The organism is Hahella sp. HN01 (genome assembly GCF_018986435.1).
Taxonomy (GTDB): Bacteria; Pseudomonadota; Gammaproteobacteria; order Pseudomonadales; family Oleiphilaceae; genus Hahella.
Window position 1 is genome coordinate 115,344 of sequence record NZ_JAHMIN010000007.1, and the last position, 57,671, is coordinate 173,014.

Annotated in this window: 43 protein-coding genes and 1 riboswitch (2 of these 44 cut by a window edge); of the genes, 24 read left to right on the forward strand and 19 right to left on the reverse strand. The window is 54.4% G+C overall.

Features of this window, described 5'->3' with window-relative positions:
• From KP814_RS09055 to KP814_RS09070, 4 genes are all read right to left on the reverse strand, one after another.
• Positions 1-115 carry the 5' portion of a homogentisate 1,2-dioxygenase gene (locus tag KP814_RS09055; RefSeq protein WP_216736475.1) on the reverse strand. The gene continues 1,013 nt to the left of window position 1, outside the view, so the window shows 115 of its 1,128 coding nt (coding positions 1-115); the start codon lies at positions 113-115; the stop codon falls past the left edge of the window.
• Positions 108-1,205 carry a 4-hydroxyphenylpyruvate dioxygenase gene (hppD, locus tag KP814_RS09060; protein WP_216736476.1) on the reverse strand — a complete coding sequence of 366 codons (1,098 nt, stop codon included), beginning with the start codon at positions 1,203-1,205 and terminating at the stop codon, positions 108-110. Before hppD ends, KP814_RS09055 begins: the two co-directional genes overlap by 8 nt.
• 192 nt (positions 1,206-1,397) lie before the next feature.
• Positions 1,398-2,216, reverse strand: a complete 819-nt coding sequence (gene phhA, locus KP814_RS09065) for a phenylalanine 4-monooxygenase (protein ID WP_216736477.1) — start codon at positions 2,214-2,216, stop codon at positions 1,398-1,400.
• Positions 2,217-2,453: 237 nt separating this feature from the next.
• The gene (locus KP814_RS09070) at positions 2,454-3,137 is read right to left on the reverse strand and encodes a phospholipase D-like domain-containing protein (RefSeq protein ID WP_216736478.1); all 684 of its coding nucleotides are present in this window, start codon (positions 3,135-3,137) and stop codon (positions 2,454-2,456) included.
• Between the two features lie 275 nt (positions 3,138-3,412).
• Here KP814_RS09070 and KP814_RS09075 point away from each other — a divergent pair, with 275 nt between their 5' ends.
• The 8 genes from KP814_RS09075 (at position 3,413) to cobC (ending at position 11,846) form a co-directional block, all read left to right on the forward strand.
• Positions 3,413-3,601, forward strand: a complete 189-nt coding sequence (locus KP814_RS09075; protein WP_011394921.1) for a DUF3012 domain-containing protein — start codon at positions 3,413-3,415, stop codon at positions 3,599-3,601.
• Between the two features lie 144 nt (positions 3,602-3,745).
• Positions 3,746-3,943: riboswitch (cobalamin riboswitch) on the forward strand.
• 110 nt (positions 3,944-4,053) lie between these two features.
• Positions 4,054-6,000 (forward strand): TonB-dependent siderophore receptor, encoded by a 1,947-nt coding sequence (locus KP814_RS09080; protein WP_216736479.1) that lies wholly within the window; start codon positions 4,054-4,056, stop codon positions 5,998-6,000.
• A 31-nt stretch (positions 6,001-6,031) separates the two neighbouring features.
• Positions 6,032-7,213, forward strand: coding sequence for a hypothetical protein (locus KP814_RS09085; protein ID WP_216736480.1), 1,182 nt, complete (start codon positions 6,032-6,034; stop codon positions 7,211-7,213).
• A gap of 38 nt (positions 7,214-7,251) precedes the next feature.
• Complete coding sequence (locus KP814_RS09090) at positions 7,252-8,742, forward strand: cobyric acid synthase (RefSeq protein ID WP_371824044.1); 1,491 nt, start codon at positions 7,252-7,254, stop codon at positions 8,740-8,742.
• On the forward strand, positions 8,739-9,266 hold the full coding sequence (gene cobU, locus KP814_RS09095; protein ID WP_216736481.1) for a bifunctional adenosylcobinamide kinase/adenosylcobinamide-phosphate guanylyltransferase: 528 nt from the start codon (positions 8,739-8,741) through the stop codon (positions 9,264-9,266). Before KP814_RS09090 ends, cobU begins: the two co-directional genes overlap by 4 nt.
• 115 nt (positions 9,267-9,381) lie before the next feature.
• Entirely contained in the window at positions 9,382-10,428 is a 1,047-nt protein-coding gene (gene cobT / locus KP814_RS09100) for a nicotinate-nucleotide--dimethylbenzimidazole phosphoribosyltransferase (RefSeq protein WP_216736482.1), read from the forward strand.
• 12 nt (positions 10,429-10,440) lie between these two features.
• Complete coding sequence (locus KP814_RS09105) at positions 10,441-11,307, forward strand: adenosylcobinamide-GDP ribazoletransferase (RefSeq protein WP_216736483.1); 867 nt, start codon at positions 10,441-10,443, stop codon at positions 11,305-11,307.
• A complete protein-coding gene (cobC, locus tag KP814_RS09110) occupies positions 11,292-11,846 on the forward strand; it encodes an alpha-ribazole phosphatase (protein WP_216736484.1) in 555 nt (184 codons plus the stop codon). Before KP814_RS09105 ends, cobC begins: the two co-directional genes overlap by 16 nt.
• Before the next feature lies 1 nt (position 11,847).
• Here cobC and KP814_RS09115 read toward each other — a convergent pair whose 3' ends face one another.
• The 3 genes from KP814_RS09115 to KP814_RS09125 all read right to left on the reverse strand — a co-directional run bounded on the left by KP814_RS09115 (position 11,848) and on the right by KP814_RS09125 (position 16,868).
• The gene (locus KP814_RS09115) at positions 11,848-13,056 is read right to left on the reverse strand and encodes an EAL domain-containing protein (protein WP_216736485.1); all 1,209 of its coding nucleotides are present in this window, start codon (positions 13,054-13,056) and stop codon (positions 11,848-11,850) included.
• 131 nt (positions 13,057-13,187) lie between these two features.
• On the reverse strand, positions 13,188-15,680 hold the full coding sequence (locus KP814_RS09120; protein ID WP_216736486.1) for a hybrid sensor histidine kinase/response regulator: 2,493 nt from the start codon (positions 15,678-15,680) through the stop codon (positions 13,188-13,190).
• A 33-nt stretch (positions 15,681-15,713) separates the two neighbouring features.
• Entirely contained in the window at positions 15,714-16,868 is a 1,155-nt protein-coding gene (locus tag KP814_RS09125; RefSeq protein ID WP_216736487.1) for an FIST signal transduction protein, read from the reverse strand.
• 212 nt (positions 16,869-17,080) lie between these two features.
• On the opposite strand from KP814_RS09125, the gene creD reads away from it, so the two are divergent.
• Positions 17,081-18,442, forward strand: a complete 1,362-nt coding sequence (gene creD, locus KP814_RS09130; RefSeq protein ID WP_216736488.1) for a cell envelope integrity protein CreD — start codon at positions 17,081-17,083, stop codon at positions 18,440-18,442.
• 32 nt (positions 18,443-18,474) lie between these two features.
• On the opposite strand, the gene KP814_RS09135 is transcribed toward creD, so the two are convergent.
• Complete coding sequence (locus KP814_RS09135; protein ID WP_127968550.1) at positions 18,475-18,960, reverse strand: Lrp/AsnC ligand binding domain-containing protein; 486 nt, start codon at positions 18,958-18,960, stop codon at positions 18,475-18,477.
• A 132-nt stretch (positions 18,961-19,092) separates the two neighbouring features.
• On the opposite strand from KP814_RS09135, the gene ald reads away from it, so the two are divergent.
• The gene (gene ald / locus KP814_RS09140; protein WP_127968551.1) at positions 19,093-20,214 is read left to right on the forward strand and encodes an alanine dehydrogenase; all 1,122 of its coding nucleotides are present in this window, start codon (positions 19,093-19,095) and stop codon (positions 20,212-20,214) included.
• Between the two features lie 616 nt (positions 20,215-20,830).
• Here the strand turns inward: ald and KP814_RS09145 are convergent.
• Complete coding sequence (locus KP814_RS09145; protein ID WP_216736489.1) at positions 20,831-21,604, reverse strand: acetoacetate decarboxylase family protein; 774 nt, start codon at positions 21,602-21,604, stop codon at positions 20,831-20,833.
• A gap of 296 nt (positions 21,605-21,900) precedes the next feature.
• On the opposite strand from KP814_RS09145, the gene KP814_RS09150 reads away from it, so the two are divergent.
• The 6 genes from KP814_RS09150 (at position 21,901) to KP814_RS09175 (ending at position 31,885) form a co-directional block, all read left to right on the forward strand.
• On the forward strand, positions 21,901-22,638 hold the full coding sequence (locus KP814_RS09150) for a proteasome-type protease (RefSeq protein ID WP_216736490.1): 738 nt from the start codon (positions 21,901-21,903) through the stop codon (positions 22,636-22,638).
• 175 nt (positions 22,639-22,813) lie between these two features.
• Positions 22,814-26,092, forward strand: coding sequence for a DUF2126 domain-containing protein (locus KP814_RS09155; protein WP_216736491.1), 3,279 nt, complete (start codon positions 22,814-22,816; stop codon positions 26,090-26,092).
• A gap of 3 nt (positions 26,093-26,095) precedes the next feature.
• Complete coding sequence (locus KP814_RS09160; RefSeq protein ID WP_216736492.1) at positions 26,096-28,591, forward strand: circularly permuted type 2 ATP-grasp protein; 2,496 nt, start codon at positions 26,096-26,098, stop codon at positions 28,589-28,591.
• Positions 28,539-29,504, forward strand: a complete 966-nt coding sequence (locus tag KP814_RS09165; protein ID WP_253938267.1) for a transglutaminase family protein — start codon at positions 28,539-28,541, stop codon at positions 29,502-29,504. The genes KP814_RS09160 and KP814_RS09165 overlap by 53 nt, the downstream gene beginning before the upstream one ends.
• A complete protein-coding gene (locus tag KP814_RS09170) occupies positions 29,479-30,930 on the forward strand; it encodes a circularly permuted type 2 ATP-grasp protein (RefSeq protein ID WP_216736493.1) in 1,452 nt (483 codons plus the stop codon). The genes KP814_RS09165 and KP814_RS09170 overlap by 26 nt, the downstream gene beginning before the upstream one ends.
• 1 nt (position 30,931) lies before the next feature.
• Positions 30,932-31,885, forward strand: a complete 954-nt coding sequence (locus tag KP814_RS09175; protein ID WP_216736494.1) for an alpha-E domain-containing protein — start codon at positions 30,932-30,934, stop codon at positions 31,883-31,885.
• A gap of 20 nt (positions 31,886-31,905) precedes the next feature.
• Here KP814_RS09175 and KP814_RS09180 read toward each other — a convergent pair whose 3' ends face one another.
• The 3 genes from KP814_RS09180 to KP814_RS09190 form a co-directional block, all read right to left on the reverse strand.
• Positions 31,906-32,229, reverse strand: a complete 324-nt coding sequence (locus KP814_RS09180; RefSeq protein WP_127968558.1) for a hypothetical protein — start codon at positions 32,227-32,229, stop codon at positions 31,906-31,908.
• 122 nt (positions 32,230-32,351) lie between these two features.
• Positions 32,352-33,044 (reverse strand): PspA/IM30 family protein, encoded by a 693-nt coding sequence (locus KP814_RS09185; RefSeq protein WP_216736495.1) that lies wholly within the window; start codon positions 33,042-33,044, stop codon positions 32,352-32,354.
• Positions 33,045-33,061: 17 nt separating this feature from the next.
• Positions 33,062-33,469 carry a YjfI family protein gene (locus KP814_RS09190; protein WP_127968560.1) on the reverse strand — a complete coding sequence of 136 codons (408 nt, stop codon included), beginning with the start codon at positions 33,467-33,469 and terminating at the stop codon, positions 33,062-33,064.
• 193 nt (positions 33,470-33,662) lie between these two features.
• Between KP814_RS09190 and KP814_RS09195 the strand changes: the two genes are divergently transcribed.
• From KP814_RS09195 to KP814_RS09205, 3 genes are all read left to right on the forward strand, one after another.
• A complete protein-coding gene (locus KP814_RS09195) occupies positions 33,663-34,304 on the forward strand; it encodes a hypothetical protein (protein WP_216736496.1) in 642 nt (213 codons plus the stop codon).
• A gap of 74 nt (positions 34,305-34,378) precedes the next feature.
• Positions 34,379-36,379 (forward strand): flotillin family protein, encoded by a 2,001-nt coding sequence (locus tag KP814_RS09200; RefSeq protein ID WP_216736497.1) that lies wholly within the window; start codon positions 34,379-34,381, stop codon positions 36,377-36,379.
• A gap of 88 nt (positions 36,380-36,467) precedes the next feature.
• Complete coding sequence (locus KP814_RS09205; protein WP_216736498.1) at positions 36,468-41,720, forward strand: DNA repair ATPase; 5,253 nt, start codon at positions 36,468-36,470, stop codon at positions 41,718-41,720.
• 61 nt (positions 41,721-41,781) lie between these two features.
• Here KP814_RS09205 and KP814_RS09210 read toward each other — a convergent pair whose 3' ends face one another.
• From KP814_RS09210 to KP814_RS09235, 6 genes are all read right to left on the reverse strand, one after another.
• Positions 41,782-42,333 carry a zf-TFIIB domain-containing protein gene (locus tag KP814_RS09210; protein ID WP_216736499.1) on the reverse strand — a complete coding sequence of 184 codons (552 nt, stop codon included), beginning with the start codon at positions 42,331-42,333 and terminating at the stop codon, positions 41,782-41,784.
• Positions 42,334-43,501: 1,168 nt separating this feature from the next.
• Positions 43,502-43,873 (reverse strand): hypothetical protein, encoded by a 372-nt coding sequence (locus KP814_RS09215; RefSeq protein WP_216736500.1) that lies wholly within the window; start codon positions 43,871-43,873, stop codon positions 43,502-43,504.
• Positions 43,874-43,990: 117 nt separating this feature from the next.
• Positions 43,991-45,655, reverse strand: coding sequence for a pyridoxal-dependent aspartate 1-decarboxylase PanP (gene panP / locus KP814_RS09220; RefSeq protein WP_216736501.1), 1,665 nt, complete (start codon positions 45,653-45,655; stop codon positions 43,991-43,993).
• 229 nt (positions 45,656-45,884) lie between these two features.
• A complete protein-coding gene (locus tag KP814_RS09225; protein WP_216736502.1) occupies positions 45,885-46,166 on the reverse strand; it encodes a DUF503 domain-containing protein in 282 nt (93 codons plus the stop codon).
• Between the two features lie 29 nt (positions 46,167-46,195).
• Positions 46,196-47,257: a thioredoxin domain-containing protein gene (locus tag KP814_RS09230; protein ID WP_216736503.1), complete on the reverse strand. Its 1,062-nt coding sequence runs from the start codon at positions 47,255-47,257 to the stop codon at positions 46,196-46,198.
• 212 nt (positions 47,258-47,469) lie between these two features.
• Positions 47,470-48,123, reverse strand: coding sequence for a TetR/AcrR family transcriptional regulator (locus tag KP814_RS09235; protein ID WP_216736504.1), 654 nt, complete (start codon positions 48,121-48,123; stop codon positions 47,470-47,472).
• Between the two features lie 298 nt (positions 48,124-48,421).
• Between KP814_RS09235 and KP814_RS09240 the strand changes: the two genes are divergently transcribed.
• From KP814_RS09240 to KP814_RS09250, 3 genes are all read left to right on the forward strand, one after another.
• Entirely contained in the window at positions 48,422-52,165 is a 3,744-nt protein-coding gene (locus tag KP814_RS09240; RefSeq protein ID WP_216736505.1) for a DUF1631 family protein, read from the forward strand.
• A gap of 273 nt (positions 52,166-52,438) precedes the next feature.
• Positions 52,439-52,708 carry a hypothetical protein gene (locus KP814_RS09245; RefSeq protein ID WP_216736506.1) on the forward strand — a complete coding sequence of 90 codons (270 nt, stop codon included), beginning with the start codon at positions 52,439-52,441 and terminating at the stop codon, positions 52,706-52,708.
• A 264-nt stretch (positions 52,709-52,972) separates the two neighbouring features.
• Positions 52,973-53,767, forward strand: a complete 795-nt coding sequence (locus KP814_RS09250; protein ID WP_216736507.1) for a DUF3592 domain-containing protein — start codon at positions 52,973-52,975, stop codon at positions 53,765-53,767.
• 70 nt (positions 53,768-53,837) lie between these two features.
• On the opposite strand, the gene KP814_RS09255 is transcribed toward KP814_RS09250, so the two are convergent.
• Positions 53,838-56,024 carry an FAD-dependent oxidoreductase gene (locus KP814_RS09255; RefSeq protein WP_216736508.1) on the reverse strand — a complete coding sequence of 729 codons (2,187 nt, stop codon included), beginning with the start codon at positions 56,022-56,024 and terminating at the stop codon, positions 53,838-53,840.
• 184 nt (positions 56,025-56,208) lie between these two features.
• Between KP814_RS09255 and hemB the strand changes: the two genes are divergently transcribed.
• A complete protein-coding gene (gene hemB, locus KP814_RS09260; RefSeq protein ID WP_216736509.1) occupies positions 56,209-57,216 on the forward strand; it encodes a porphobilinogen synthase in 1,008 nt (335 codons plus the stop codon).
• A gap of 28 nt (positions 57,217-57,244) precedes the next feature.
• Positions 57,245-57,671: the beginning of a polyphosphate kinase 1 gene (gene ppk1 / locus KP814_RS09265; RefSeq protein ID WP_216736510.1), read on the forward strand. 1,712 nt of this gene lie beyond the right edge of the window; only the first 427 of its 2,139 coding nucleotides appear in the window; the start codon lies at positions 57,245-57,247; its stop codon lies beyond the right edge, outside the window.

Genomic DNA, 57,671 nt, shown 5'->3' on the forward strand with positions numbered 1-57,671 from the left:
CAAAGAAACCGCTGCGTCCGGCTTCCCTTTCATAGATGGCTTCGCTGGGCAGATCTGCGTGGGCCTGTCTGGAGACAAGCCCTTCTTTATGCGGAAAAGAGATCCACTTACGCATGTTCCTTCTCTCCAGCGTTGGGTGACAGCAGGCCGCGGCGAATCTGGTCTTCCTCAATGGATTCAAACAGCGCCTGGAAGTTGCCCTCGCCGAATCCTTCATTGCCTTTACGCTGAATGATCTCGAAGAAAATCGGGCCTATGACCGTGCTGGTGAAAATTTGCAGCAGCAAGCCGTCATTATCGTGAGGCGCGCCATCAATCAGAATACGCAGATCTTTCAGGTTATCGATATTTTCATCATGGCCGGGGACGCGGGTGTCGATTTTTTCGTAGTAAGTATCAGGGGTGTCCATGAACACCACGCCAGCTTCGCGCATATCGCGTACTGTCTTGTAGATATCGTCGGTGGACAGCGCGATGTGCTGGATGCCTTCGCCTTTGTACTCCTGCAGATATTCTTCGATCTGAGACTTGTCGTCAGCGGACTCGTTGATCGGAATCCGGATTTTGCAGCAGGGAGAAGTCATGGCGCGGCTGTGCAGGCCGGTCAGCTTGCCTTCGATGTCGAAATAACGAATCTCGCGGAAGTTGCCGATGCGCTCATAAAAGCCGGCCCAGGTATCCATGTTGCCGCGGAAGACGTTGTGAGTCAGGTGATCCAGAGTGGTCAGGCCCAGGCCTTTCGGATGTTTGTCCACGCCGGGGAAGTACTCGAAATCAATATCGTAAATGCTGTCTTCGCCATATTTATCAACGAAATAAAGCACGCTGTCGCCGATGCCATACACGGCAGGGATGCGGACTTCCTCGCCCTGAACGTCGCCTTGGTCAAAGGGCTTGGCGCCTTGGGATACTGCGTATTCGAACGCCTTTTGTGCGTCCTTGACGCGGAACGCCATGGCGCAGGCGCAGGGACCATGATCCATGCTGAACTTGTGGAAATAGCTGGGGACGTTTTCGTTGACCAGGAAGTTGATATCGCCCTGACGATACAGGGTGATGGCTTTACGCTTGTGTCTGGCGATGGCGGTGAAGCCCAGCGTTTCGAAAAGAGGTTTCAGGCTTTCCGCGCCTGCTTTGTCCGGAGCTCCAAATTCAACGAATTCGAAACCATCAGTGCCAAGTGGGTTTGTATATACATTACTCATGATACAGTCCTCTGTATTATCAATTAAAAAACGCGTAATGGAATTGTCGTCAGCCGGGGCAAAGCCCCGCTTAGCTCCATTGGGCGCGTATTTCTGCGGCTATCAATAGCTTCAATGCGAGTAATGCAAAATCGTTCATAACCTTGGTGGATTTAACCTGCTTCGTCTGTACGTCGTCGCCGTTCCCGCGCTTCAGGCGCCGGCGGCTAACTTCTCCGTATTGGATTGTTGTTTGGGTGGAAAAGTCGGGGCGAACAGCCCAAGTTCTTTGGCTTGGCGCACTTTATCCATGATGTCGCAGTGGGCGACTTCGTAAAGCTGTTTGAGGCCATCCAACACATAATAAATAGGTTGCATGATATCGATGCGGTAAGGCGTTCTTAGCACATCCACGATATCAAAGGGACGGCGTTCCGGCGTATCGGAGAAGCAATATTGCGTTTCGCCGATAGAGGACAGAATGCCGCCGCCGTAAATTCGTTGCCCCGCAGCGGAGTCCATCAGTCCGAATTCGACGGTGAACCAGTACAGCCGCGCCAGGAAGATACGGTCCTCCTTGGAGGCCGAGTAACCCAGTTTGCCGTACATTTGCGTGAATTCCGCGAAGTAGGGGTTGGTCAGCATGGCGCAGTGACCGAATATTTCATGGAATATGTCCGGCTCCTGCAAATAGTCCATTTCGTCTGGCGTACGAATAAAGGTGGCGCAGGGAAATTTCTTATTTGAGAGCAGGTCGAAGAAGGTATCGAAGGGGATTAATGCGGGCACTTGCGCCACTTCCCAGCCGGTTTCACGGCGTAATACGGAGGAAACGTCCTCTAGTTGGGGGATACGGTCTTCGGGTAAATCCAGTAACTTCAGTCCATGAAGATATTCGTCGCAGGCCACATTGCGTATGACCTTGTCTTGTCGTGTGATCAGTTCACGCCAGACGGCGTGCTCCGAATCGGGGTAGGCGATAAAGCCGGATGCGTCAGGCTCTCTCGCAACATACTTTGTACCTTTGCCCATTTTCTCACCTCGTGACGTGTCAGGAAGGGTGTATTCCATGGCACTCTTATTATTCTACCGGCTTGTGGCCGGCTTAATCTGGCGGCCGTCAGTTGGATTGGACGGCGCGAGGTCGGAATTTTTCCGGCCGGGCCTTCCTCTGATTAAATGACAATCCGCAGAATTTGTCTATACATTGCTAATAACGGCTGGCGATTAACGAGGGAGGTTTAATGACAATTCTTTAGCGAAGACGCCTTAGTCCGAGAAGGTGCGCCACAGTTTGGCGAACTCACCAGAGAACTCCCTGACGAGGCCGGGGTGGTCGGTCACTACGATGTTTTCCTGGTTATAAGTGCTGGCGCTGCGGGTCCAGTTAAAACTGCCGTGAATCAGGACGCTGTCATCGATAAGTGCGAATTTGTGATGCATATGATGGGGTTCATCGTCCATCTTCACCAAAATCCCGGCATCTTTGAAACGATCAATGTCGCTGCCCAGGTCAAAGGATTTGTCATTGTCCGTGATGATGCGGATTTTTAGCCCCCTTTTGTGAGCGTTAATAATTTCATCTGCGATTTTGTCATCGGAAATGGTGAAAACGCAGATTTTCAAACTGCTTCGAGCATTGCGTATGCGTTCTATGATTGCGCGACGGCATTGCTCCCCAGGGCTGAAATAGGCCCGTGTTAGATTGCTTTCCTCCTCGCCAGAGTCCAAAGCCTTGATCACCCGCTCCAGCCATTTCAGCGCCCTGAGCGCACCATCGCCGCCATTGACGATCAATGGACGGGTCAACTCAAAGGCGCGATTACGCATAAAACGCACCTGATCCGGCTGTAATGTTTCAAGCATCGCCAGCAACGCCTGTTTCTCAGCATTATCGAACCTTTCATCCGTGAGGGTTTGTTGGAGGAAAAAAGTCAGTTGATCCAGTTGCATGGGGAAAACGCCTTATTGCTAAAAATACAAGCGCACAGTCAGCGCTATAGGTGTTTGCTTTGTTCTATCTATAACTAAAAAAGCTTGCATGAAATGCCTTTAGATATCCAGCCTGCTCGGATGGCGCGCAGGTTGAGATAACTCGATAGAAACTTTTTCTGTCGTATCGGAAGCTGGTGCTGAAATTTATCGCCTAAAGTCTCCAAACATGAGCGCTCTCCCTTGTATACTTGCTCGCTAAATATGAATTGATGACTTGTTATTCAGGATTTCCTATGGCGATTAAACGCGTATCTTCTTGGCTATTGGTGGTGGGGTTGAGTCTGGGCGCTTTGGCTGGTTGTTCTCCAGAGGTGGGGAGCAAGGATTGGTGTGAGGATATGGCGACCAAGCCGAAGGGCGACTGGACGGCCAATGAGGCGACGGATTACGCCAAACACTGTCTGTTCCGCTCTGACAGCTAAGCGAGCAGCCCCAAACCTAAACTTTGGGATAAGTGGACCAGTTTTACATTTTGATAGTTATCAACAGGTTGTCGTCAACTTGGAGCCTGTTGTTTCCGTGAGGCGCTTTGTGCGCCTTGACTTTGCCGGGGCGGCCATTTAGCTTACGCCCCCATTGCATCAGGTGTCCTGAGAACATTCGTTCAAGGGATGAAACGGGAAGTCGGTTTAAGCCCGACGCTGCCCCCGCAACGGTAAATGAGTCAAACGACAACCCCCTGTCACTGCGGATTCGCGGGAAGACGTTGTCGCCGGTTACGCCACTCATGAGCCCGGAGACCGGCCTGACGCCTGCTTATCGCGTGGCATAGCGGAGGGCTTTGCCGGGACTCGTCTGACTCGACTCCTTTCCCTCTTTGCTTGTATCCGCTGCGCAACAATTGCATTCACTGGCGCTATTCTTTCGGAACATTATGAGGCTTGTAACCCTTTTGCTTTTAGTTGGCTCACAACTGACCGGCGTTCGCGCGGAAGAGTTGGAGCCTGTTGTCGTCGAAGCCAATGCTCCATCTGCGGATGAGATTGACGCCGAGTATCAAACTGGCTTCGTGAAGGTGATCAAGCGCGAGCAATTTGACTCGAAAGTCGCGACCGTCGCAGACGTGCTGAGGAATGAAACCGGCGTTCAAGTGCGCCAGAGCGGCGGACTGGGGTCATACTCCGCCGTTTATCTGCGTGGCTCGACCAGTAAGCAGGTGAACGTTTATCTTGATGGCGTATTGTTAAACGACGCGACTGGCGGCTCGGTGGACTTGAGCCAGATATTGCTGAACGGCATTGAGCAGATTGAAATTTATAAGGGCGCGACGCCAATTCAGTTGGGTTACTCTGGCGTTGGCGGCGCTATTAACATCAAGTCCCTTCGCTTCAGCAAACCCCTCAGGCAATTAAGTCTTGGGTATGGCTCATTCAATAGCCGCAAGGGGGCGCTTACATTCGCCGATAGCGTTGGCGAAACCAACTACCTGGCGTCCCTTGATTATCTCGGCAGTGATAACGACTTCGAGATGCTGAACAACAACCAGACCGAATTTAACCCCTACGATGATCGTGTGGAACGTCGTCGCAATGCGGATTTCAGTCAGTTCAACGGCATGCTGACGGCGGAGCGCAGCCTGTCGGATTGCACGGATTTGCAACTGATGGCGCAACATTTCAATAAAGATCAGCACTTACCTGATATCGCCAACCTGGAGAGCACGCGAACCAGTCTGGATACGGACTTCACTCGTCTGCAGAGCAAACTGAGCTTTGCCCGAAATACACAGGAAAATTATTCGGGGCGCATTTTCTGGTCCACACAAGAAGAGCGTTATGACGACAGTCAAAGCCGCATTGGCCTGGGCGTGCAGAAAACTCGGGCTAACACGGATGTGGTTGGCGCTGAGCTGTATGGCTCCTATTCAATCGGTCTGCATCTGCTCTCCGCTACATTGGAGGCGCGCCGGGAAACTTATCAGGAAGAGGACCTGACCGGACGCAGCCAAAAGCAGGAGTTTGAGCGCATGACCTATTTACTGGGCGTTCAGGATGAGTGGGCGGATGCGGAAGATATCTGGCTGGTGCGCCTGAGCGCGCGCCAATACTTTCTTGAAGATGAGACTTCCGCTGCATCGATGAGCGGGCGCACGGAGGTGGCCTCCGATTCCGCTCAGTATCATTCATTGCAGGCGGGCGTTCGTTACCGCCTGACAGATTGGCTGTCGCTCAAGACCAATGCATCCCGGGATGTGAGGTTCCCTCAGTTAGCGGAGAAGTTCGGCGATAGAGGATTCTTCATTGGTAATAGTGAGTTGCAACCGGAAACAGCGTTGAACGGTGACATCGGATTTGAAGTGGGCGTAGATAGTTTCAGTGTATCTGCGGCCTATTTCTATCGGGATTTAAAAGATGCTATCGTCCCCTCTTATGACTCAAGGGGAGTCGGCCGCTTTGAGAATGTTGGCAAAGCAAGGGTTAGCGGAGTGGAAGTGGACGCCATGTATCGACCTGTTCCCGCCTGGACGTTTATCGCCAGAAGCACCGCCCAGGACACAGAAAACCTGTCAGACGCCCGTGACCTGCACGGCAAGCAACTGGCGGGCGCTTACACCTATTCCCACTTTTTATCCGCCGCCTGGAGTATCGGCCGCATCACCACCTCCGTCGAGTACCGCCATGAATCTGGGGCGTATTACGACAGCGCTCAGGAAACGGAAGTGGAAGATCAAAACATTGTCGATGTGGTGGGCCGCTGGTCCGACGGCGAGACAACAGTTGAAGTTGGCGCAAACAATGTGACTGATGAGGTCGTTGAAGCCTTCAACGGTTTCCCTTCTCCTGGACGTCACTTTTTTGTTTCTTTAATGCATTTATTTTAATGGCTTACTTTTAATAAAAGAGGGTTCAGTCATGCCAAGAAGCTACAAAATATTAGGATGGATTGGTCTATCTCAAGCGCTGGTCTTATTACTAAATGGATGTGGAGGTGGTGGGGTTGAGGGCACTGCGGGAACGACTCCAAACTCAGAGACTCTTGCTGTAATCGCTAACATTTCTACAAAGTTCGACTCAAGTGAAATATCTATTGCTTCAGCCGTCTCGCCTTATGATGTTGAGGAAGGTTACGCTGGCTCAGACAAGTCTGATATTGCCGTTGCTGCTTGGGGGGATTACTTTTATCGCTTGGGTAAGTTTGGCCAAGACAATATTACTAAGTACAGTTTTGATCGTCCGGGGGGCGTTCCCGAGTGGCAAGTATCAACTAATGATTCTGGTAAGTCTTTAAGTAACCCATACGATATCTTATTTGTTAGTGAAACGAAGGCGTATGTACTTCGTTATGGCGCCTCTTCAATTTGGGTGGTTAATCCGAGCGATCCTGAAGAATTCAAAATTAAAGAAATAGACTTGAGTCACTACGATGACGATGGTGTGCCAGAAATGTCGGCTGGGGTTATCGTGAATGGGCGCCTCTATGTGGCCATGCAGCGCATGGACTCTACATTCACTCCTGATGATGCATACATAGCCGTCATAAATACGACTACAGATAAAGAAGTGAATACATTTACTGATGATGCTCAATACGGGATTAAGCTAGGTATCAAAAACCCGCACAAATTGGTGACGATGAATGGCTTTGTGTATGTTGTCGGTTCTGGCAGGTATGCAACATCTTCAACCCCGCCTGACTACACTGGGGGAATTGAAAAAATCAATACCACCAACTTTACCCACACTCAGGTAATTGATGACGACCTAGGTACTGATCATCCATACGGAGTTATTACAGATATGGCGATAGTATCAAACACAGTCGGTTATTTTAAAGGTTCTACCGGTTATAAAGACGATACTCTATATCGTTTTGACCCATCTACAGGTGCTGCCTATAAGTCCTTGATTCCGGGAACGAGCAACACAAATCTCCGAGCCCTTGCTGTAAGCCCTAGTGGAGAGTTATGGATAGGTATTGGAGGGGATAACCCAGATTTGGTTATAGCTAGTGTTGTGGCGGAACAGCGGAAAAAAACGATCCCTGTTAATAAGGACCCAGCACAGATTGTATTTATTGAAGTAGAGAAAAAGTAATTCAATGCAAACGTTGAGTAGTGGTCAAGGAATGCGTTGTGGCTAATAAGACGCTTATGATCCAGGGGACCACTTCCGATGCGGGCAAAAGCACGCTGGTCACCGCGATGTGTCGCAGTCTGCTGCGGCGTGGCGTGAATGTGGCGCCGTTCAAGCCGCAGAATATGGCGTTGAACAGCGCTGTGACGATAGACGGCGGTGAGATTGGGCGGGCGCAGGCGGTGCAGGCGCAGGCCTGTGGCTTGCAGCCGCATACGGATATGAATCCGGTGCTGTTGAAGCCCAATACGGATATTGGCGCGCAAGTTATTATCCATGGCAAGGCTCGCGCCAACATGGACGCAGTGGCCTATCACGACTACAAACGCACCGCCATGCAGGCGGTATTGGAATCCTTTCAACGACTCTCTTCCGCTTACGATGCAGTTCTGGTGGAGGGCGCAGGCTCTCCGGCGGAGATTAACCTGCGCGATCGCGATATCGCCAATATGGGGTTTGCGGAAGCAGTCGACTGCCCAGTCATCCTGATTGCGGATATTGATCGCGGGGGCGTGTTCGCTCATTTGGTCGGTACCTTGGCTTTATTGAGCGAAAGCGAGCAGCGGCGGGTGCGCGGTTTTGTCATCAACCGTTTTCGCGGCGACATTGCTTTGCTTGAGCCCGGCCTGAAGTGGCTGGAGGAATATACCGGCAAGCCCGTGTTGGGGGTGCTGCCTTATCTGAACGGCCTGCATCTGGAAGCGGAAGACGCCTTGCCGCGAGACTCAATTGTAAAATCTGGCGCGACGCTTAAAGTCATCGCGCCCGCCTTGCCCCGAATCAGTAATCACACTGACTTTGATCCACTGCGCTTACACCCGCAGGTGGACTTCCAGTTTATCGGACCAGGTCAGTCGCCGCCGTCAGCTGACCTCATTATCCTTCCTGGCTCCAAATCCGTACGCAATGACCTGCAGTGGCTGCGCGACAATGGCTGGGAAGAGGTTATTCGCAAGCATCTACGTTATGGCGGTCGAGTCATCGGTATTTGCGGCGGCTACCAAATGTTGGGACGTAGCATCGCCGACCCTCATGGTTTGGAAGGAGGCGCTGGAGAGAGCGTCGGCCTCGGATGGCTGGATATCGCCACCACGTTGGAGCCGGAAAAGCAATTGCGGCGAGTGGAAGGACATCTTTGGTTGGATGACGCCTCGATTACCGGCTATGAGATTCATGCTGGAGTGACTCGCTGCGCAGCGTCGCAAACGTCGGCGGTGCGTCTTGAGGACGGGCGATTGGACGGCGTCGTCAGCGATGATAATCAGGTGCTGGGGCTGTATCTGCATGGACTGTTTGAAAGCTCTCAGGCATTGGCGGCGCTATTGCGCTGGGCTGGACTGAACGAAGTGCAACACCTGGATTACGATGCTTTACGAGAAGCTGACATAAATCGCCTGGCGGATGTCGTGGATCAGTACTTAAACTGGGACGAAATCGCAGGGTTTCTACAGATTGAGCCAAACAGCGGCGACAGGGAGAGCAGGGCGTGAGGACGTTGATTCTAGGCGGCGTGAAGTCAGGGAAGAGCGCATTGGCTGAGCAATTGGCGATTTCCCAGGGGAAACCTGTCGTTTACATTGCTACGGCGACCGCCGGCGATGGCGAAATGGCCGCGAGGATCGCTCATCATCGCGCCCGCCGTCCTTCCGCCTGGGGGTTGATTGAAGCTCCTATCTATCTCGCTGACGCCATTCGTGACGCCATGCAGGAAGGAAGTCTCGTATTGGTGGACTGCCTGACGCTTTGGCTTACCAATCTTTTGATCACAGACTCCAAAGAACTTTTTGAACAGCAACGGCAGGCGTTGTTGGAGATTCTGTCCGACCTCGACGGCGACATCATCTTCGTCAGCAATGAAACCAATATGGGCGTTACGCCTTTAGGAGAGCTGACGCGTCGGTATTGCGACGAAGCCGGGCTCTTGCATCAGGCCCTCGCCGCCCTCTGTGATCGGGTTGTGCTGACCGTCGCAGGACTGCCTCATTGCTTGAAAGGTCGTTTGGAGCTTGCCTAAGTATACTGATTACTATTAAAAATAAGGTCTGAACCTTAGGTTGGGCCTGTTGATGTGTTAGCGCGTGGGTTTGGAAAACAACAATGACTGACTATTTGACGAGAAGAGGATGAAAATGGAATTTATCAGACGCTTGCGCGTTCCCCCGATAGACGACACGCTGGATGCGGCGTTGCACCAAAAAATCGATCAGAAAACCAAACCCCTGGGCGCATTGGGGCAACTGGAAAGGCTGGCGTTTCAGGTCGCCCGCATTCAGGGCACCATGACCCCCACTTTGAAGAATCCCCATATTCTGGTATTCGCCGGCGATCATGGCGTGGCGAAATCCGGCGTCAGCGCGTATCCACAGGACGTCACCTGGCAGATGGTGCATAACTTCCTGCAGGGCGGGGCGGCGATTAACGTCTTTGCGCGTCAGCACAATATCAACATGCGGGTGATCGACGCAGGCGTGAATCACGAATTTGAAGACCATCCGCAATTGGTGAAAGGGAAAATCGGCCCGGGGACGGAAAACTTTCTAGAGCAACCGGCTATGTCCGAGGAACTCTGTGAGAAGGCGTTGCGCCTGGGCGCGGCTCAAGTCGATGCGATTGCGGAAGAAGGCTGCAACGTCTTGGGCTTTGGTGAGATGGGCATCGGCAATACCTCTTCCGCTTCCATGCTGATGAGTTACCTTCTCGACGTCCCACTGGAGCACTGCGTGGGGCGCGGCACAGGACTGAGCGATGAGCAATTTGAGCGCAAGGTTAAATTATTGCAGCAGGCGGCGGATAAGTATCCTGACCTGAAAAACCCGATTGATATCCTGCAGACATTCGCCGGCTTTGAAATAGTCGCCATGGTCGGCGGCATATTGCGCGCGGCGCAAAACCGCATGCTGGTGCTGATAGACGGCTTTATCGCCACCGCAGCTTATCTGGCCGCTTATAAGCTGGCGCCGGCCATTGGCGAATATGCTATTTTCTGCCACCGCTCCATGGAGCAGGGGCATCAACATATGCTGGAAGCGCTTAAGGCGGACCCCATTCTGAAGATGGACTTGCGGCTGGGAGAAGGGACCGGCTGTGCGCTGGCGTATCCCTTGTTGCAGTCGTCTCTGAATTTCTTCAATGAAATGGCCAGCTTCGCGGACGCTGGCGTCAGTGAAAAAAGTTAGCGGACTCGATTCGTGAGCGACTACGAGCGCGTTGACCAAAGATCCCGAACAATCATGGGCGGCGACGAAACCGTGAATGAAACCGAGGCGTCCGCAGCGCAGCGCTGGGCGGAGATCCTGCGTCGGCAATGGCACCTGCTGATGCTGTCCTTGCAGTTCTATACCCGTATCCCGGTGCGCTTACTGTATGACTTCAATGAAGCGGATCTGAATCAGGCCAGTCGCTATATCTCCCTGACTGGGTGGTTGGTCGCTCTTGCGGCCGCCTGCGCTTATTTGCTGGGCCTCTACTTCTATGGACCCTGGGGCGGAGCGGTGCTGGCTATTGCGGCAGGCGTTCTTATCACGGGCGCCTTTCATGAAGATGGACTGGCGGACGCCGCTGATGGATTCGGCGGCGGACACACGCCGGAGCGTATCCTGGAAATCATGAAGGACAGCCGGGTGGGAACCTATGGCGCGCTGGCGCTGGCGTTAAGTCTTTCTCTGAAAATAGTCATTCTGGCGCAGCTTACTCCAGACGCCGCCCTGTTATTGCTTTGGATATCCCATGCCTGCAGTCGCGCCGTGGCGATCAGTCTGATCGCGAGTCTGAACTACGTGCGCGCAGACCAGCTCAGCAAGGTCAAGCCGGTCGCTAAAGGCATCGCAACGAGAGACATTGCCATTGCCGTAGTAATAGCGCTTGCGCCGCTGCTGTTGGCGGGCGTCAAAGCGCTGGCGTTGGCGGTTGTGGGCTTGTGGCTCCTGCGTCGCGCCAGTATTGGTTACTTGTCCCGTCGTTTGGGCGGCTACACCGGAGACTGTCTGGGCGCCGTGCAACAACTGGCGGAAATTGTTCTATTCCTGTTGCTGGGGGCGCTATGGAGCTCTATCTGATCCGGCATACTCGGGTTGCGGTCCCGAAAGGAACGCTTTATGGCCAATCTGATGTCGCTCTGGCCGATACATTTGCGGAAGAAGCCGCCGCCATTCGCGAGCAATTACCGGCGGCCTGGGACCTGCTTTACAGCAGTCCACTGACCCGTTGTAAAACACTGGCGGACTGGTTGGGTCCTGCGCCGGATTTTGACGACCTTCTGATGGAAATGAGTTTTGGCGACTGGGATGGCAAGCTGCTAACCGATTTGCCGCAAAAAGAAGCGCGGGACTGGGGCGACAACTGGCTGACTCAGCGCACTCCGGGTGGCGAAGGTTTTCCAGATCTGTATCGGAGAAGTGAACAATTTATTGAGCGCCTGGCGCGGGAAGCGAAGGGGAAAGTGGCGTTGGTGGTGGCGCATTCGGGCTTATTACGTTGTCTGTGTCTGCAGCTGCATCCCGAATATTGCCACTGGGACAAGTCGAAAACGTTCAGCATCCCTCTCGACTATGGCGGCGTGATTCACATCCCCACTCCGAATCTGCCTGAACGGTAAGCTACTCTTTGCCTGCCTCGCGGCGCTTCAGCCAGGCCTCAAAATCCTCTGGGGCCATCGGTTGGGCGATATGAAACCCTTGAGCAATATCGCAGCCCAGTTTGGCGGCGTAATCCCAGTCATCCTGATTTTCCACTCCCTCCGCGACGATACTCATGCCCAGTTGTTTGCCCAGGGCGGCGCTGGAGTCAAAAATGGCGCGCGCCGCTTGGTCGCGATTGGACCCGTGCACAAAGCTGCCGTCGATTTTGAGTTCGTCGAAGGGAATGCGCTGCAAGCGCTCCAATGAAGAATAGCCGGTACCGAAGTCGTCAATGGACAGCCCCAACCCTTTAAGCTTGATGCGAGTGAGCACCTCCAGCATGGTCACCATATCCTGTCCCACTTGGGTTTCCGTAATCTCAAGCGTGATTCTCGACGCCTCCACTTTATGGTGCTGGCAGTAGTGTTCCAGCAAGTGCGGCAGGTCCAGGATGGAAATAGAGGAAGAGGAAATGTTGATGGCAACTTGCAGATTGAGCTGCTTCTGCTTCCACTTCTGCATTTGATCTATCGCCTGGGCGATCACCGCAGTGGTGAAATCACCGACAAGATTGCTTTCTTCCGCTAATGGCACAAACGCGCCGGGGCCCAGCAACCCATGTTGTGGGTGCTTCCAACGAGCGAGCGCTTCGACTCCGACGACGGCTTCCGTTTTCATATCCACCTGGGGTTGGTAATAAAGCGTGAGGTGGCCGTCGTTCAAGCCTTGGCGCAGCTCGCTGGTATTGAGCAGAGAGCCGCCGGAAACTGTGTTACGGGAGCGAAAATAAGACTGGTAATGGGTGAGATAGTAAGTGAGGGCGTCAACGGTGACGGGCTTCTGCAACGACCCCAGCACATTCAGGTAGCGCGCTCGCGCCACATTCACGGCGGCTTTCAACACTTTGCTGTCCGCGCCGCTGAATAGCAGAACGCCGCCCTGGTATTCATGTTCTGCCAGATGGCGCAGCAGCTCGATACCGTCCATGCCGGGCATCAGTAGGTCGACCAGCAGGATATCGAAATGAGAGTCAGCGTCTTCCAATAAGGTCAGCGCTTCTTCTCCGCTCGCAACGCTCTCCACGCGCCCCAGATTAAGCCGCTGCAGCGTTTTGGTGATAATGCTGCGCATGAAGGCGTCGTCATCAATAATCAGGGCGTTCAGGTGACAAAACTGCTTTTCGCTCATAACAATCAATTCTTAACTCTTTTGATCTGTGTCGCCGAGGCTCGCTCCGTCAGTATCGGCCAAGCAGCCGCGATGTGGGGACGGAGCAGTCGGGGGCGACGGGGCTGCGTGACGGTTTGGCCGCAGTCAGCTCAACCTCCGTTATGGGCCAGCCAGTTTTGTAAATAATAGTCTACTTTTTCGAACTCTTGCTCAATCCCGCTGACTGCGAAGCGGATATCGCGCCAATTGGCGCCGCGCCCAGCCATTTCCGCTTTCTCACTCCATTCGCCCAAGGCTTCCGCACCGATGGCGCGGGAAGAGGATTTGAGGCGGTGTGCTTCGAAGGTTACGGCTTCGGGATTGTCCTGTTGGGCCGCAAGCAGCAGCGCCCTTAGGTTGGCGGCGGCGTCTTCCCGGTACTTGGTGAGAATTTCATGCTGGACGTCTATATCCGGCCCCACAGAGTCGCTCAAGACATTGAGGTCCACGGAGCCTTCCACCATTTCCGGGTGGTCCGCGGGGTTGAGCTTGCGGCGCTGATGCGGCAGCCATTTGGCCAGCGTCTCGTAGAGTTTGCGTATTTCCACGGGCTTGGAAAGATAGTCGTCCATGCCCGCGTGCAGACAGCGCTCCGCTTCGCCACGCAAGGCGTTGGCGGTAATCGCGATAATGGGGGTGCGCAGGCCTGCGCCTTCTTTTTCCCGGATCGCCGAGGTCAATTGAAAGCCGTCCATTTCCGGCATATGGCAATCGGTTAGCACCAGATCCACCTGACGCTGCTGCCATACCGCCAGCGCCTGGCAACCGTTCTCCACAATAATGCAGTCGAGGCCGAGTCGTTTCAGCTGCAGGCGGATGACTTCCTGATTGGTGAGGTTGTCCTCCGCCACCAGTATGCTCACAGGGTGCAGGCCTGGGCGATTCGGCACGTCGAAACGGGGTATTTTGTCCGGGTCCTGAAAGTGTCTGACTGGTGGGCTGCAGCGTCCGGCAGCCGCTGCGGCGGCCATCACGAGATCGTTACGGCACAGCGGGTAGACGTAGACTTTGACAGAGTCAGGCGGCGGATTCAGTGATCGATAGCGTCGCGGCGTCAGGATGATAAAGCGCACGTCCTGCCCCCAGGGTTGTCCACGCAGCTTCAGCAAGGGAGAGAGATCGCCGTCCTGCTCCGCGTAGGTCAGCAGAACGGGAGGCGTACGGTCCAGTTGCAGGGCTTTGGAGAGGTGCACGGACGCTTCTTTAATGTCCTGGCAGCTTTGCACCGTTGCGCCGAATTTCAGCAAGTAGCTGGTGATAGTCGCCCGAGTGAGCTCATCGCTTAAGACCACCAGTGTTTCGATGCCATCCAAAGTGGGAGGCGGTTCTATGCGAGCGCCTGGGGCGGCGGCCAGCGTTAGATTAAGCCGGAATTCCGTGCCCTGTTTTGGTTCGCTGGCGACTTCTATGGCCCCGCCCATTATCTCCGTTAAGCGTTTGCAAATGGACAAGCCCAGCCCAGTGCCGCCATAGCGACGAGTGGTGGAGCTTTCCCCTTGAGTGAAAGGGCTGAACAGCTTGTCCAGGGTGCCCCGGTCCATTCCGATGCCGTTGTCTTTGACGCTGATGCGGATGGAATAGAGCTGGCCTGCGCTGTGCAGAAGGTCGGCGCGCAAGGTGACGCACCCCTGCTGTCCGTTGGCGGTGTCGGTGAATTTGGTGGCGTTGCTGCACAGATTGAACAGAATCTGGCGCAGGCGCACTTCGTCGCCGATAAGCGCGTCGGGAATGTCCGGGTCCACGTAGCAATGCAGGTGCAGATTGCGTTTGTTGGCGCTGGCCGCCACTGTCTCCGCCACGCCTTCGATGATTTCCTCTACGGACAGGGTGATGTTCTCCAGCTCCATGCGTCCGGCTTCTATTTTGGAGAAGTCGAGAATGTCGTTGAGAATATTCAGCAGGGAGAAAGCGGAGTCCCTTACTGTGCTGATCATCTTGGTTTGTTCGGCGCTGAGCTGCGAATGCGACAGCAGCTCCAGCATTCCCAGGATACCGTTCATCGGCGTGCGGATTTCATGGCTCATTGTCGCCAGAAACAAGCTTTTGGCCTCGTTAGCGCTTTCCGCCGCTTCTTTGGCGTCGAGCAGCTTGCGATTGGTTTCCGCCAGCTCAGCGGTGCGCGCATCTACGCGTTTTTCCAGGGCGGTATTCAGCGCCAGTATTTCGCCTTGGGCTTTAGTGACCGCTTCCACCTTGTTTTGCAGGCGTGCGTTGACCCGCTGGTAATCATCATGGGTCGTGGACAGATCGCGACTGGCGCGCTCCAGTTTCAACTGCAGTTCCTGGGATTCATCCAGCAGCGGAATGGTGTCGTCCAGCACCTTTAACATGGGAGTGAAGATTTGCGCCAGGTCATTGAACCAGTGATGAGGCGCCTGCAATAACCAGCAGCGTGGCCCCAGAGGTTGCAGATCAAAGGCGTCGCCGAAGCTGACTATCGCTCCCTGTAAGCGGTCGCTGCGATGGTCGACAATGGCGAGCACCTGCTCGGCATTATCGGTGACCACCACAACCGGCCCGGCCACCAGATCGCGTTTTTGCGGGTGGCGGAAGGTGAAGCCTGGCGGTGCAGGGTCGAGCGTACTGATTAACCTGGCTTTCATTTATTATCAATGCCCTACGGAAGCGCGAACGGGTTATTCGGATATTAACAGAAGTACATAGGTCATGTTGTGGAACAAGTTTCTTGAATAACCCTTCGCGGTCTTGAGCGGACCGATCTCCCCAAATGACGGAAACCCTGCGATAGGCAGGGCGCTGCCAAAGTGCTCCGCCAAGGCGCGGATTTCATGTTCGATCTCATGCCCCAATAGCCATTTACGGCCCACGCAGCTGACAATAAGCGCAGCGACAGGTTTCACGCCGCGTTTACGCGCCTTTTCGGCGATGCTGTATACCTCGCTGATAATGGTTTCCGGTTGCGCCAAACATACTTGTACCGTCTTGCCCTGTTCTATGCCGCCATAGAGCCCCAGGAAACGCTCGGAAACGGAAAAGTCCGGCACGATGGATCGTAGTCGGGTGATATCCGGTTCGTCAGAATCAATAATCGACAGGGAGGTGATGCCACGGTCCGATTGTAGTACCGGCTTGCCGGTTTCCCGTTCGATAAAATCCATGGCGTCGGTGCCGTCGATGGAGAAAATCGTGGCGCCTTCCGCTTTGTCGATGATTCCCGGTTGGCCGACAGCATTCAGGGTGTTGCCGATGGAGATATCAAAATGCAGCTCGCCGGACGCCGTCATGACAACGACCGCGTCGGAAAGGGCGCGACGGTTGGCGTACAGGGTGCAACTGGCCATCTTGTTGTCGTCGGCGGCGAAGCCTCCGACAATGGGAATGTCCGTCTCGAACTCCAGCACTTTTTCAATCTGCGAGGCGTCGGCGCGAAAATCCGACACCATAAACATGCATGTTGGTTTGTCGTCGCCACAGGCTTGCAGCGCGTCGGACAGGGCGGTGCGCGCGGTCTGCGCGGGTTGCTCGCCGACGCCCAATGCATGGGAGGCGCGCCACCTGACCAGGCCTTCCGAGTTGAGCGCCAGCGCGCAGGCTCCGATGTCCCGCGGCCCTTCGCTTTCAAAGAATCCGTCTCCGGTGCTGCCTATAATCACCAGGTCATCATTGCCGATACTGTCGTACAGCCCTTCGACAAGTTCTTGCGGGTTTTCATAGTGAACGGTGGAGAATAAGAAGATGACTTCAGGGTTTATGGCGGCAAGCACGTCGCCCATCATGGTCCCCGCCCGATATGGATCGGCGGCGTTCGTGGAAGTGGAGCAGGCTTTCATGGGACACCTTCACGGTAACAGCTGTTATTAAAATGACGGCTCAAGCCAGTGAAATGCATCAGTTCAGGCGTTACCTAAAGTCTAGTTGGTCAATGGTGAGAATTCATCCCGCCCAATAAAGTTCTCCCCGCCATATTTCGCCCTGATTTTCCCATCGGTTCGCCCTATTTGTTTGTTTTGATAGCCATAGAACAAACAAAGGAGCGGGCAAGGTGAACGTAAAAGAAGTAAATTGGCGGCGGTTTGGGCTGCATTCTCCACTGGGCAAAGCCTTTATGATTGGCGTGATGATCCTGATATTGCAGATTCCCATCGTGGAGATTAATGGCCTGATTGGAGAGCGCAGCGTCAGATACCATAATGTCGTGACGGAGATTACTGAGAAGTGGGGCGGCGAGCAGACCGTGAACGGCCCCTTTCTTGTCATTCCGGTGGATACCGCATCCAAAGCAGTCGCTTCGGAGACCGCCGCCAGACCTATTATGCGGATCCATTATCTAATGGTGACGCCGACCTATCTGCACGCCAAATTTAAAGTAACCAGCGATATCCGCTACCGCGGCATTTATGAGGCGCCTCTTTATCATACGGACGCCAATCTGAAAGGGGCGTTTGACCTGCGTCCGCAATTGCAGGAGCTGGAGGAAAACCAGTCGCTACGGTTAAAAGACGCCTATCTCTCGGTAGCAATCGGGGATGTCAAAGCGATTCAAAGCCCGATTAAGTTTCTTTGGAATGAGCATGAGGTTGCGCCTTCGCCCGGCGGCGGCATGGCTGACGTCAGCGGCGTACATATGCGACTGCCGGTAGGATCGATACGCACCGACGCCCCTAATGATTTCAATCTGGCGATTCGTTTAAAGGGCTCACAGGCGTTGTATGTATCGCCGGTCGGGCAGGAAAGCAATATCGAAATCGATGGAGACTGGTTAGATCCGAGCTTTCAGGGAAATTGGCTGCCGGTGGAGCGTAAGCTGGAAAGGGACACCTTTTACGCTAAATGGGACATTCCGTTTCTGGCCAAAGGGGTTCCCGCTTCCTGGACGGGGTCAGCGCCTGCCTTGCTTGATCAGGTTTCGCCATTAGTCGGCGTGTCGCGACCTGCTGCGGGGGCGGGATATCAGGAAATCAGCCGTTCAGTGAAGTATGCGTTACTGTTTCTTACCTGCACCTTTGCGTGCCTGTGGCTCTTTGAAGTCATCAGTGGCGTGCGCATCCACGTTATGCAGTACTTGTTTACAGGACTGACTCTGTGTTTGTTCTATCTGCTGTTTCTCTCCCTTTCAGAGCATTTGGGGACTTGGGCAGCGTATTTGATCGCCTGTGGCGCGGTCATCGGGCAGGCAGGATGGTACGCCGGGCAGTTTATCCGGCGGAGAAAGCTAACCATCGCCTTTGTCGCGTTATTGATTGTGTTGTACGGCTATCTATTGTCGCTACTGAACGAACAGGATCTGGCGCTGCTGTACGGCTCTCTGGGATTGTTTGTCATCCTTAGCGCGGCCATGTTCGCCACGCGCAGAATCGACTGGTACAACCTTAGAGGCGGCGAAGGAGACATGAAGGAGGCATAAGGGAAGCTTGATCGGGATAACTGGCGCAAGGCTCAGAGGTCTTCGCGCCAGCCATCCAGTTTCAGTTCCTGGCCTTCCTTGACCGTCTCCATCACGACATAGCTGCGCGACTCCCTCACGCCAGGCAACACCAGTATCTTTTCACCCAGCAAAGCACGGTACTGATCCATGTTGGCCACCCTGGCTTTTATCAGATAGTCGAAATTGCCGGAGACAAGGTGACATTCCTGCACTTCGGGGACCTTGATGACGGAGTCCTTGAAGTCGGCGAATACATCCCTGGAGGTTCGGTTCAAACCGATTTCAATAAACACCACCAGACCCACGCCCAGCTTTTTAGCGTTCAGAACAGCGGTATAGCGCCGAATGTAGCCATCTCTTTCCAGCCGTTTTACCCGTTCAAGGCAGGGAGTGGGGCTCAGGTTCACCCGCCGGGACAGTTCACTGTTACTAAGGCGTCCTTCACTTTGTAGTTCGCGCAAAATGGCGTGGTCTATACGGTCCAGCTGCTTTTTCATTTTTTGCCAGTCAAATATGCTGAAAATTTTAAAATAAAAGAATAAAACACTGAGTCTGATTTTAACAACAGAGATAAATTCTGCATACAAAGCGTAGACTGGAATTATTACTAACCTTGAGAGGGCTTATTAATGATTGTCGGTGTACCAAAAGAAGTAAAAAACCACGAATACCGTGTCGGATTGACTCCCGCCGCTGTCCAGGAGCTGATTCGCAATGGACACAAAGTGGTGGTGCAAAAGGATGCCGGCGCAGCCATCGACTTCTCTGACGAGCAGTATGTCGCGGCTGGCGCGGAAATCGCCGCTACCGCTGAGCAAGTGTTTGAAGTCGCCGATATGATCGTCAAGGTGAAAGAACCTCAAGCTCAAGAACGCGCTATGTTGCGTCCTGGGCAAACTCTGTTTACCTATTTGCACCTGGCCCCAGACGTTCCTCAGACTCAAGATCTGTTGAACAGCGGCGCTACCTGTATCGCATACGAAACTGTTACTGACGCGCAAGGTCGCTTGCCGTTGTTGTCCCCTATGTCAGAAGTCGCTGGACGCATGAGCATCCAGGCTGCTGCGCGCTGTCTGGAAAAATCCCAGGCGGGTCGTGGTCTGCTGTTGGGCGGCGTTCCTGGTGTGGAAGCGGCTCTGGTCGTGGTTCTTGGCGGCGGTGTGGTTGGCTTTAACGCCACTCAGATGGCTGTCGGCATGGGCGCGCGGGTTGTTGTAATGGACAAGTCCGTTGACGTGCTGAGACGCTTCGACGCAACTTTCGGCAACAGCGTCCAAACCGTATTCTCCACTGCGCAAGCGGTTGAAGAGTGGGTAACTCAGGCTGACGTGGTAATCGGCGGCGTTCTGATTCCAGGCGCAGCGGCTCCAAAACTGGTTTCTCGCGAAATGGTGAGAAAGATGAAGCGCGGCGCGGCGGTTGTCGACGTGGCGATCGATCAGGGCGGATGCTTCGAGACTTCTCACGCGACCACTCACGCTGAACCGACCTTTATCGTTGACGACGTTGTTCACTACTGCGTAGCCAACATGCCTGGCGCTGTAGCGCGTACTTCTACTCTGGCGCTGACCAACGCAACATTGCCATTCGTTCTGCAACTGGCCAACAAAGGCGCGAAGCAGGCTCTGGAAGACAACGCCTTCCTGCTGCAAGGTTTGAACGTAGTGAAAGGTAAGCTGACCTGTCCTTCTGTCGGCGTAGCTCAGGACATCGAGTCCCTGACTCCAGAAGAAGGTTTGGCGCTGCTGTAACAGGCGACATTGTTCTAACGGGTAAAACCGTTAAACCTCCGCAAAAGCGCTTCGGCGCTTATGCTCTCTAGTGCATTGGAGAATGGATTCTCGTCTTCCTTGCGGCCCTGAGTGGCCGCTTTTGTTTTTGCGGGGACCGCAAAACAGCGCAGAGGCAGGAGAACGTCCTTGTACTGTGCGTTTCCTGCTCGGCGGGACGCCTCAGTTGGCGTAATACATCCACTCAAAATACTCTCTCATTTCCTGCATAACCGTCACCTCATAGGGGTGGGTTAAAGCGAACAGCAGACTTTCGTTGGTTTCGGGTTTCATAACTTAAATCCTTCTTCTCAGTGGTTAGATTGAGACAATCCGTCTTCGTTGGGTTGTGGGTCTATCGTTTGGTTTGGGACACCTCTTTCACTCCAGTTTCAGCATAAGCCGTGCCAGTGGTTTTCAACTTCCGGGCAATTCACTGAAAGCAAAAGAAAAAGCGTTAATCTTTGGATAGCTTCCATGTAATCGAGGACGTTTTTCCTTCCTATTTCCGCCCCGGATATTTGCTGGAAGCTCCAAGATGGGGCGGTAATCCTGGAGTTTGATCAATTAATGTGCGCTTGTGCAGACATGTGTTGCGTCAGTCAATCCTTGCAGCCGGCTCCATCAGCATTTGCAATCGTTCCGCGCGCATTATCAAAGCCGGGCTTTTTTCATCAAGGCCTAAACGGGTCAGATGTTCCGTCATTGGGTGGTCGGTTTCGCCGACCGTAAGCCTGACTGTTCCTGCAGGGTAGAGCTTTCCAAACCCTTTCAAACGCACTTTGGTTTTCGTAAGTCGATGCTCCACCTGGGTGTAAATCAGGAGGTTGACAGGAATCACTGGAATGCCGGGCAGCGTCTCGCCGCTCAAAGTAAAAAGCGTTTCGCCGTCAGAGCGGACTTGCGCGTGTATCTGTCTGCGCTGGCTGGCGAGGGTGATCTCCGCCGGAAAGCGCGGCAATCCCCACAACTCTCTGCCCGTTGATAGCGCGCTCTCCGACGTGACCGGGAGGTCCAACGGAAAAAATCCGATACGGCGTTGATTAATAGGCAGGTACAAATCCAGCACGTTGCTCAGAGGCAGACTTTCACCTTCCGGCAGTACGGGAATAACCAGACCGGCCTCTTTATGCGCGCCGATGGCGCAGCGCTTGTGATCATAGATACTGACCACCACCAACGTGTGAGAGCCCAGTGCAAAAGCCGGTTTGAGCCCGCTGCCTTTTAGCAGAGATGTCGCCGCCTCCACAGAAACGGGAAAGAATGCATTGATGCAGGCGCTGTCGCGGTAATTGATCGACGCGGAGAGTGCGCCTTTGTCTGTGCTTGGCATGGGAGTTGGAGTGGTTAATCCTAATTTGACTCCGGTCATCGGGATGTCTCCGCAGATGGCGTGGGTTGAGGCGGCGGCTCCTGGCCGGGTGATTTACACAGATTAACACGAACTTGCCCACTGGGTTTGATGTGAGTCAGTTCGCGCAGCCGGCGCGCTTCATGGTCCGCCGACATCCCTCCTGCTCCGCTGTATGACGCGCGCATTATCCTGGTGAAAAGCTGCTCTCACGCTGGTTGCGCCCGCATATGAATATTAACAAAGAAATTATTGCAAGCATGCGTCGCCAAGTACATTATGCAGCCGATTCCCTGTTGTTTAATGAGAGCGCGGTCGTGACATACTGTTTGGCGATATCCGTTGATGCCGGGTTGGTGTTTGCATCTGATTCCCGTACCAATGCAGGGGTTGATAACGTCAACACCTATCCCAAAATGTATTCGTTCAAAGTGCCGGAAAAGGCCTTTGTCACCGTGCTGACTTCCGGCAACCTGGCGACCACGCAGGCGGTGGTCAGACGTATCTCCCGTGACCTGGAAGATCCTTCTGGAGAAGGCGGGCTGGCCGCGTGCAATGATATGAGCGACGCGGCTCGCTACATCGGCGCCTTGAGCGTCGAATTGAAAAACTATTACGAAAAGGATTTGAAGCAGGGCGCTAATTTCGACTGCACCCTGATCGTTGGCGGGCAATATCACGACGGACCCCATGAGATATTCATGGTCTATCCTGAAGGAAACTATATTCAAAGCTCGCCCTATGCGCCGTACCTGCAGATAGGGGAGACGAAATACGGCAAGCCTATTCTGGATCGAGTGATCCGCAGTAACTCCAGTCTCGAGGCGGCGGCCCGTTGCGCCCTGGTTTCCATGGACTCCACCATGCGCAGTAATTTATCCGTGGCGCCGCCGTTTGATCTTCTGGTGTATGAGACCGGTAAACTGGAGCCGGCCCATGTCATGCATTTGAAGCTGAATTCGCCTTACTATGCGACATTGCGCAAGCAATGGAGCGAGGGGCTTAAGGCGTTGTTTAATGAGTTACCGCTTTTCGAGTGGGAGAAAAATAAATAAGCGCCAAGGCGCGGTAGTTGCATAGAAGCGCTGCGATAAGATGAATTAACGTATTCCTTGACCGGACGGTCGCCTCCTATCCTTGTTGCGGAGCAAGGGAGCTAGCGAGAGTCAGTAAAGGATGCGTCATAACAATGCAGGCGCTTACCGACGATGACTAAGCAAGGGGGTTGCTATGAGTATTCTGGTAGGGATCAGACATCGAACGACATACACCTATGACCGACTGGTCAGTCTGTCTCCACACACTGTCCGACTTCGTCCCGCTCCGCACTGCCGCACGCCGATTATCAGTTACAGTCTGAACATTCATCCCAAACCGCACTTCATTAACTGGCTGCAGGACCCTTTCTCCAACTACGTTGCGAGGCTGGTTTTTCCAGAGAAGACGTCCAAGCTGGAAGTGGATGTGGATCTGGTGGCGGACTTAACCGCCTATAACCCTTTCGACTTTTTCGTTGAAAGCTTCGCGGAACATTACCCTTTCCAATACCCGGATAAACTGAAAGCCCAATTGGAGCCTTTTCTTGCGACGCAAGAGTGGGGGCCTCGCTTTGAGTCTTATTTAAAGTCGCTGCCCCGGAAGAAAAAGCCGATCAATGATTTTCTGGTCGAGCTGAATCAGACCCTTTGTAAAGACATCCAATACAATATCCGTATGGAGCCGGGAGTGCAGACTCCAGAGCATACGCTGGAGATAAAGCGGGGCTCCTGCCGGGACACCGCCTGGCTGATGATCCAGTTGTCGCGGCGGATGGGGTTGGCGGCGCGGTTTGTATCCGGTTATCTGGTGCAATTGACGCCGGACCAGAAATCGTTGGACGGTCCCAGCGGGCCGGAGAATGACTTCACCGACTTACACGCCTGGTGCGAAATCTTTGTTCCCGGCGCGGGCTGGTTGGGGCTGGACCCAACCTCCGGCTTATTCGCCGCGGAGGGACATATTCCACTCACCTGTACTCCCAATCCGGAAGAAGCGGCGCCTATCCTGGGGTCTGTGGATGAAGCGGAAGTTGAATTCAGTTTCTTCAACCAGGTGACCCGAATAAAAGAAGATCCACGCGTTACCAGGCCCTTTACTGAGCGGGAGTGGGAAGACATTGACGCCCTGGGTCAACATATCGATGAGACGCTGACTCGTAATGACGTGCGTCTGACGATGGGCGGCGAACCGACATTCGTTTCCATCGACGATATGCAGTCGGCGCAATGGAACACGGATGCAGATGGGCCGGAAAAGCGGCGTCTGGCTTTTGACCTGTCCCTGCGGCTTAAAAAGCAGTACGCGGAAAACGGCTTTATGCATTACGGTCAGGGCAAATGGTATCCCGGGGAGCCGCTGCCGCGCTGGCAGTACGCCCTGTATTGGCGCAAAGACGGCGCGCCCCTGTGGCAGGGACCGGAAGATGCGCTGAGCCACGACGCCAAGCCGGATGACGCGCGTGCGCTCATGGCGGCTTTCTGCCAGGAAATGGGGCTGTCCGACAGTGCGGTGCAACCTTGTTACGAAGACCCTTTCTACTACATGTGGCGTCATGCTCAACTGCCGGCGGGAGACGGTCCGCATGGAGATCATGAGGAGCTGGCGCGCCGCACTTTGGCGCAGGTCATGCAACGGGGACTGAATCAGACGGTGGGCTATTGTCTGCCAATCGGTCTGAATCAGGTGACAGGCGTTTGGCGCACCTGTCTCTGGCGCTTTTTACAGGGGGCGTTGTATCTGAGCCCCGGTAATTCTCCTCTTGGTTTCAGACTGCCCTTGGCGAGTCTTTCGTCCCAGGAACTCAGCGACGAATACGAAGTGCATGAACGTGACCCTTTCGCTCCGTTGCCGCAGGAAATAAGGCCGCTCGCAAAAGCTGAAAGCCGTCCACTGGCGGAGATGGTCATCCATACCGCAATGTGTACGGAAGTGCGCGACGGCTATCTACATGCCTTTATGCCTCCGGTAAGTACGCTGGAGGAATATGTGACGTTGCTGGATGCTCTGTCCCGGGCGGCGACCAAAATCAAGCGCCCGGTGCGTATCGAGGGCTATCCTCCGCCTCATGATGTCCGACTGGTGAAAATGGTGGTGGCGCCGGACCCAGGGGTGATTGAAGTGAATATTCAACCCGCCTCCAGTTGGAATGAGCTTAAGCAGATTACAGAAACGCTTTATCACGAAGCGCGCCTGAGCCGCCTTGGAACAGAAAAGTTCATGTTGGACGGTCGACACAGCGGCACCGGCGGCGGCAACCATGTGACGCTGGGCGGGCCCACGGCGGCGGACAGTCCGCTGCTGCGGCGTCCTGATCTGCTGCGCAGTCTGATTACGTTCTGGCAGCATCATCCCAGTCTGTCTTACTTGTTCAGCGGCATGTTCATCGGCCCCACCAGTCAGGCGCCGCGTCTGGACGAGGGGCGGGTGGAGCGGATATACGAGATGGAGATCGCTTTCTCTCATATGCCGGCGGGAGACGTGCCGCAACCCTGGCTGGTGGACAGGTTGCTGCGCCACCTACTGACTGACCTGACCGGCAACACCCATCGCAGTGAATTCTGCATCGATAAACTGTATTCCCCGGACAGCAGCACAGGTCGCCTTGGCATTCTTGAGTTTCGCTCTTTTGAAATGCCGCCTCATGCGCGAATGAGCCTGGCGCAAATGCTGTTGCTGCGGGCCTGTGTGGCTCTATTCTGGGAGCGTCCCTACAAGCATAAGTTGATTGAATGGGAACACAGCTTGCATGACCGTTTTATGTTGCCTCACTTCCTGTGGCGGGATCTGACGGATGTGCTGCAGTTTCTGGCGGACAATGGCTACCCCTTTAAATCTCAATGGTATGAGTCTTTTCTGGAGTTTCGGTGTCCACGTGTCGGAACCATGGAGCTTGAGGGCGTTGAACTGGAGCTGCGGCATGCGCTGGAGCCCTGGTTTGTGCTGGGTGAAGAAGCCGCGGCAGGGGGAACGGCGCGCTACGTGGACTCCAGTATGGAGCGGCTGCAGGTCAAGCTGAGACTGGCGACGCCGGAGCGCCATGTGCTGACCTGCAATGGGCGCGTCGTCCCTATGTCTCCTGGCGGAGAGGAGGGCTGCTATGTCGCGGGGGTGCGTTATCGTGCTTGGCAGCCCTGGTCTGCGTTGCATCCCACCATTGGCGTTCACTCGCCCCTGGTGTTTGATATTTTCGATACCTGGAACGGCCGCAGCCTGGGTGGATGCACGTACCACGTCATGCATCCGGGGGGCCGCAGTTACGAGCATTTTCCGGTCAATGCGCTGGAAGCGGAAGCGCGTCGCATCAGTCGTTTTGAGGATATTGGCCACACCCATGGCCCTCTGATTGCGCCGCCAGTCGTCAATGGCGGCGGGCGCTTTTATCCTCGTCGCGAGCCTCGCGTCGGCGCTGCGCCGCCCCGGCCCAAGCCCAACGCCAGCTATCCCTTAACCTTGGATTTACGCTACGATTAAGCTATGTCAGAAAACATAGCGCCTTCTACGCAGCCCAGTCTGGATCTGACTGGGTTGCCATATTCCCCCCTCGCCACCGCATTCGATGAAATGCTGGGTTCCGGCGGCGAGGCGCGTCCTCACTGGCGCGCCTTTGCAGAATATTTTTCTCGGGTATCCCGGGACGATCTCGGGCAATTGCGTCGCGACACGCTGCGCCGTTTGAAAGAGCAGGGCGTCAACTACCACGTATATGACGACCCGCAGGGCATGCGTCGAACCTGGCAGTTGGACCCGCTGCCGATGGTGATGTCTGAAGCGGACTGGAACCCGATTGAAGCGGGATTACAGCAGCGGGCGCATTTGTACTCACGGGTGCTGGCGGATTTATTGGGACCGCAAACCTGTCTGAAGCAAGGGGTGTTGCCGCCGGAACTGGTGTTGCAGCATCCGGGGTTTTTGCGTTCGATGATGGGCTCCGCGGCGTTGCCGCTGAGTCTGTTCGCCGCGGATCTGGCCAGAGGCCCTGACGGCTCCTGGTGGGTGCTGGCGGATCGTACTCAGGGACCTTCCGGCGCAGGCTACGTTCTTGAAGCCAGAATGGTGACCAAGCGTGTTTTAAGTCAAAACGCTGTGGATTACGCCATCGCGCCGCTGGCGCAATTTTTCTATCACTTCAAACGTCATGTGGCGGCGCTGGCCCCGGACCAGCAAAAAGAGCCCACGATCGTGCTGTTGTCGCCGGGTATCGGCAACGAAGTGTATTTCGAACATGCTTATCTGGCGGCGCAACTGGGCATCACCTTAGTACAGGGCGATGATCTGACGGTGCGTCAGGGTAAGGTCTACCTCAAAACCGTGGATGACCTGCAGCAGGTGGATGTCATTATCCGCCGGGTAGACGACGCTTTCTGCGATCCTCTGAACTTTCGCGCCGACTCCATGCTGGGCGTGCCGGGACTGGCGCAGGCGCAGGCGCTTGGGCGGGTGGGAATGGCCAACCCATTGGGCGGCGGCTTTCTGGAGTCGCCGGCGATGCTGCCGTTTCTTCCGGCGTTGTCGAAGCATTTCCTGGCGGAAGAACTCAAGCTGCCCAACGTGGCCACCTGGTGGTGCGGGCAAGAGAAAGAACTCAAACACGTCCTGCAGAACCTGGACGACTTGGTGATCAAAACAGTGGATCGCCACGCACTGGTGTGTTTCGGGCCCAAAATGAGCGCACGGGAACGCGACGCACTAAAACGGCGCATTCAGGCGGAACCCTGGCGCTATGTTGGGCAGGAACTGTTGAGCTTTTCCACCACGCCGACCCTGGTCGGTTCCGAAATTCAACCGCGGCATCTGGTGCTGCGTGGATTCGCCGCCGGCGATGGCGAACAGTACGATGTTATGCCTGGCGGTCTGACACGGGTCTCGCCGGATGCGCATACCTTTCTGGTGTCCGGTCAATCCGGAGGATGGAGTAAGGACACCTGGCTGCTGAAAAGTTCCGGCTCCATGCGCGATGTGCTGCGGCTGAGTCCAACCAAACAACGTCGTATCGCCTCCGCGGTGCTTACCAGCCGGGCGGCGGAAAGCCTGTTCTGGCTGGCGCGCTATCTGGAGCGCACGGAATCACTGCTACGCCATATTCGCGCTTATGTGCGACGCCTGGAAAATTATATCGACTATGGCTTCGATACGGATAAAGCCGTGTTGGAAGGCATGTTGCCGGCGGTGGAAGCGTTCTGCGCCCTTGGTCGCGAAGGTCTGCCTACCGTTGAGGATTTGAAACAGTATGTGCTGGACTCCACCCGCGTGGGGGGCGTCGCTTTCAATCTGCGTGGCGCTATCAACTCCGCTTATACCGTGCGGGACCTGTGGTCCGGCGACTGCTGGCGCGCGGTGGAGGAGCTTGAGGAGTTGCTGGAGTACAGCGAAAAAAACCGCAGCGTGCTGGCGTTGGACCAGTTTATCCAGCCGTTTCTCACGGCTCTGTTGGCGTTTTTGGGGGCGAGTCAGGAGAGTCTGGCGTTGAACCAGGGAGGCCTCTGGTTGCAATTGGGGCGACGCCTGGAACGGGCGCAAAACACGCTATCCAGCACCCATAAAATTTGTGCGGAATTGAACGAGGACAACGAGGCGGGGCTGCGGGAAATGTTGCTCGAAGCCCATGACTGCCTGAGCAGCCATCGTCGCCGTTATGGCACTGAGTTGCCTTTTTACACGTTATGGAAACATTTACTACTCGAGCCTACCAACCCGCGTTCGTTGGTCTATGCTGTCAGTGAGCTGGAGCCCTTGCTGAGCTATTTGAACCCAACGCCGCAACAAGGACTCATCGGGCTCGAGAAGAACGTTCTGGCGATTCTTACGCCGCTGCGACTGGCGGATGCGGTGGAGTGGCGCGACCTCGAATTGACTCAGACAGAGTTGGCTCCCTTTTTGCAAAACCTGACACAACAACTAAATCAGTTTGGTCTGAATATTGAGCACCAATACTTCAAGCACGCCCAACCCCTCACCCGATTCATGCGCTGACGGCGTATTGCTGAGGGTGAAGCACGAGACGGTCTACCGCTATCCGGGACCGGCCTCGCTCGCCTATAACGCCGCCTGGCTGGAGCCGTTGTCCGGCGACGGTCAGATGCGCATTGAGCATCGCTTGAAGGTAGACCCCAAGCCGCAATTCCAGAACCTGAGGACAGACGCCTTCGGTAATCAGATGCACTACTTTGAAGTGCATAAGCCGCACTCTGCGCTCAAAGTGGTGAGCGAGGCGATTGTGGAGCGTCGTCCGAGGCCGCATAACGGGGCCTGCGCGGCGCCATGGGAGCGTGCGCGCTACGCTGCGGCGTCTGACCCGGCGGAACGCGCCGCGTTGTGCTCTTTCGCGTATCCGGACGCCTCGATTCCGATCATTGATGAAGTGATCGACTATACGTTGGTGAGCTTTCAAAAAGGACGGGCGCTGAATGAAGCAGTGAAAGACTTCGCCGCCCGCATCTATCGGGATTTCAAATACACGTCCGGCGCCACGCAGGTGGACACCAGCGTCACCGAGTTCTGGGAGTTGCGCAAAGGCGTCTGCCAGGACTTCGCCAATCTGGCGGTATTGGGATTGCGGGCCATCGGACTGGCGGCCGCTTACGTTAGCGGCTATGTGCTCACGCATCCTCCGGAAGGAGAGAAAAAGCGTCAGGGCGCGGACGCATCTCATGCCTGGTTTGCGGTGCATGCGCCGGGCTATGGTTGGATTCATGTGGACCCGACCAACAATATGTGGGTGGCGAAAGAGCATATCATCGTGGCGATAGGGCGGAATTACACCGACGTACCGCCGCTCAAGGGCGTTTGTTACGGAGGGGGCCAGCAGCAGCCTGAAGTTGCGGTAACCGTAGACATAATAAAACGAGAGGATCTCTTCCATGGGCATTCAATGGAAAGACTATAAATACCCGGAACTCTATGACGAATTGATTGACGGGAAAGGGAAGCCAAGGAAAGTGGCGGAAACATTGGCCAGGCATATGGCGGAAATGGAGGACGAGGAGCTGGATCGGCTGAAAAGCACTTCCGAACTGGCGATCAAGGAAATGGGCATTACCTTTACCGTCTACGATCAGGAAGGCGGCTCCATCGACCGACAGTGGCCATTCGACATTATCCCCAGAGTGATGAGCAAGAAAGAGTGGGATGTGGTCGACGCCGGACTCAAACAGCGCGTCAAAGCGCTCAACATGTTTATCGACGACATCTATCACGACCAGAAGATTGTCAAAGATAAAGTCTTCCCCAAAGAGCTGCTCAGCAAATCCAAGAATTTCCGTAAGCAATGCATAGGCGTGAGCCCGGCTCACGGCGTGTGGGCGCATATTTGCGGCTCGGATCTGGTGCGGCACTCCGATGGCCAGATATACGTGTTGGAGGACAACCTGCGGGTGCCGTCCGGCGTGTCCTACCTGCTGGAAAACCGGCAGGTCATGAAACGGGTATTCGCAGACCTGTTCGGCGACTTCAGCATCTTGCCGGTGGACGATTACCCCTCGCAGCTGTTCGATACCCTGGCTGCGCTATCGCCGCGTCCGGCGGATTACCCCCAGGTCGTGGTGCTGACGCCGGGCATCTATAACTCCGCCTATTTTGAACACGCCTATCTCGCCCAGCAGATGGGGTGCGAGTTGGTGGAAGGCACGGATTTGGTGGTGACTGACGACGACTGCGTTTATATGAAAACCATATACGGTCTGGAACGGGTCGATGTGATCTATCGTCGTGTGGACGATCTGTTTCTGGACCCGGAAGCCTTCAACCCTGACTCAGTGCTGGGCGTGCGGGGCCTGATGCGGGCCTGGCTGAAGGGCAATGTGGCGCTGGCCAACGCGCCGGGCGCAGGGGTGGCGGACGACAAAGTGGTGTATGCGTTTGTGCCGGACATGATCAAGTACTACCTGAGTGAGGAAATGATCCTGCCCAATGTACCCACTTATTTATGTATGAAAGACGAAGACCGCAAGTACGTGCTCTCGCATCTGGAGGAACTGGTGGTGAAACCCGCCAATGAATCCGGCGGCTACGGCATGCTGGTCGGCCCCAAATCCACCAAGAAAGAGCGGGAAAAGTTCGCGGAGCTGATCGAAGCCGATCCGCGCAACTATATCGCGCAGCCGACGCTGAATCTCAGCACCGCGCCTACGCTGGTGGACGGTAAGGTGGAGCCGCGACATCTGGACATGCGTCCTTTCATTCTTTCCAGCGATCAGATTTACGTGACCACCGGCGGACTGACCCGGGTAGCGTTGAGAAAAGGGTCGCTGGTGGTGAATTCCTCCCAGGGCGGGGGGAGTAAAGATACTTGGATCATAGACGAGGAGGCCTGAAATGCTCTCACGAGTAGCCGGAAACATATACTGGATGGCCCGGTATCTTGAGCGTGCGGAGGACATGGCGCGCCTGATCAACGTCAACGCCAACCTGACCCTGGACTTGCCGAAAGGCTTGTCGCCAATCTGGGGACAGCTTATCGCCATCACCGGCGTGGGCGAGCTTTATGAGGGCGAATTCGACGAACGCTCAGTCCTGAAATTCCTGATTGCAGAAAACAACAACCCGGTTTCCATCCTGTCCTGTATGGCTTATGCGCGGGAAAATGCCCGCACTATTCGCGATGTCATCCCCCGTGAAGTGTGGGAAGCGATCAACCGGGTTTATCTCTACGCCAAAGACCATGCGCAGCAGGCGTTGACCAAGCGTGGACGTTATCCTTTCCTCTTCGAGATCATCAGCGAATGCCAGCATATAACCGGTATTCTGGCGGGCACGATGAACCACGATGCAGGATATACCTTCCTGAAAGTGGGGCGTAATCTGGAGCGGGCGGATATGACCAGCCGCATAATCGACACCCGCTCCGCTAACTTGGTGCCGGACGCCATAGTGACCAAAGCCACTAACGATAACCTGCAATGGATGAGCGTGCTCAAGTCGCTGACCGGTTATCAAATGTATCGCCGCGAGATGCAGGTGCGCATCCAGCGTCAGGAAGTGTTGAAGTTCCTGATTCAGTCAAAAGTGTTTCCAAGGGCGATCGCCCATGCCATGTCGGAAGTTGAGAAATCGCTGGAGTCGCTGCCGAACCACGAAAAGGCGCAATTGGTGATTCATCGCATCAACCGGCAGATCGACAATGTGGAGATCGCCAAGCTGAAGCAGACGGAACTACAGAACTTTATGGATCAATTGCAGGTAGGGTTTGCGCAGACGCATGAGGAATTGAGCGTCGCCTATTTCGGCGGGCAGGTCAGCGCTCAGTCGCAAAGTCAGGACGCAGCCTGAGCGCTGCGCCCCATGTAGGATCAATCTAATAGAGATTGAGCGAAGGCGATCAGCTCTTCCGCCGCTTTTTCCCGGATGGCCAGCGTGTCCTCCGGGTCAATGCCATATTTCTGCGCCAGCAGAGTGAAATCTTCCGAGCGCAAGGAAACGGTCAGGCGCGGGCGAATCGGCGTTTTGTTATAGGAGAGTCCCAGTATCTTGCGGATCATGTCCGGCGGATTCAGGTCCTGATCCAGCGCCGCCCGCTTCAACACTTGCTGCACCTCTTTGGATACGTCAAAAGCAAGTTGGGTGGCTCTTACCGCTTTTTGTTCTTCAAGCCAACGATCTTTACCTTTGTTCAACGTTATCTCCCGGCGCCGCTCCGGCCGTCTGGTCGCCTTTCATATGGTTTTCTCATTGATAGTAAAAAGCAGCCTGTTTGGGGCTGCATAAAAGTCATCAGCAATTTCCGTCGCGATTCAATTCAGGGCTTTTTCGCTTTGAGGCGTTCGAGAATGTCGCGGGCGCTGCGTGAATCCCCCGTCAGACCGGCGGCTTCAAGACGCTTGGCTAATGGATCTTCATTGCGCTCAGCCTGCAGCTCTTCGCCGGCTTCAATCTGGTAATCCGTCATCTGCTGACTGCGTTTGATGCGCTCCAGGGTTTCCCGCGCCGATCCCAGATTCGCGTTGTGGGCGGCGGCGTTGTCCGCAATCTGTAAGGTCGCCTTTTGCACTTTATCCGTTGTTTGCACTACGGCGAGATCGCGTTCGTTATCCGCGATTAACTTTTCGGCTTTTTGAATGTTGCTTTTGAGACGCTGGATCTGTTCGTTATAGCGCTGGCTGATCGTCAGCTGCTCATGCACGCTGGTCTCCAGCCTGGCGATTTGCTCCGCTGCTTGCAGGGCGAGGGCTTCGTCATTCTGGTTAAGCGCCGTCAGGGCTTCGGCTTCGCGCTTGGCGATATCCAGACGCAGAGACTTGGTTGTGGCGTCAGCCTCCAGCTTATGGACCATAACATCCGTCAGACTGCGTTTGGCGTCTTCAATATGGCCCTTGGCGATCTCAATCTCTCTTTCAATGGCGCGTACGCCGTCCGCATCCATCACGGCCTCTCCCATTTCCCTCACGCCCCCGCGCAATGCGGTCAGTAGCTTTTCGATGATGCTGCTCATGGAACACCTCCGGTGATCTATTTCAAATACTCTTCAAAGGCCTGGAAACAATCGTTGGCGTTGCGGGCCAGCGTCACCAGCTCTTTCAGGACGTTTTCGAGAATGGATAGAGGCGACAAGGCGCCGTAAATGACGTAGAAGTCGTCGACAATGGCGAAAGCGCTAAGGGGCATCGGCAAGCTCATTTCCAGTAGCGATTCATTTAACTCCGCGAGACGGGATTCCAGCAGTTCGCCCTTGCGAAACAAATAGCTGATGCATAGGATTTGGGTCTCTGTAGCGGTCACGTATATCGGTAATGCATCCAGTTCCGACACTTGCACCTGCAGCACTTCCACTTCTCCCCTGATTGGGAGGCAGTCGAACGTGTGGCCTTCGTAGGCGGCGTCGGATAACTTGAGGGCTAAATCGTTAATTAAACTCACCGTTGTCTCCTCGCGACATAATATGTCCCGCGTCGATCCTAAAGCGCACGCCATATCATGTCAATCTAAAAAAAGCGTCGGATTTACAGCTAAGCTTAATCGCTAAATGATTTGTTTGAAGGACGAAATTTTCTGTTGACATAATATGGCCGTCCTGAGTATTAATGACATAGTATGTCGTAAGAGGTGAGATATGGAAGCATACTTGGCAACAATTTTTTCGTTTCCGACTGTGGTTTTCACAGTCTTTTTAGGGATTGTCGTTTGCTATTGGATTCTCGCCATTATCGGCTTGCTTGACCTGGATCCTTTCGACTTGGATCTTGATCTGGATGTGGCCGACGCGCAGGGGCTGGCGGGACTCATGGTTACCCTGGGCTTAACCGGCGTTCCATTACCCCTGGTGTTGAGTTTCCTGGCCATGTACGGCTGGGCTCTCACTTATTTCGTTTCTCTTTATATCCTGATTCCCATGTTTGGGGGCGTTATCCTCTACATCGCCGGCGCAGGCGTTATTGCTATCGCCTTTGGAATTTCGATCCTGTTGACGGCTAAGACCATACGTCCTTTGCGTCCTTTGTTTCGCAAAGCTTATGGTACGGCGAGCGCTAAAGTCATCGTCATCGGAAGAACCGGGACTGTGCGGTCAGGGAGCGTCAGTGAAACGTTTGGGGAAGCGGAAATAACCATCGACGGCGCGCATCTCATTCTGAAGGCCAGAGGTGAAGCGGGCTTGAATCTGAAGCGTGGAGATAAAGTCATATTCGTTAAATACCTGGAAGCGGAAAACGCCTATCAGGTGATGCCCGAAGAAGACTTTTTGGCGGACTCTTGATAGCCGCCGTTGCAATATTTCGAACTAATTAAATTCATAAATCAACTAGGCATAGAGCTAGGAGAAAGTGGCTTATGGAAGTGGAAGCAGGGGCTGTTTTTGGACTTTTAACCATCATAGGGGGCATTTTTCTATTCCTGATGGGAATACTCGCCCTGTTTAAAGCGTTTTATAAAAAGGTAGAGCAAGGGCAGGCGTTGATCGTTAACGATATGTCGACCCAGCCGAAAGTGTATTTTACCGGCGCTATGGTGCTGCCGGTTATTCACAAAGCCGAAACTATGAAAATTTCGGTTATCACGTTGGAGATTGATCGTCGCGGTAAAGACGGCCTGATCTGTCAGGATAACCTGCGTGCTGATATTACTGTCGCGTTCTATTTGCGGGTGAATGAAACGGCGGAAGACGTGCTGAAGGTAGCGAAGGCGGTGGGCGTGTCCCGCGCGTCGGACCGCGTCGCCGTCAATGAGCTGTTCAACGCCAAGTTCTCCGAAGCGCTGAAGACGGTCGGTAAGCAAATGGAGTTTCTGGGGCTGTTTGAAGACCGTATCGGCTTCCGGGATCGCATTGTTCAGACCATCGGTAACGACCTGAACGGTTATGTGCTCGAAGACGTCGCTATCGACTATCTGGAGCAAACGCCTAAGTCCAGTCTGGATTCCAGCAACATTCTGGATTCCGAGGGCATCAAGAAGATTACTGAAATCACGGCTCAGCACAATATCCACACCAACCGTCTGGAGCGTGATGAAGAACTGGAGATCAAGCGTAAGAACGTCGCCACGCGCGAGGCCATGCTGGAGCTGGAGCGCCAACAGGCTGACGCAGAAGCGAAGCAGAAGCGTGAGGTGGAGTCCATTCAGGCTCGTGAAACCGCTGAGACTCAAAAGGTTCGTGAAGAAGAACGCAAGAAAGCGGAAGAAGCGCGCATTCTGACGGAAGAGCAACTGTCGGTTGCCGAAGAGAATAAGCAGCGTCAGGTGGAAATCGCGGTTAAGAACCGTGAGCGCGCAGTGGCGATCGAACATGAGAAAGTCGAGAAAGCCCGCCAGCTGGAAATGGTTAACCGCGAGCGCGAAGTTGAGCTGCAGCGCATCGCCAAAGAGAAAGAGCTGGAAGAGCAGCGCAAAGTCATTACGCTGACGATCAGTGAGCGTATCTCCGTCGAGAAGAAAGTGGCGGAAGAGGAAGAGCGCATCAAAGAAGTTCGTGAAGTGTCTATGGCGGAACGCGAGAAGCAAGTACGCATTCTGGCGGCCCAGGCGGAAGCGGACGAGCAGTTGGTCAAGCAGGTGAAGGCGGCGGAAGCAGAGAAAGAAAAAGCCGTGTTCCGCGCCCAGGAGATCAACACCATTGCTCAGGCGGAGCTGGAAGCCTCCTCCAAGAAAGCGGAAGCCAACAAGAAGGAAGCTGAGGGCATCCAGGCGATGGAAGCCGCGTCTGGACTGGCGCAGGCCCGTGTAGCGGAAGCCAAGGCGGCCGCCTACGAGCGCGAAGGTCAGGCGAAGGCGAATGCTCAGAAAGCGGAAGGCCTGGCGAAAGCAGAAGTCGTCGAAGCCCAGGCGGCGGCCAACGAGAAGAGTGGTCTGGCGGACGCCAAGGTGCTGGAAGAGAAACTCACCGCCAAAGCGCGCGGGGACGAGAGCATTGGTATGGCGAAGGCGCGGGCGGAAAGAGAGCTGGGCGCGACCGAAGCGGAAATCATTCGTCAGAAAGCCAAAGCGGAAGCGGACGGCCTGGTGGAGAAATTCAACGCGATGGGCAATATGTCCCCAGAAGCCCGCGAGTTCGAAGAGTTCCGTATGCGTATGGACGCTGCGATCAAGGAAGTTATGGCGAGCATCGAAGCCAACAAGTCTATTGCAACCGATCAGGCTCAGGTGCTGGCGCAAGCGCTGCAGAAGTCCAATATCGAGATCGTCGGCGGCGGCGGAGAGTACTTCGAGAGCTTCTCCAAAGCCCTGGCTGTCGGCAAAGCCATCGATGGCGTAGCTGGCAAGAGCCAGGCGGTGCAAGCGGCGCTGGACAAGCTGTTGTCCATCACCGGCAAACCGTCCGGCGAGAAGTCCCACTAACCCTTCGACCCTTTCTTTGCAGTCAGACGGGCGGCCTTGGTCGCCCGTCGGCCTGATCTGATAGAACCGCAGTTTGGATGGAGTCTTTATGACATCGCAAACCAATGATCTGGTTGAAAACGCCGTTGCTGAAGGAGGCGCCTACGAAGTCTTGCGCAAACGCCTTCAGGAACAGGGGCTTCGCCTGCGCGAACTGGTGGAGGCGCTTAACAAGGAGCGTCTGCAGGAGTTCGGCAGTTCTGATATGGATATCCTCAGTCGTATCCGGGTGCGTACCGAAAATAATTGCGTCGCCCGTGACATCGTTCGGGTTGGGGACTTTCTGTTATTCGGATACAACGTTTTTATCGGCCTGAAGAAAGAAACCAAAGTTTCTGATGTCTTTGCGTTGTATCAACTGACTGAAACTGAGCAGGGATTGGAGCTCAGCGAGCATTCTTCAGACGGAACCTTTCTGGCGGACGCCAAGTTCCTCTCTGATTTTAATGAACTGTATACATACTATAAAAACGCCAAGTTGCTGCAGTTGGTGGTGCGCCAGGGGCGTCTGCTGGCGGCGTTTCAAATCGGCGAGCGGTTGGAAGACCTGCGAGTTTTCCAATGGGCGGTTAATGCCGCCGGCGAGGTGGAGAGCTACATCGACAACCGCGGCGAGCGCTATATCCAACTGCCTCCCCGCCATGATTTTGAATGGATTGAGATCAAACGGGAGCAAGTGGTCGAGGGGCTGCATCCACATATCAATATCCTCGACACGCTGTTCGTCGATAACATTCGCGGCGACCTGACGTTCAAGATTGAAAATAACACCCGCACCGGCGAAGGCATTTTTTCCGATCCAGTTGACGATGAAAATCAGTCTCTGGACGACGGCCAGTTTTTTTACGCGGAAGTGGGTGAGCTGATCCTGATAAAGGTCCTGCCATATCGGGAAGAGAGCTGGCGTTACTATGTTTTCAACAAGCGCCTCAGCAAAGTGACGCGCATTGACGCCATCGGGCAGTCCTGCGTTCAATTGCCGGAAGATCATGGTCTGATGTTCCCCGGCGGCTATTATCTGGAAACCGGCGAACTTAAGCACTTTGACGAAGAGATTGACGGCTTTCGCTTCAAACGCGCGATTCGTTCGCCAAACGGCGAGGACGTGCTGTTTGTCTTCTATGAAATACCCCAGGGCATCAGCGGCTTATACAGCTATAACCTGATTACCAAATCCCTGCAGAACCCCATCGTCGGTCACGGCTACGCGCTGCTTAACGACGGTCGGATGGTGGTGTTCACGGCGGACGACGAGCCGACGCGCATTCATCCCATGCAGGTTTGGAAGACCCCTTACTTCAGTGAGACGTTCGCGGAGCAGGAAACCGCCAGTCAAACGTTTCTGGGGCGTATCGGCAACAAGGAGCTGGTGCGCGGTATTTCCGATCTGCTCAGCATTTGTCGTCTGGTGGAGCAGAATGTCGCCTCTTTCGAGCACTACAATTCGCTCATCAAATCCGCCATGCGATTGTTCGATCAGTATTACTGGTTGGACTCCAAAGAGTTGGCGGAAGTGCACGGGTTATTGAAGGAGCTGGTCGCCAGCGGCGAGCTGGTGCTGGACGAGTATGAAAAGGTCGCGTCGATTCAGGATAGTTCGCGCACTGCGTTGGAACAGGCGGCGGCGGATAAGAAAAAGCTGATTCAAAGCCTGTCGCCGGAATCCTGGAGCCAGCCGGGAGATTTCGTCAACGCGCTGGACGCGGCCCGCAAGTTGCGCGGCAGACTGATGACGCTGCGTGATTACCGTTATATCGATCTCTCTGCGATCGACGCAATGGAAGCTGAGTTGGTGGAGACCGAGCAGGAGCTGGCGGAGGAAACCGTCAAGTTCCTGGCGACCCCCAAAGCGCTTGATGGCTATTACGAGCGCCTGGAGGAGCTAACGGAGAAGGCGGAAAAACTGGAAACCCGCGCCGAGCTGAAACCCTTGCTGGAAGAATTCGGCGCAATCAGCGCCGGGCTGGATTTGCTGTCGGAGCTGGTGGCGACGCTGGAAGTGGAGGACGCCGTACAGCGCACGCATATCATCGACGGTATTTCCGAGCTGTACGCCAAGATCAACCAGCAGAAAGCCAAGGTTCAGAACAAAGCCAAGTCGCTGGGTTCGAAAGAGGCGACTGCGCAATTCGCGGCGCAGTTCCGCTTGTTTGAGCAAAGCCTCAGCAATGCTCTCGGTCTGGCGGATACGCCGGATAAATGCGACGAGCTGCTGTCACGGCTGCTGAACCAATTGCAGGAGCTGGAAGGACAATTCGGCGAATTTGATGAGTTTCTGGGCGACATCCTCGCTAAGCGTGATGAAGTGTATGACGCCTTCGACAAGCATAAGCAGCGTCTGATCGAAGAACGTCAACGCAAGACGCACACACTGGCGGACGCCGCCGGGCGCATTCTGGAAAGCGTCGGCAAGCGCTGTCAGCGCTTCCAGCAAATGGATGAGGTGAACACCTTCTTCGCATCCGATGCGCTGGCGCAGAAAGTCCGGCAAATAGTGAAGCAGTTGCGTGAGCTGGGTGATCAAATCGCCGCAGACGACCTGGAAAGCCGCCTGAAATCCGCCAAGGAGCAAGCGGTAAGAGGACTGCGGGACAAAACGGACATTTTCGAAGAGGGCGGCAAGGTCATCAAGTTAGGGCCGCGTCACCGCTTCAGCGTTAATACGCAGGAACTGGATCTGTCCATTTTGCCCAGGGACGACAAGCTGTTCATTCATGTGACCGGTAGCGATTACTACCAGCCGATTGACGATGCGGAGCTGGATGCCTGCCGTCGTTATTGGGATATGACGCTGATATCGGAAACGCCGGATGTGTATCGCGCGGAGTTTCTGGCGCACCGTTTTCTGGAGCGTCTCAGCGATCCCAAAGAAGTCGCCTTCAAGGATAAGGTCATGCAGGCGTTGGCGGCCGGGGATGAGATACAGCCGTTTGTCACTGAATTCGCCGGTCCTCGCTATAAAGAAGGTTATGAAAAAGGCATTCATGATCATGATGCGGCGCTGGTTCTGGCGAAGATTCTGCCAGTCATCAATCAGGCGCAGCTGTTGAAATATACCGGTCGAATTCGGGCGCTGGCCTGCCTGTTCTGGTCGGCCTGGCAGTATGATGAAGGCAGCGTCGCCCGTCGTGCGCAGGCCCGCGCGGCGCAGATCATGCTGGATGTGTTGAACAGCCCTCAGGCGATGTCGCAGTTACAAGGCGCATTGGGAGAGAAGCTGGCGCAATTTGTGGCGCAACAGCGTCTGAACTTCAGTGAGGTGGATATCGCGCAGGCGGCGGCTTATTTGGCGGCTGAATTGGGCAAAGATGCGCTCGCATTCGAAACCGGCAAGTACGCCCTGGATTGCTATGAGCGCATGAAACTCAATCTGCAGACCTCCAATGCCTGGAATATGCTGCAGGAGAGTATGAAGTCTCTGGGCGGCGACCTGGGCGCGCGCTGGCGCTTGGGGCAGAGCTGGCTGCAGGCGTTCATCCAGTCTACGGGGCAGGCGTTCGAGGATTTTCATTACGAAGCGGTGGCGATTCTGGCGGCGGAGCAGGAAATCCCCAGGGATAAGCGTGAGGTCGACTTACGCTTCACCGTATCCGGATTGCTGGGTTCGCATCCGCGGATCAAGGAGCAAGCGCTGCAGCTGGCGTTAGACGACTTTATGGCGCGTATGACTCGGCATGTTGAAGAGGACATCGCCGGTTATGAGCGTTTCCTCAAATTGCGCCAGCAGAAGCTGGATCAGGCTCGTAAGATGCTGCGTCTAAGTGAACTCAAGCCTCGGCCGTTGACCTCGTTCGTACGCAACAAGCTGATCAATGACCACTATCTGAAATTCATTGGCGATAACCTCGCCAAGCAGATGGGGACCGTTGGCGAAAGCAAGCGTACGGATAATATGGGCTTGCTGATGATGATATCCCCGCCGGGATACGGTAAGACCACTTTGATGGAGTATACCGCCAGCCGTTTGGGGCTGACGTTCGTCAAAGTGAACTGTCCCTCTCTGGGCCATGACGTGGTCTCGCTGGACCCCGAAAAGGCGCCGCACTCGACGGCCAGACAGGAGTTGATCAAGCTGAACTTTGGTTTTGAGCTGGCCAACAACGTCATGCTGTATCTGGACGATATCCAGCATACGCATCCAGAGTTTCTGCAGAAATTTATCTCCCTCTGCGATGGCACGCGAAGAGTGGAGGGGGTCTGGAACGGAGAAACCCGGACCTACGACCTGCGCGGCAAGAAGTTCTGCATCGTCATGGCGGGCAACCCCTACACGGAGAGCGGTGAAACGTTCAAAGTACCGGATATGCTCGCCAACCGGGCTGACATCTATAACCTTGGCGACGTTCTTGGCGGCATGGAAGACGCCTTTGCGATGAGCTATATCGAGAACGCGATGACGTCCAACCCCGTCTTGGCGCCGCTGGCGACCCGGGATATGGAGGACTTCTACAAATTCATTGATGCCGCCAAAGGCCGAGAAGTCGCCGCGACGGATATGAAGCACACCTATAGCGGCGCTGAGTTCAAAGAAGTAGTCGATGTATTGGGCAAGCTGATGGATGTGCAAAAAGTCGTGTTGCGGGTTAATCAGGAATACATTCGCAGCAGCGCCCAGGCTGACGCTTACCGCTCCGAGCCAACATTTAAGTTGCAGGGAAGTTATCGCAACATGAATAAGTTGGCGGAAAAAATCACCTCGGTGATGACTGGGGATGAACTACAACAACTGTTGGAAGACCACTATCAAGGAGAGTCTCAGTTGTTAACCCAGGGGGCGGAAGAGAACCTGCTGAAGCTGGCGGAATTGCGTGGGACGCTGACGGCTGAGCAACAAACCCGTTGGTCAGCGATCAAAGAAGAGTTCGCTAAAAATCGGGGCCTGAAGGACATGGATGCGTCACAGCAGGCGGTGCGCCAACTGCGGGAAATGACGGATGGATTGAGTCGTCTTACTGAGGTTGTCGGTCAAAGGAATGAACCTGCTTTGCCGGTGGAAGCGCCCAAGGATCATTCCGCTGATGTGGTCAAGCAACTGGCCAGAATGGTCAAGGCCATGAGCGAGTTGAAAGACGCTGCGCCAAAAGTGGATGTGGCGCCCAAAGTGGAAGTCGTCAACCAACCCATGCCTGGACTGGATAAAATTCTCGCGACTCTGGCTGACACCATTCAAAACAGTATTTATCCCCTGGTAAAAACGATGGATGGTAAGCTGCAGTTGGACCTGGAAACCCATAAGCGCATGGCGGACTTGAACGCAAAAATAGAGAGTCTGCGACTTGAGCTGAAAAAACCGGAAGCTTAGCCGGCGGGAAAGGCGGATTCTGTTGATAAACAAAAGCGGGCGTTAAGCCCGCTTTTTTATGTTACCGGTTGGCGGAGTAGGGATCTTTCGCCAGTAGATAAGCGATCATTGATTTCTGTTTGGACTGTTTGTCCAGCCATTCGCGAATCTCTCGTAGTTTGGCGTATTCTTCTTTGCCGAACTCTTCTTCATATAACGCTTCGAAGACATCGCGAGCTTTGCTTTCGCGAATCTTGCGCTGCCAGGGATCGGTGAAAATCGCATTCAACTTGGTGGCGAGTCCTTCCCGCTTCAGCAGTTCCCATTCGCCTTTATCCAACCACATGGCGAGAATTTCCGGGCTGAGGTCGAGTCGGTGATCAGTATTTTTTGAAATACGATACTTCAACATCAGACGGCCGGTTTTGGGGCAGAGCAGCGCTTTTTTGGAGTCTTCCGCATTAACTGCGAGATCAAAGTCCACTTCGCTTAAAGAATGCTCTGAGTTTAACCAGCGAAGGTAATCCTGCAGATAAATCAGGGTTCCGCCGCAGTTATCGCAGATATGGCAGGCTAGTAAGTCTTCGAGGAAACCGGGCTTTAGTGCGCCTGAGTTACAGCTTGTGCATTTCATGGAATGGTCTTCCTATAGTAGAGGCTGTCTTGAGGAAAAGCATAAACTGGCGGCTTTTCACTCCGCGCCGCGACAGGATTCGCGCGGACGCCTTTATATTGGAGCGCGGCCAAAAGAAGGGACTCAAATGCGATCTTCTGACCGTCCTGTATTCCTGGGGGCGCGCTCAAATACGAAACGGTATTGTATTAACTCAGGGCAGGAAACGACAGGGCCAAATGGCTAAACGTCGCTGGAATCGGAGCGTTCGATCACTGGGGAAAAGTATTATCAATAAGCCGGGAGGGAAAGCCGCCATGAAAGCGGAATATTGCGCTAGCCCTGACTTCGCCTGCAACTGGCGGATACTGCTGCCAGTGTTAGAGCAGGCGTAAAAGGGGCGCTGATCACGAAAACCTAATTGGTTTCGTTGTTCAGCACTAACGTTCTTTTCCTTTTCACAACAACCTTCGGCGTGTGGGCCGGGGCTGACCTGCCGCCATAATAATGGCCTCGGTCTTCTGTCCTTGCAGTACTTTCAATGGCGGATTTAGACTCGCGTATAAGTTGGCATACTTGAACCGGCGACAGGTGCTTGGGTACCTGGATAGGTCTCAGCTCCACAATTTCCCCGTTCCGTAGTTCAAATGCCATTTCGAAACCACTTATATGACGAGCTATATTGAGTTTTGAATCAATGTTCCATTCCATGTGATTCACGCTCCGTAGTTTTTCTGGTTATCTAGGGTGTTGCCGGTAGACGAGGCCGCCTCCATACGATTTAAGTGGGCCTTACCAAACCTGGAAGGCGTCCTTTGCTGGAAAGTCGAAGAGGGCGTGAGAGCCTTCCACGATACTCCAAACAAGACCTGGATGATCCCGCAAGGGGGCGTCCACGAACTGGCCGGAACGGCTAGTATAGACACTTACGCGGCGAATAATAACAACGACTGTGTAACAGGATGTATCCCGGCAAAAGCGGCGCCAGGATAATTAGGTGAGCGGCGTTCAGTTTTACTGTGACGCGCCAATGATTTGTACGACGGAAAAAGCGTCGATATGGCTGTTATCTTAGCAGGAATATCTTCTTTATGTGTGTGGCTAATGTAAAAACATGTCAAAACCCGTCGCCGCCAGATTCGTCTGCTTCAGGCTGCAGGGGGGGACGAATCGCCGCGTCGTAGCGCTGTTAAAAATAGACGTCGTCAGGATTGAATCGGTAGTCGCCCATGTTTTGCTTACGCTCTTGGCGCAGCTTTCGTACTTGCGCCTGAGCTTGCAGGCCCCAGATGCTGACGGCGTTCTCAAGGAGATCAAAATTGATGTTCAGCAGTGACCCCGCTATTGCGTTCATCGCGGCGCGGGCTTGCATGAAGCTGTGATAGGGGCCTTGCAGTTTCACCTTTACTGCGGGTTTGCTTTCCTGCCCCGCCAGTGCGATCAGGGTGTAAGTGGCGTCGCCTGTATCTTTGATAAATAACTCTACCCGTTGCCGGTCATTGCCCGAGAGGGCGCAGAATTTGGCGTCGTCAGCAAGAGGGGAACGGTAATCCAGACGCATAAGCTTCTCCCATAGTGATACTGCCGGGAAGCCTTTAATGTGCACTGAATTATTGGTGGGCGCAATGATATTGATCGAATTTTGCGCTGTTTTACCGTTTTTCAGGAATGCGGCGTCTCAGGACGCCGCTGCTTTGGCCGTTGGAATCGCGCAGAGATGTCGCAGTTCATCCATGCGATCAGTGAGAAGATCCTCTGCTGCGATAGCCCGTTGCTCCTCAAGAATGTCCTGCAGAATTTCCGCTGTCGTCAGCGGATTCGCCAGCACTACCCTGAAGACAACACAAGCCTGCCCATCATAAGCGGCGGGATTGAGCCGCGTACGGGAAACGAATGCTTTGCCCCGCGCCCGCTGGGTTTTCTGAATGCCTTTGGTGATTCGGCTCAGGCAGTCGTTAATGGCCTGCTGGCGCTCTTCATCGGCCAACTCCAGGGCTTGTCTCACCCAGGCGGGACAATATCGATAGGTGAGAATGTTGAGTTCTGGTTCACTGATGAGCTCGAAGTCGTCGGCCTGATTGATCATCGACGCGAAGGCTTTGGCTTTTTCGATGCCGAGGTCGATCAGAATCTCGTAACCCGTGCGGCCAATGATTTTCAAGCCGGACTGGATGAGCATGGCCATGCCGGGCCGCGAACCTTCCAGTGTTTTACTGCCGAGGTCGCGAGACCCCTGACGAATGATGTACTGGGCGTGATGCTCAATGGCGTTGCTGGTGGATGGGTTCTTGAACACGACCAACCCAGCGCCCATTGGCACATAAAGCTGTTTATGGGCGTCCATAGTGACGGAGTCCGCCAGCTCGATGCCTTTCAGCAAGTGCCTGTAATTATTGGAGAATAAAGTGGGGCCGCCCCATGCTGCGTCAACATGGAAGTAGGTGTTGAACTCTTTGGCGATGGCGGCCATTTCCTCCAGCGGATCAATGTTACCGGTTTCCGTTGTGCCGGCGATGCCTACCAGACTGATGATGCGCACTTTGGCGTCCCGCAGCTCTTCGCAGGTGGCGCGCAAGGCTTGCAGGTCGATTTTGTTATTGGGGCCGGTCGGGATGGCGATGATATTGTCGCTGCCCAGACCAAGCAGGTCGGCGGACTTACTGAGAGAATAGTGGCCCCGTTTGGAGACCAGCACCGCCGCGCCTTCATAACCGTAGTGCTTCAGGGCCTTGAACATGCCTTCGCGGCGTACGCCTTTGAAGACGGAGTCGGCAGGAAAGCACAGGTTCCTCGCTACCCAGAGCGCCGTGATGTTGGCCACCGTACCGCCAGAGCACATACTGCCCAGCGCCGCGCTGCTATTATGCATCCACTCATGGTAATAGGCGTCGTCTCTGTCATAGACAAGCCGATGCATCATCCCAATAACCTGACGCTCTAACGGCGTAAACGCCTTAGAGGTCTCCGTTTTCACCAGATTCTGGTTCAGCGCGATCATGATTTTCGACAGCGGCAGCATGAAATAAGGCAGCGCCGACGTCATATGACCGATAAAACTGGGGGAGGCTGTGTGCACGGACTGGGAAACGAGCTTATCCAGTAGGAACTGGGTTTGCTCGGAGACGAACACGGGCTCTTCCGGAATGCGGGACTCGGCGAAGTCTTTTTCCATTTCGCTGAGATCTTTTTCCACCGCCACAATGTGATCCTGTAGGAATCCGGCCAGATTCTGTGAGATTTTCTGGTCGATTCGTCCCAGTGTGGAATTCGGCGCCTCGGGGATGGTGAACACCCGATACATGGTTTCCAAACTGGCTTTGGCGATTTTTTTGGTCTTCGACATAGGACCCCGCTACCGCTTAATGGCGCTTTCGGGACGCGCGGAGTCGCCCCCGCGTGTCCAGCAACAATATTCCTGGGCTCTGGTCTGGCCGCAGGGGGCGGACCGAGCCGACGCGCAAGTATAGAGGTTGTCAAATACAAGCGCCAGTCGCCCGATATTACACCAGTTAGCTGCTGTTTTGCATCAATCCGGCATCCAGTCGAGCCCACCGATATGGGGCTCGGTCGCCTTACAACGGCTCTTGTTCGAAAAGCGTAATGCGCGCGTCCAAACTTCGCGCCAGTGTTTGCTCAAGTTGCGACAGGTGTCTGTCCGCTGTCGCCCGGTTAGGCGCCAGCAGAATTAACGTCCACTCGCCAGTTTGCAAGGCGTCTGTCTGTCCGGACTCGATAATCGCCAAGTGCGGTTGTCGCCCCAGTTTCTCGCGAACGCCGCTGGTGCGCTGGCGTTTTTCTTTTAGCGACGCGCACCCTTGTAGCTGAAACTCTAACCTGATGACGAAACCGTGCATGACGCGACCCGTATAATCTTGTTATTGCCTCAGCCTGCGCGGGAGCGGGCCACGGCTGCATTGACGGCTTCTTCCAACGCGGCTTCCAGGTTATCTCCATGGAATGGGAGGCCATTGATGAAGATTGCAGGCGTGCCGCGCAATCCCAGCGCCATCGCCTGATTTTGTTCTTTTTCCACGAACTGCACGGCTTCTGGGCTGGAGGCGCACTCTTCGATTTTAGCTCCGTCAAGACCAAGATTTTCTGCGACGCCAGCCACGGAGGCCTCGTTTAGTTTACCTTCATAGTCAAAGAAGGCGTCATGGAACTCCCAGTATTTGTCCTGCTTGCCGGCGCAGTAGGCGACCTGAGCCAGATACACGGACGTTTTTCCGGTCACCGGAAAGTCCACCATGGTCCAGCGTACGCGATCGCTTTGTTTCTCAAGTATTTTGCGTAAGGTATGCGAGGCGTGCTTGCAATGAGGACAACGAAAATCCGCAAACTCAACAATACTGACGGGAGCCTGGGCGGCGCCACGGACGGGGTAGCCTTCCAGTTGCAGGTCTGCGACGGGAGCATTGGGCTCAACCAAGTGCAAACTGAGCTGTCCCTGCTTCTTCAGACTTGCGATGAGGTCGTGTTCTGCACGTTGTAGGCGGTCTTTCTGCAGGGCGTCCTTGATCGCGTCTTTGATTTCGTAGAAAGGGCGCTGAATTTGCTGTTTGTTGGCTTCAAAAAACTGTGAGACTTCTTCGTCAGTGACAGGTTTGATTTCAATCAACTCATTACGAATCTGCTCTTTGGAAACATTCCGCGCCTTCGCCAGGTTTTGAAAATGCGCCTGAAGCGCAGCGTTTTCCAGAATTTGTGACTTACGTTCAAAAACCTGCTGCTCAAGCTCGAATAACGCGGCGGCCTCGGCATACGGCAGTTGCTCAGGCGTATATTCCTCGCCCTGTAGTGTGAACAACGAATCGCCTGCCGTTGGGGCTGACAGGGCGCCTTGAGAGAAACGGGCCGAGTGCAGTAGCGTGGCGATCAAGAGACCAAGCGCAAACATAATTACGCCGATATAAAGAGCGGGAACCGGTTTTTTCTGAGTAGCCATGAGCGTTTTTGGTGGGGTCTAGTCTAATTGGTTGATATTAATATGCCATCGATTGCGATAAATAATTGTTGATCCGCGTCAGGACCTTACTTGAGAGCCATGGCATTCTGACAGACCTGTCAGGCCTGCGCCAGTAGCGTTCCGGCTTGTTTTAGGCGATCATTGCGCCCCTCTAAGGGCATTGTTTAAAACATGACGGAGAGTTTTTGTTATCAGCGCTTTGGAATAGGCCCGACTGCATTAATGCAGAATTCTGCAATATCCATGACGATCGGGTGGTCTGCGGTGATGGGCGGTTGCATGTCGCTGCTTAGGCCGGGGACGTAGGACTTGATCTGTTCGGCGAGGGGGCCGATCAGGGATTCCGCCAAAGCGCCAACCAGCGCTGCGCCGCTGACCTCCGGGTTCTGTGGACGTAGCGCCGCTGACTTGACGCCTTCCGCTATGGTTTGGCTGAAGAGTTCTGCGTAAGCCTGGCGGTAGTTCAGACGTTCTTGGTCCAGCACCGGGTCCACTGGCTCTGCTATGAGCGCATAAGCCAGGCGTCTGCCGCGCAAGGCCCGGCGCGCGAAGGTGGCGATTGCAAGACGCAGACGGACCTCAATGCCGCCCGGCGCGTTGAGAGAGGCGGCGACCTGATCCACTTCGCGTTGGGTGACATGGCGAAAGACTTCGGCGCAGAGCGTGGATTTGTCCGGAAAGTAGCGATACACAGTTCCTGTGGCGACGCCGGCGCGAGCGGCGATAGCCGCTACAGAGGCTCCTTTGAAGCCGGCTTCGGAAATGAGTTCCTCCGCGGCTTTGAACAGGCGCAATTTGATGGTTTCTTTGCGCGCCCGCACTTTCTCTGTTTCTCGGTAAGCCATGGGGCGATTGACGCGGTCTGTTGCAGTAAGGGAAAAGTAAGTGCGTGAAAGTATTACGAAGTTTCAATAAATATAAAAGAGGTTTCCTTCCCTGATGAGTTGTTCCCCGCAGTAAGCCGCGACGGATTTTCCCATGCGGCGTCAGATTGACGCTCCATCGGAAAATCCGTCGCCCAGGAATGTCCGGTGATAATCGACTTCTGTAAATTCGGCGGCCCAAGGGGCTGGCGGTTGCTGAATCGTGGGCGATGACTAAACTGATTTAAGGGAACCTTCATATGACGCCCGTATTGTTTTGATGCAAAACAACAAACGCCAACACCCCCGTTATTCGCTGCAACATGAGGCGCTTATCGTGGCCAAAGGGTTCACCCCTGCTTCCTGCGGGGTGGCCAACATTTGTGCTGGCGGTATGTTGTTGTCCGATATTGATTCGGAGAAGCTGGCCCATCATTTGAGGGAAAAGCCCGACTGCCGGGTGGAAGTACATATTTTCTGCCAATACAATGGTAGTGAGCATCATCTCCGGTTGCTGGCCGACACCCGCAGGGTGGAGGGGCGTAAAGTGGGGATTGAGTTTCTGCAGTCCCAGCCGCAGCTGGTGGAAATGATGCTCAAGATCCGGCAAAGCGCGCCCAACATGCCTTCCTATACTACCCGCAGCAAACGACAGAAGCTGAAGGAATGGTTTGAGAATGCGGCGGAACGCCTCATCGGCAACATGCTGGAAACATTCTTCACCAATATCGAAACTGAGTTGAATACCCGCATCGCCTCCAGCGCGGTGTTGCGTGACATCAATGCGTTTCGGGACGCGAAAGTCCTGTTTACTCAGGGACGCAAAAAATTCAAAAAAGATTTCATCGAGCACTGGCATCAGGAACTGGATTTACTCTTCGGCGCTCGTCCCATGGGCGAGTGGACATCCAGCGAGCTGGAGTTAGTGGATAAGACGCAGTTCGAGGACTGGTTGGAAGTGCAAATGGTGGCGACCGCAGTAGCGAACCGACAGCGCACCCGTCTGTTCATGCTGAACCAGATGCTCAGTCAGGTATCCGGTAAGGATATTGATGACCGCTGGAACCCGATTGGACCGGCGGTGCTTTGTCAGTGCCTGCATTACGCAGTGAACTCTCTGCAGACGCCGGATCCAGCGAAGCCGGTGCTTTATCTGGCGTTTGAACGTTTGCTTTCGCGAGAGTTGGGAGATTCTTCCGACGAATTTATTGATATGTTCAAGTCGCATGGTCTTAAAGCCGTGCCCTTGGATCAGATGCGTACGAACTGGTCGGAAGGCCGCGCCAAACAGCGCTCGCCGGAACCAAAAGTCATCGAAGGCGCCGCTTCGGATCTGGATAGTTTGGATTTCTCTCAGGACGCCCCTGTCGCTTCAGCGCCTTTGCATCCCAGAATGCGCGCGCCTCGCGGCAGCATCCTCAGTCTGGTCAGGATGCAGCGCGGAGGGTATACGCCTTCACGAGGCGTGTCAGAGCCCGGCGCGGACTACGAGTATGGCGCAACCCAGCTTCTGCAGGATTTACAGCAAAATCAGCGCGAACTCTTAGGTTCTCTGGCGCAGCAGGATGGAACCATTCGGGAAGTAGTCGAGATTATGGCGGAAGGCGGGCGTGTGCATATGCCTTCCGATTCGCAGGAAGTCTGGGATCGCGTTGATCTGGTTGACCGTATTTTCGCGCCCCTTTCCTCGCGTAATATGCCGACAGAATTGAAAGGGCTGATCAACCAGCTGCGTATGCCGTTGCTGTTTTTGCTGCTGAAAGACAGCTCTTTCCTGGATGACAGCCGCCATCCCGCCCGCAGCGTGCTCAACCATTTTATGGCTCTGGCTTCCGCAGACCGGGTATCCAGCAAGAGCCTGGAAAAAGTGCTCAATGAAGTCATTGATGAGCTTTCCGCTGGCCGGTTGGATGCGGCGTTGCTGGAGTCGGTCTCCACCCGGCTGGAGCAACTGGTGGAGCGGCAGGAGCGCGCCTTCGTTCGCAACGCGGAACGCATCGCCAAGACCTGTGAGGGCCGCGACCGCCTGAAGCGGGCGCGCAAGGCAGTTTCGCGACGTATCAGCACGCTTTTGGCGGGCGCCCAGGTGGCGGACGTTGTACTGGAGTTGCTGGCGGCGGGATGGGAAAACTTTATGGTGCTGGCGCTGCTGAAAGAAGGCGGCGATAGCGACAGCGTAGCGGACTACTTCGCCGTTATTGAGCAGTTGCACGACTGGCTTGGTAAAGATAACGACAGCGAGGACCTGGCGTTTGAGCGCGAGCTTGAAGGTCCCGCTATGCTGGATTTGATTGAAAAAGAACTGGCCAGCAGCCCGGACCCCCAGAAGGCCTCCGCCGTTTGCAAAAAGTTACGCGCCATATTTGCAGATGATTTGGCGGTTACTTACACTTTGGTCGCCGCTTACCCCACTACCGATGAAGCCGATGAAATCGGCGCTGAGAGCGATTCTGAGCTGGCGGAGCGCTGGCAGGAAAGAGCGCACCAGTTGCAGGTGGGGGATTGGGTGGAAATGTGCGAGGCGGATACTTCTCAACGCATGCGTCTGGTGTGGGTTGGTGAGGATGCTTATAAATTTGTCTTTCTAACCCCCCAGGGTTTACATGAGGTGCACTTGGACTATAGCGATTTGGTGACAAAGATGGATCGGGGGCAGCTTGCGCGTGTGCAAGAGGGAGAAGTACCTTTTGTCGACCAAAGCCTTTACTCAATCGTCCAGGACCTCTACCACAAGATGGCCATTCAGGCCGTTCACGACCCGCTTACCGGGTGCATGCACCGGCACGAATTCGAAAAGCAACTGCAGTATCTCTCCACCTGGGTGAAAAACAACGACGAAACTGCGGCGCTGATCGTTTTTGATATTGATCAGTTTGGCGCAATCAACAGCAACTACGGCAACGCCATTGGCGACCGGCTACTGCGCGACTTCAGCCTGCTGGTTGATAGCTGGCTGGATGAGTTGCGTATTGAACTTAAGTTGGGACGTATCGGCGGCAATGAGTTCGCCCTTTTGGTTTCTCCTGCAAGCCAGGATGTCGCGTTGGACGCGGCGGAGCGAGTCTGCAAGCAGTTTTCCAAACATCGCTTTGAAGCCGGGGAAGGGCACTTCTCCGCAGCGCTCAGTGTCGGCGTCGTCATGATTAATGGCTCCAGTACTGACGCCAGCGCCTTATTGAATCACGCCAGTCTGGCGTGCCGCTCCGCCAAGCGCGCGGGCGGCAGCCGGGTAAAACTGTTCCTGGAAGAAGACCGCGATCAGGTATTCCAGCAGGAAGTCCTGCATTGGGTTTCCCGGATAGATCAGGCGATAGACGATTGCGATCTGTGGTTACGCGCTCAGCGTATTCAGTCGATGGATAAATCCAGCGATGAGCATTTCTATGAAATTTTGCTGGGTCTGAACGACCAGAACGGCAAACCGATTTCTCCTGCCGCCTTTATTGAGGCTGGAGAGCGTTATAAGCGCTCCATATACATTGATCGCTGGGTGGTGGATAACGTGCTTGCCTGGATGCGCGCCAATCCCGCCAAGCTGGAAAACATGGGCGGTTTCACCATCAACCTGTCAGGACATTCGCTCAGTGACGACGGCTTCTTGGAGTTTCTTGAAGGCCACTTCCGTAAAGGCGGTTTTCCTGCGCAGAAAGTGTGTTTCGAAATCACTGAAACCGCTGCGGTCGCCAGTCTGCACTACACCGCTGACTTTATCCGTGAGCTGAAACGCACTGGCTGCCGCTTCGCGTTGGATGATTTCGGTACGGGCTTCTCTTCCTACGCCTATTTGCAAAGTCTGCCCGTAGACTTTCTTAAGATTGACGGTGTGTTTGTCCGCGATATACACGAGAACATGACCAATTACGCTATGGTGCGCTCCATTAATGAGCTGGGACGCTTTATGGGCATGGCGACGATCGCCGAGTGCGTGGAGAGCGTGGAAGTGCTCGAAGCCTTGAGTGAAATCGGCGTGGACTGGGTGCAAGGGTATATCGTTGGTAAACCGGTTCCATTGCTGGATCTTTAACTCCCGCCTTACTACATTTTCCTCTTAGTCTGCGGTATCCCCCCTATATTTTGTGTTCTGCGCTTTTGTGACGGGATGTGAGGTTTTGCGTTATGACGACCGGCCTCAATCCCTTGTCCGCCAATGCTTACAGAAAATCACAGTTTGATACAAAATTCTTCTCATAGAACATTTGCAGAGTTTCATGGCTCAACTATAAATAGGTTGAAAATTCCCAGAGGACATAACAACAAAGGATAGCGACCACCTACTCTGTCTTTTGGAGGTAACCCCATGAGCGACATTGATAACGACGACTTTGAGGAACTGGAGCCGACCTACGATTCAGGCGCGGCTGATTCTGATGATGAGAGCCCTGCTGTTAAACAGGCGGCGGATTCAGAGTCTCAGTCGCTTGCTATAAAGAACAAGATTCGGGAGCAATTGCATAGCGATATTGAAGCCTTCCTTCAACGTGGAGGTCAGGTGCAAACCATCGCTAACGACGTGCGCGCGGATCCGCCTCGAAAACCGGATATGCAGTACGGTAGCAACCCTATTTAACGATATAGTTGTGTGGCGAAATGAGGCCCGTTTCGATGCCAGGTAGGCGTCGGACGGGTGACTCGGCGCTTACGGGTTTTGCTATTAAGTCTTTGTTCTGATTGTCAATAATATTTCCTCTCCTTGCTTTTCTTTAATTCCTTGCCTGAGACCTGCGTCACGCTATTGCTGTGAGATTTTTCCTTCTTTATACTCTCCCTTCGCAGCGTGCACTCATCAAATAATAAATTGCGTTGAAAACAAGATAATAATAAGGAAAACACAATGGACGTCCTGATTCTGCTTATGGGCCTTACGCTCATTACTGCAGGGTGGGTCCTGATATGGGAGTTCACCCGGTTTCTCCACTGCGCTTACGCCGTTCAAGGGCGCGTCGTCTCGCTTGAGCCCGGTTATGGCATGCGCAAAAAAAACGCGCAGCCAGGCAAAGCGTCATACAGCTTTTTTCCTGTTATCGAATATCAATGGCAAGGCGATAGAATTCGCTTCACTTCTCTTGACGATAAATGTATCGCTGGTCTGCAGATTGGCGACCAAGTTCAACTCTCGTTCTCCCGCTCTCGTCGCAAGCACACTCGTATCGGCCGTCTAGTGGCGCTGATGATCGCCTCTATGACCATGCTGGTCGCCGGTATTCTTGGCGGCGCCATGCTGTTAGGGCAGCAGGTGGATGTGTTGCATATCCTGCTGGGGTCGGTGGTGTTGGCTATTTGCCTGTTTATCATTGTGCTCTACCTGCGTCAGCAGGATGAAACCGCCGCTGACAGTGTTCATCACGTGCGCCGTCGCGTGCTTAACTGCGTGTTTCTGCAGGAGCCCACCAATGTATGTCATTGGCGCGCTTTATTTACCAATCGCAGACAGCGTCGCCGCATTTGGGCGTCCCGGGTGCTGGGTGGAGGCTGTCTGGCGACGGGAGCATTTCTGTTTGCGGCCGCTTTTTTCCTTGGCGGCGCTGGATTAGCCCCGCAATTATCGGGCGGCGAGTTCACAGCGGATGCCGAGTTTGTTCAACCTGCGACAAGCCGCGTCGTGCAGCATACGGTGATTAGAAACTAGGGGCGCTAACTGAGTTGGAGGAGGGCGGCTCTTTCTCCGTTTGCCGAGCGCCGCCCAAACTGCCTCCGCACTAAACTTCGTTGTTGCTTTGCCCTAATGCAGAGTTCATATCGGTATCGCTCTTGCGCCGCCAGCGGTGCCATTTCTCCAGCCATTGCAACGCTTTTTGCGGTGCGTGCGCGCGTTTCCACTCGCCAGCGGCGTATTTATTGGTTTCTGACAAAGTCGGGTAGATGTGGATAACCCCCAGGATTTTGTTGAGGCCAATGCCATGCTTCATTGCGGTGATGTACTCCGTAATCAGCTCGCCCGCATGGTAACCGACGATAGCGGCCCCGAGGATTTTGTCTTTTCCGGGGACGGTCAATACTTTGATAAATCCATGCGCTTCACTGTCGGCGATAGCGCGGTCCAGGTCGTCAATGCCATAACGGGTGACTTCGTAGGGAATATTGCGAGCGATAGCGTCCTGCTCATTCAATCCAACGCGCGCGACCTCGGGGTCAGTGAAAGTCGCCCAGGGGATCACCCGGTAGTCTGCTCTGAATTTTCGAAAGACGCCAAACAGGCTGTTTACCGCTGCGTACCAGGCCTGGTGGGCGGCAGTGTGGGTAAATTGATAAGGGCCTGCGACATCGCCTGCTGCGTAGATCGTCGGTATTTCTGTCTGTAAGTACTCATTTACTCTTAGCGTTCCGTCTTTATTGACGTTTAGCTGTAGTTTTTCCAGGCCCAGGTTGCTGGTGTTGGCTTTGCGCCCGACCGCCAGCAGCACTTTATCGAAGGCGAGTTCTATTTCCTCTCCGTCCTTTTCACAGACCAACAAGCTGTTTCCAGAGGCGTCTCGCTTGAATGCTTTTGCGCTATAGCCCAAGCGCAAGTCAACGCCCTCGTTACGAAAACGCGCCTCCACCGCTGCGGATACATCCGCATCTTCTCTTGGCATCAGTCGGGGGGACATGTCCAGTTGCGTGACCTTGACGCCCAGGCGATGAAACGCCTGGGTGAGTTCGCAGCCAATAGGCCCTCCGCCGATGATCAGTAGACGCTCTGGCTTGTCGCGCAGGCTCCAGATTGTATCGGAGGTGTAATACTCCACTGAGTCCAGGCCCGGAATTGGCGGGATAAAAGGGCGAGCTCCGGTTGCGATGACGATATTGCGAGTAGTCAAAACCTGCCCGTTTACCTTTACCCGGTAAGGATCGAGGATAGTCGCTTCGCCTTCGAGGCACTCAACGCCCAGGTCGGTGTAACGCTGCACGGAGTCGTGAGGCTCAACCTGCTTGATCACGGACTGCACGCGCTCCATGACAGCGGCGAAATCCACGGTAGGGCTACTGGTTTGCACGCCAAACTCACCAGCGCGTTCGACATAATTGGCGATCTTTGCTGACCTGATTAACGCTTTACTGGGCACGCATCCCGTGTTCAGGCAGTCTCCACCCATTTTGTGCTTTTCAATAAGGGTGACTTTGGCTTTTACCGCCGCAGCGATGTAGGACGTCACCAGCCCCGCCGCGCCGGCGCCAATAACCACCAGATTACGATCAAAGTGAGCGGGCTTATCCACTCCCGCCAAGGCTTTGCGCGCTTTCAGCGCGTCGAGGATGCGGCGGGCGATAAAAGGAAATATTCCCAGCAGTACGAAAGATGCAATCAGTCCTGGAGTCAAAATACCTGAAGCGGATTGCACTTGTCCGAGTTGAGTGCCTGCGTTGACGTACACAATGGTGCCGGGGAGCATGCCTAACTGACTGACCCAGAAAAAAGTGCGGGTTTTAATTGGCGTTAGCCCCATAACAAGATTAATGACGAAAAACGGAAATAGCGGCACCAACCGGAGCCCAAACAAGTACATCGCCCCCTCTCGCTCGACGCCGGCGTTAATAGCTTGCAGCGAGTCGCCGAATCTGCCCTGCACCCAGTCGCGCAGGGAAAGACGAGAAACTAAAAAGGCGACGGTGGAGCCGATTACGCTGGCGAATGACACCAGTAAGGTCCCTTCGAACAGTCCAAAAACAGCGCCGCCAACCAGGGTCAAAACAGTCGCCGCCGGCAAAGACAGACCTGTAACCACTACATAGACGAGAAAATATATGGCGGCGGCGGTGAAGGGGTTGGCTGTAGTGTAGGCGGATATCGCCTCCCGTTGCTCCGCAAAATACTCGAGGCTGAAGTAGCGGTTGAGATCGAACAGGAAAAATGCGCCGATCAGCAACGCCAACAGCAATAACAGGCCAAGTCTTTTTGCTTTCATGTCTTATTTCCGAAACCCAAAGGCGTTAAAAAGTCAGTGATGAAATAGACCTCGTACTGAGGAGAATAGTTCAATTTATCTTGCCTGAAATCCCTTCTCTGAGGTGAGGAAATGGCGTGGCGCTCATGAAAACAAAGGCTTATCATGATGCGATAAATTTTCTGACAGCATAGAGGGCGATTACGTGGCATTTACCCCCCGTCAATATCCGGCTGTGCGCATGAGACGCATGCGTTACGATAACTTTTCCCGTCGACTGATGCGCGAGACCACGCTTACCGTCGATGACCTGATCTACCCGATGTTTGTTCTTCCTGGCCAGGAGAAGGCGCAGAAGATTGATTCTATGCCAGGAATTGAGCGGGTCAACGTCGAGGATTTGTTGCGTGAGGCGGAGGAACTGGTGGGCTTGGGGATTCCCGCTATCGCTTTGTTTCCTGTGATCCCGGCTGCTGGCAAAAGCGAGAACGCAGCGGAGGCCTATAATCCTGAAGGACTGGTCCCGACAGCGATACGGGCGCTTAAAAGCCGTTTTCCCGAACTGGGCGTGATCACCGACGTGGCCCTGGACCCTTACACCACGCATGGGCAGGACGGCCTGATTAACGACAAAGGTTATGTGCTCAATGATGAGACTGTAGAAGTACTTGTCAAACAAGGCCTTACCCATGCTGAAGCGGGCGCGGACGTCGTAGCTCCGTCGGATATGATGGACGGACGCATCGGCGAGTTGCGCGGCGCTTTGGAAAAACAAAGCTATATTAATACAAGGATACTCGCTTATTCGGCGAAGTATGCGTCCGCTTATTATGGGCCATTCCGTGACGCGGTCGGCTCGGCGGCCAATCTGGGGAAAAGCGATAAATTCAGCTATCAGATGGACCCCGCCAACAGCGATGAGGCCATGCAGGAAATCGCGCTGGATTTGGCCGAAGGCGCTGACATGATCATGGTCAAGCCTGGTATGCCCTACCTCGATATAGTGCGTCGAGCCAAATCCGAGTTTCAGGTTCCGACATTTGTATATCAGGTCAGCGGCGAATACGCCATGCATATGGCGGCGGCCCAGCAGGGCTGGTTGAACGAGACCGCGGTGATGATGGAGTCGCTGACCTGCATCAAGCGCGCCGGCTCCGATGGGATTTTGACCTATTTCGCCAAGAAGGCGGCGCAACATTTAAAACAGACATAACCAACAAACGCTTAAGGATTACAGTTTCATGAGTACCGATTCGACAACGGTTGCCGTTAATGATGTGTTAGAAGGGGAGGCTGACTCCTCACAGGTCCCTGTGATAGACCTGAACAGTTCCGAGTATTTCTTCAACCGTGAACTGAGCCATCTGCAGTTTAACGCCCGAGTGTTGAATCAGGTCTTGGATTCTTCCCACCCGCTGCTGATGAGGCTGATGTTTTCATGCATCTTCAGCAGCAACATGGACGAATTTTTCGAGATTCGTGTGGCGGGCCTTAAGCAACAGATCAAATATGGACGGGAAACGGTCGGCGCTGATGGTATGTCGCCAGCGCAGACCTTACAGCACATCGCTGAGCAGGCGCACAAGCTGGTCGAGCAGCAATACAGTGAGCTGAACGATGTGATGATTCCCGCTCTGGAGCAGGAGAACATCTTCTTTCTGCGCCGCG

Excerpts from the sequence above, each read along its gene's own strand:
- hppD (WP_216736476.1), bottom strand. The coding sequence starts at position 1,205 with ATGAGTAATGTATATACAAACCCACTTGGCACTGATGGTTTCGAATTC.
- phhA (WP_216736477.1), bottom strand. The coding sequence starts at position 2,216 with ATGGGCAAAGGTACAAAGTATGTTGCGAGAGAGCCTGACGCATCCGGC.
- KP814_RS09070 (WP_216736478.1), bottom strand. The coding sequence starts at position 3,137 with ATGCAACTGGATCAACTGACTTTTTTCCTCCAACAAACCCTCACGGAT.
- KP814_RS09075 (WP_011394921.1), top strand. The coding sequence starts at position 3,413 with ATGGCGATTAAACGCGTATCTTCTTGGCTATTGGTGGTGGGGTTGAGT.
- KP814_RS09080 (WP_216736479.1), top strand. The coding sequence starts at position 4,054 with ATGAGGCTTGTAACCCTTTTGCTTTTAGTTGGCTCACAACTGACCGGC.
- KP814_RS09085 (WP_216736480.1), top strand. The coding sequence starts at position 6,032 with ATGCCAAGAAGCTACAAAATATTAGGATGGATTGGTCTATCTCAAGCG.
- cobT (WP_216736482.1), top strand. The coding sequence starts at position 9,382 with ATGGAATTTATCAGACGCTTGCGCGTTCCCCCGATAGACGACACGCTG.
- cobC (WP_216736484.1), top strand. The coding sequence starts at position 11,292 with ATGGAGCTCTATCTGATCCGGCATACTCGGGTTGCGGTCCCGAAAGGA.
- KP814_RS09115 (WP_216736485.1), bottom strand. The coding sequence starts at position 13,056 with ATGAGCGAAAAGCAGTTTTGTCACCTGAACGCCCTGATTATTGATGAC.
- KP814_RS09120 (WP_216736486.1), bottom strand. The coding sequence starts at position 15,680 with ATGAAAGCCAGGTTAATCAGTACGCTCGACCCTGCACCGCCAGGCTTC.
- KP814_RS09125 (WP_216736487.1), bottom strand. The coding sequence starts at position 16,868 with ATGAAAGCCTGCTCCACTTCCACGAACGCCGCCGATCCATATCGGGCG.
- KP814_RS09135 (WP_127968550.1), bottom strand. The coding sequence starts at position 18,960 with ATGAAAAAGCAGCTGGACCGTATAGACCACGCCATTTTGCGCGAACTA.
- ald (WP_127968551.1), top strand. The coding sequence starts at position 19,093 with ATGATTGTCGGTGTACCAAAAGAAGTAAAAAACCACGAATACCGTGTC.
- KP814_RS09145 (WP_216736489.1), bottom strand. The coding sequence starts at position 21,604 with ATGACCGGAGTCAAATTAGGATTAACCACTCCAACTCCCATGCCAAGC.
- KP814_RS09155 (WP_216736491.1), top strand. The coding sequence starts at position 22,814 with ATGAGTATTCTGGTAGGGATCAGACATCGAACGACATACACCTATGAC.
- KP814_RS09160 (WP_216736492.1), top strand. The coding sequence starts at position 26,096 with ATGTCAGAAAACATAGCGCCTTCTACGCAGCCCAGTCTGGATCTGACT.
- KP814_RS09170 (WP_216736493.1), top strand. The coding sequence starts at position 29,479 with ATGGGCATTCAATGGAAAGACTATAAATACCCGGAACTCTATGACGAA.
- KP814_RS09175 (WP_216736494.1), top strand. The coding sequence starts at position 30,932 with ATGCTCTCACGAGTAGCCGGAAACATATACTGGATGGCCCGGTATCTT.
- KP814_RS09185 (WP_216736495.1), bottom strand. The coding sequence starts at position 33,044 with ATGAGCAGCATCATCGAAAAGCTACTGACCGCATTGCGCGGGGGCGTG.
- KP814_RS09195 (WP_216736496.1), top strand. The coding sequence starts at position 33,663 with ATGGAAGCATACTTGGCAACAATTTTTTCGTTTCCGACTGTGGTTTTC.
- KP814_RS09200 (WP_216736497.1), top strand. The coding sequence starts at position 34,379 with ATGGAAGTGGAAGCAGGGGCTGTTTTTGGACTTTTAACCATCATAGGG.
- KP814_RS09205 (WP_216736498.1), top strand. The coding sequence starts at position 36,468 with ATGACATCGCAAACCAATGATCTGGTTGAAAACGCCGTTGCTGAAGGA.
- KP814_RS09210 (WP_216736499.1), bottom strand. The coding sequence starts at position 42,333 with ATGAAATGCACAAGCTGTAACTCAGGCGCACTAAAGCCCGGTTTCCTC.
- KP814_RS09215 (WP_216736500.1), bottom strand. The coding sequence starts at position 43,873 with ATGCGTCTGGATTACCGTTCCCCTCTTGCTGACGACGCCAAATTCTGC.
- panP (WP_216736501.1), bottom strand. The coding sequence starts at position 45,655 with ATGTCGAAGACCAAAAAAATCGCCAAAGCCAGTTTGGAAACCATGTAT.
- KP814_RS09225 (WP_216736502.1), bottom strand. The coding sequence starts at position 46,166 with ATGCACGGTTTCGTCATCAGGTTAGAGTTTCAGCTACAAGGGTGCGCG.
- KP814_RS09230 (WP_216736503.1), bottom strand. The coding sequence starts at position 47,257 with ATGGCTACTCAGAAAAAACCGGTTCCCGCTCTTTATATCGGCGTAATT.
- KP814_RS09235 (WP_216736504.1), bottom strand. The coding sequence starts at position 48,123 with ATGGCTTACCGAGAAACAGAGAAAGTGCGGGCGCGCAAAGAAACCATC.
- KP814_RS09240 (WP_216736505.1), top strand. The coding sequence starts at position 48,422 with ATGCAAAACAACAAACGCCAACACCCCCGTTATTCGCTGCAACATGAG.
- KP814_RS09245 (WP_216736506.1), top strand. The coding sequence starts at position 52,439 with ATGAGCGACATTGATAACGACGACTTTGAGGAACTGGAGCCGACCTAC.
- KP814_RS09250 (WP_216736507.1), top strand. The coding sequence starts at position 52,973 with ATGGACGTCCTGATTCTGCTTATGGGCCTTACGCTCATTACTGCAGGG.
- KP814_RS09255 (WP_216736508.1), bottom strand. The coding sequence starts at position 56,024 with ATGAAAGCAAAAAGACTTGGCCTGTTATTGCTGTTGGCGTTGCTGATC.